General features: G+C 58.7%; 45 protein-coding genes (2 of these 45 running past the window's edge). 35 read left to right on the forward strand and 10 right to left on the reverse strand.

Annotation, left to right across the window (positions count from 1 at the left end; all coding sequences use genetic code 11):
* A protein-coding gene (locus JL015_RS09410; RefSeq protein ID WP_201001626.1) for a GlxA family transcriptional regulator crosses the window boundary here: on the reverse strand, positions 1–946 show its 5' portion. 158 nt of this gene lie to the left of the window's left edge; the window shows 946 of its 1104 coding nt (coding positions 1–946); its start codon is at positions 944–946; its stop codon lies beyond the left edge, outside the window.
* A gap of 707 nt (positions 947–1653) precedes the next feature.
* Here JL015_RS09410 and JL015_RS09415 point away from each other — a divergent pair.
* The 12 genes from JL015_RS09415 (at position 1654) to yccS (ending at position 18348) form a co-directional block, all read left to right on the forward strand.
* Entirely contained in the window at positions 1654–2601 is a 948-nt protein-coding gene (locus tag JL015_RS09415) for a choline ABC transporter substrate-binding protein (RefSeq protein WP_201018271.1), read from the forward strand.
* A 62-nt stretch (positions 2602–2663) separates the two neighbouring features.
* Positions 2664–3512, forward strand: a complete 849-nt coding sequence (gene choW, locus JL015_RS09420) for a choline ABC transporter permease subunit (RefSeq protein ID WP_201018370.1) — start codon at positions 2664–2666, stop codon at positions 3510–3512.
* Positions 3509–4687: a choline ABC transporter ATP-binding protein gene (gene choV, locus JL015_RS09425; RefSeq protein WP_201018272.1), complete on the forward strand. Its 1179-nt coding sequence runs from the start codon at positions 3509–3511 to the stop codon at positions 4685–4687. Before choW ends, choV begins: the two co-directional genes overlap by 4 nt.
* A gap of 178 nt (positions 4688–4865) precedes the next feature.
* On the forward strand, positions 4866–5459 hold the full coding sequence (gene betI / locus JL015_RS09430; protein WP_201001619.1) for a transcriptional regulator BetI: 594 nt from the start codon (positions 4866–4868) through the stop codon (positions 5457–5459).
* A gap of 106 nt (positions 5460–5565) precedes the next feature.
* On the forward strand, positions 5566–7038 hold the full coding sequence (gene betB / locus JL015_RS09435; RefSeq protein ID WP_201018273.1) for a betaine-aldehyde dehydrogenase: 1473 nt from the start codon (positions 5566–5568) through the stop codon (positions 7036–7038).
* A gap of 133 nt (positions 7039–7171) precedes the next feature.
* On the forward strand, positions 7172–8878 hold the full coding sequence (gene betA / locus JL015_RS09440) for a choline dehydrogenase (protein WP_201018274.1): 1707 nt from the start codon (positions 7172–7174) through the stop codon (positions 8876–8878).
* Positions 8879–8992: 114 nt separating this feature from the next.
* Positions 8993–10435: a TldD/PmbA family protein gene (locus JL015_RS09445; protein WP_201018275.1), complete on the forward strand. Its 1443-nt coding sequence runs from the start codon at positions 8993–8995 to the stop codon at positions 10433–10435.
* Complete coding sequence (locus JL015_RS09450) at positions 10435–11760, forward strand: TldD/PmbA family protein (RefSeq protein ID WP_201018276.1); 1326 nt, start codon at positions 10435–10437, stop codon at positions 11758–11760. The genes JL015_RS09445 and JL015_RS09450 overlap by 1 nt, the downstream gene beginning before the upstream one ends.
* A gap of 96 nt (positions 11761–11856) precedes the next feature.
* On the forward strand, positions 11857–13251 hold the full coding sequence (gene mdtD, locus JL015_RS09455) for a multidrug transporter subunit MdtD (RefSeq protein ID WP_201018277.1): 1395 nt from the start codon (positions 11857–11859) through the stop codon (positions 13249–13251).
* Positions 13252–13401: 150 nt separating this feature from the next.
* Positions 13402–14781, forward strand: coding sequence for an ATP-dependent RNA helicase DbpA (gene dbpA / locus JL015_RS09460; protein ID WP_201018278.1), 1380 nt, complete (start codon positions 13402–13404; stop codon positions 14779–14781).
* Between the two features lie 68 nt (positions 14782–14849).
* Positions 14850–16028 carry an NAD(P)/FAD-dependent oxidoreductase gene (locus JL015_RS09465; protein WP_201018279.1) on the forward strand — a complete coding sequence of 393 codons (1179 nt, stop codon included), beginning with the start codon at positions 14850–14852 and terminating at the stop codon, positions 16026–16028.
* Between the two features lie 124 nt (positions 16029–16152).
* A complete protein-coding gene (yccS, locus tag JL015_RS09470; RefSeq protein ID WP_201018280.1) occupies positions 16153–18348 on the forward strand; it encodes a YccS family putative transporter in 2196 nt (731 codons plus the stop codon).
* Here the strand turns inward: yccS and JL015_RS09475 are convergent.
* Entirely contained in the window at positions 18314–19066 is a 753-nt protein-coding gene (locus JL015_RS09475) for a substrate-binding periplasmic protein (protein WP_201001601.1), read from the reverse strand. The two genes, yccS and JL015_RS09475, sit on opposite strands and share 35 nt — an antisense overlap.
* 258 nt (positions 19067–19324) lie before the next feature.
* On the opposite strand from JL015_RS09475, the gene JL015_RS09480 reads away from it, so the two are divergent.
* Entirely contained in the window at positions 19325–19783 is a 459-nt protein-coding gene (locus tag JL015_RS09480) for a GNAT family N-acetyltransferase (RefSeq protein ID WP_201001599.1), read from the forward strand.
* 12 nt (positions 19784–19795) lie between these two features.
* Here JL015_RS09480 and JL015_RS09485 read toward each other — a convergent pair whose 3' ends face one another.
* Genes JL015_RS09485 through JL015_RS09495 form a run of 3 tightly spaced genes read right to left on the reverse strand, consistent with a single transcriptional unit; the run spans position 19796 to position 22813 of the window.
* Entirely contained in the window at positions 19796–20092 is a 297-nt protein-coding gene (locus JL015_RS09485) for a winged helix-turn-helix domain-containing protein (protein ID WP_201018281.1), read from the reverse strand.
* 25 nt (positions 20093–20117) lie between these two features.
* Positions 20118–20645 (reverse strand): M48 metallopeptidase family protein, encoded by a 528-nt coding sequence (locus JL015_RS09490; RefSeq protein ID WP_201001596.1) that lies wholly within the window; start codon positions 20643–20645, stop codon positions 20118–20120.
* 41 nt (positions 20646–20686) lie between these two features.
* Positions 20687–22813, reverse strand: coding sequence for a two-component system response regulator (locus JL015_RS09495; RefSeq protein WP_201018282.1), 2127 nt, complete (start codon positions 22811–22813; stop codon positions 20687–20689).
* A 309-nt stretch (positions 22814–23122) separates the two neighbouring features.
* Between JL015_RS09495 and JL015_RS09500 the strand changes: the two genes are divergently transcribed.
* On the forward strand, positions 23123–23794 hold the full coding sequence (locus tag JL015_RS09500; RefSeq protein WP_201001594.1) for a polysaccharide lyase family 7 protein: 672 nt from the start codon (positions 23123–23125) through the stop codon (positions 23792–23794).
* A gap of 69 nt (positions 23795–23863) precedes the next feature.
* Here JL015_RS09500 and putP read toward each other — a convergent pair whose 3' ends face one another.
* Entirely contained in the window at positions 23864–25351 is a 1488-nt protein-coding gene (putP, locus tag JL015_RS09505; RefSeq protein ID WP_201018283.1) for a sodium/proline symporter PutP, read from the reverse strand.
* A gap of 455 nt (positions 25352–25806) precedes the next feature.
* Here putP and putA point away from each other — a divergent pair, with 455 nt between their 5' ends.
* Entirely contained in the window at positions 25807–29760 is a 3954-nt protein-coding gene (putA, locus tag JL015_RS09510; protein WP_201018284.1) for a trifunctional transcriptional regulator/proline dehydrogenase/L-glutamate gamma-semialdehyde dehydrogenase, read from the forward strand.
* Positions 29761–29974: 214 nt separating this feature from the next.
* Positions 29975–31777, forward strand: a complete 1803-nt coding sequence (locus tag JL015_RS09515; RefSeq protein WP_201018285.1) for an acyl-CoA dehydrogenase — start codon at positions 29975–29977, stop codon at positions 31775–31777.
* Here the strand turns inward: JL015_RS09515 and JL015_RS09520 are convergent.
* Positions 31774–34353, reverse strand: a complete 2580-nt coding sequence (locus JL015_RS09520) for a dermonecrotic toxin domain-containing protein (protein WP_201018286.1) — start codon at positions 34351–34353, stop codon at positions 31774–31776. The two genes, JL015_RS09515 and JL015_RS09520, sit on opposite strands and share 4 nt — an antisense overlap.
* A gap of 198 nt (positions 34354–34551) precedes the next feature.
* Here JL015_RS09520 and JL015_RS09525 point away from each other — a divergent pair, with 198 nt between their 5' ends.
* Genes JL015_RS09525 through selO form a run of 3 tightly spaced genes read left to right on the forward strand, consistent with a single transcriptional unit; the run spans position 34552 to position 41231 of the window.
* The gene (locus tag JL015_RS09525; RefSeq protein ID WP_201001529.1) at positions 34552–36294 is read left to right on the forward strand and encodes a potassium/proton antiporter; all 1743 of its coding nucleotides are present in this window, start codon (positions 34552–34554) and stop codon (positions 36292–36294) included.
* A gap of 38 nt (positions 36295–36332) precedes the next feature.
* Positions 36333–39719 carry a mechanosensitive channel MscK gene (gene mscK / locus JL015_RS09530; RefSeq protein WP_201018371.1) on the forward strand — a complete coding sequence of 1129 codons (3387 nt, stop codon included), beginning with the start codon at positions 36333–36335 and terminating at the stop codon, positions 39717–39719.
* Between the two features lie 48 nt (positions 39720–39767).
* Positions 39768–41231 (forward strand): protein adenylyltransferase SelO, encoded by a 1464-nt coding sequence (gene selO, locus JL015_RS09535; RefSeq protein WP_201018287.1) that lies wholly within the window; start codon positions 39768–39770, stop codon positions 41229–41231.
* Here selO and JL015_RS09540 read toward each other — a convergent pair.
* A complete protein-coding gene (locus JL015_RS09540) occupies positions 41170–42039 on the reverse strand; it encodes a hypothetical protein (protein WP_201018288.1) in 870 nt (289 codons plus the stop codon). The two genes, selO and JL015_RS09540, sit on opposite strands and share 62 nt — an antisense overlap.
* Before the next feature lie 75 nt (positions 42040–42114).
* The gene (locus tag JL015_RS09545; RefSeq protein WP_201018289.1) at positions 42115–42561 is read right to left on the reverse strand and encodes a hypothetical protein; all 447 of its coding nucleotides are present in this window, start codon (positions 42559–42561) and stop codon (positions 42115–42117) included.
* A 252-nt stretch (positions 42562–42813) separates the two neighbouring features.
* Here JL015_RS09545 and JL015_RS09550 point away from each other — a divergent pair, with 252 nt between their 5' ends.
* The gene (locus JL015_RS09550) at positions 42814–43215 is read left to right on the forward strand and encodes a PAAR domain-containing protein (RefSeq protein WP_201018290.1); all 402 of its coding nucleotides are present in this window, start codon (positions 42814–42816) and stop codon (positions 43213–43215) included.
* Positions 43216–43257: 42 nt separating this feature from the next.
* Here the strand turns inward: JL015_RS09550 and JL015_RS09555 are convergent, their stop codons facing one another.
* Positions 43258–44037, reverse strand: a complete 780-nt coding sequence (locus JL015_RS09555; RefSeq protein ID WP_201001521.1) for a ParA family protein — start codon at positions 44035–44037, stop codon at positions 43258–43260.
* 332 nt (positions 44038–44369) lie between these two features.
* Here JL015_RS09555 and JL015_RS09560 point away from each other — a divergent pair, with 332 nt between their 5' ends.
* The 15 genes in view from JL015_RS09560 to JL015_RS09630 are tightly spaced (at most 10 nt apart) and all read left to right on the forward strand, a layout consistent with a single transcriptional unit that may run on beyond the window.
* Positions 44370–45089, forward strand: coding sequence for a beta-ketoacyl synthase chain length factor (locus JL015_RS09560; protein WP_201018291.1), 720 nt, complete (start codon positions 44370–44372; stop codon positions 45087–45089).
* The gene (locus JL015_RS09565; protein ID WP_201018292.1) at positions 45065–45877 is read left to right on the forward strand and encodes a lysophospholipid acyltransferase family protein; all 813 of its coding nucleotides are present in this window, start codon (positions 45065–45067) and stop codon (positions 45875–45877) included. The genes JL015_RS09560 and JL015_RS09565 overlap by 25 nt, the downstream gene beginning before the upstream one ends.
* Positions 45852–46112 carry a phosphopantetheine-binding protein gene (locus JL015_RS09570; RefSeq protein WP_201018293.1) on the forward strand — a complete coding sequence of 87 codons (261 nt, stop codon included), beginning with the start codon at positions 45852–45854 and terminating at the stop codon, positions 46110–46112. The genes JL015_RS09565 and JL015_RS09570 overlap by 26 nt, the downstream gene beginning before the upstream one ends.
* A gap of 9 nt (positions 46113–46121) precedes the next feature.
* Positions 46122–46376: an acyl carrier protein gene (locus JL015_RS09575; protein ID WP_201001515.1), complete on the forward strand. Its 255-nt coding sequence runs from the start codon at positions 46122–46124 to the stop codon at positions 46374–46376.
* Positions 46373–46918 (forward strand): hypothetical protein, encoded by a 546-nt coding sequence (locus JL015_RS09580; protein ID WP_201018294.1) that lies wholly within the window; start codon positions 46373–46375, stop codon positions 46916–46918. Before JL015_RS09575 ends, JL015_RS09580 begins: the two co-directional genes overlap by 4 nt.
* Positions 46919–46928: 10 nt before the next feature.
* On the forward strand, positions 46929–48617 hold the full coding sequence (locus JL015_RS09585; protein ID WP_201018372.1) for an acyl-CoA synthetase family protein: 1689 nt from the start codon (positions 46929–46931) through the stop codon (positions 48615–48617).
* Positions 48610–49344, forward strand: a complete 735-nt coding sequence (locus JL015_RS09590) for a glycosyltransferase family 2 protein (RefSeq protein WP_201018295.1) — start codon at positions 48610–48612, stop codon at positions 49342–49344. Before JL015_RS09585 ends, JL015_RS09590 begins: the two co-directional genes overlap by 8 nt.
* A complete protein-coding gene (locus JL015_RS09595; RefSeq protein WP_201018296.1) occupies positions 49341–50285 on the forward strand; it encodes an LpxL/LpxP family acyltransferase in 945 nt (314 codons plus the stop codon). The genes JL015_RS09590 and JL015_RS09595 overlap by 4 nt, the downstream gene beginning before the upstream one ends.
* Positions 50266–51813: an HAL/PAL/TAL family ammonia-lyase gene (locus tag JL015_RS09600; protein ID WP_201018297.1), complete on the forward strand. Its 1548-nt coding sequence runs from the start codon at positions 50266–50268 to the stop codon at positions 51811–51813. Before JL015_RS09595 ends, JL015_RS09600 begins: the two co-directional genes overlap by 20 nt.
* Positions 51803–52228, forward strand: coding sequence for an acyl-CoA thioesterase (locus tag JL015_RS09605; protein ID WP_201018298.1), 426 nt, complete (start codon positions 51803–51805; stop codon positions 52226–52228). Before JL015_RS09600 ends, JL015_RS09605 begins: the two co-directional genes overlap by 11 nt.
* Positions 52225–52836: an outer membrane lipoprotein carrier protein LolA gene (locus tag JL015_RS09610; protein ID WP_201018299.1), complete on the forward strand. Its 612-nt coding sequence runs from the start codon at positions 52225–52227 to the stop codon at positions 52834–52836. Before JL015_RS09605 ends, JL015_RS09610 begins: the two co-directional genes overlap by 4 nt.
* Positions 52820–55141 (forward strand): MMPL family transporter, encoded by a 2322-nt coding sequence (locus JL015_RS09615; protein WP_201018300.1) that lies wholly within the window; start codon positions 52820–52822, stop codon positions 55139–55141. The genes JL015_RS09610 and JL015_RS09615 overlap by 17 nt, the downstream gene beginning before the upstream one ends.
* Positions 55138–56310: a sodium:proton antiporter gene (locus JL015_RS09620; RefSeq protein WP_201018301.1), complete on the forward strand. Its 1173-nt coding sequence runs from the start codon at positions 55138–55140 to the stop codon at positions 56308–56310. Before JL015_RS09615 ends, JL015_RS09620 begins: the two co-directional genes overlap by 4 nt.
* Entirely contained in the window at positions 56297–57544 is a 1248-nt protein-coding gene (locus JL015_RS09625; RefSeq protein ID WP_201018302.1) for an NAD(P)/FAD-dependent oxidoreductase, read from the forward strand. Before JL015_RS09620 ends, JL015_RS09625 begins: the two co-directional genes overlap by 14 nt.
* Positions 57541–57671, forward strand: partial view of a class I SAM-dependent methyltransferase gene (locus JL015_RS09630; protein ID WP_201018303.1) — the 5' end (the start) only. Its footprint extends 604 nt past the window's final position; the window shows 131 of its 735 coding nt (coding positions 1–131); it begins with the start codon at positions 57541–57543; its stop codon lies off the right edge, out of view. Before JL015_RS09625 ends, JL015_RS09630 begins: the two co-directional genes overlap by 4 nt.

Consider the following 57671-nt stretch of genomic DNA (forward strand, 5'->3'; position numbering starts at 1 on the left):
CGAAGTATTCGCGGTAGCACTTGGAGAAATGTGGCGTCGATACGAAGCCACAGACCGATGCCACTTCAATGATCGACATGGGCGTCTGCTTGAGCAGTTGCCGGGCGCGGATCAGGCGCAGCTTGAGGTAATAGCGCGACGGCGAGCAGTGCAGGTACTTCTGGAAGAGACGCTCCAGTTGCCTGCGCGAAACCGCCACGTAAACCGCCAGTTCATCAAGGTCGATCGGCTCTTCAAGATTGGCCTCCATCAACGCGACGATTTCCTGCAGCTTGGGCTGGTTGGTGCCCAGCATGTGCTTGAGTGGTACGCGCTGGTGATCCTGTTCGTTACGAATACGCTCGTAGACGAACATCTCGGAAATCGCAGCCGACAGCTCACGACCATGATCGCGGCTGATCAGGTGCAGCATCATGTCCAGCGGCGCAGTGCCACCGGAACTGGTGAAGCGGTTGCGGTCCAGCGTGAACAGGCGAGTGCTCATCGAGACACGCGGGAAAGCCTCCTGCATCGCAGCCAGACACTCCCAGTGAACGCTGCAATCGAAACCATCGAGCAGACCGGCACACGCCAATGCCCAACTGCCGGTGCAGACTGCGCCCAGGCGACGGGACTGGCGGGCCTGGCTTTGCAGCCAGCTCACGTGTTCACGGGTAACGGTACGCTGAATGCCGACACCACCACAGACAATGATGGTGTCCAGTGCCGGCGCCTTGTGCATGGCGGCATCTGGAGTGATCTGCAAGCCATCGCTGGCCCAGACCTGACCGCCGTCCACACTTAGCGTGGTCCAGCGATAAAGCTCACGACCGGAAAGCTGGTTGGCCATGCGCAGGGGTTCGACCGCCGACGCCAGGGAGATCAGGGTGAAGTTGTCCAGTAGCAGAAAGCCGATGGACTGTGGTGCGCGGTTCTGGGGTTGCGCCCCTGCATTGAACGAAGTCATCACGTATCTCCTCACTCTAGGCGTTGGTTGGCCTCAGGCGAGGCTCTTCTTAGTAGCCTTGCTTCATGCATGGCCTGCCAATCCCATCGCAAATCCCATGCCTAAAATTGAATAGCCATTCAATAACCACTGAAAGCGACGTCGCGAAGCGTCTATTCAGGTGCGACCGGCGTGCCCAATTGCGACGTGCCAGCCCATGACCTGCAAGGGAAGAGTGAGCAATTCGGTAGCACTTCAGGGAAACAGGGAAGAAAAGAACTGCGCGCCAGTGTCACTCATCGCACGAGGCAATAGCACTGCGCCACAACCGGTTTTTTTCGCGCTAAAAGGTGGCGACGCTCATCAGCAATGTTCAAAAAGCGAGCAGGCCGACCGATGCCTGTAACCGAAAATACGCCGCACCACTGAACTTCAATGCACCTTGTCGCCTCCACTATCTGGCCGTTTTTAGCTGCTCCATCCTGGTAAAAGTGCGCTTGCACGATAGAAAGAATCTGTAAGCGACCTTGCTCACACTGGATGCGACCCCGCCTGTACTGGATACGACGCCCCCTGTAGGCGTTTGATTTTCACTGTTACATGATCGGCTTCGACTCGATCGCCGGGCGCAGTGATAGAGCTTCGCAAAATGCCTCGCCAACACATAAGCCGCGTCAGCGCTCGCCTGCTGATGAGATGAATAGAAAGAACTCACAGGAGTCCACCCCATGAAAGGTTCTAAATCGTTGCTGTTGGCCGCCACGCTCTGCATGCCGCTACTGGCCCAGGCCGCTGAGCCGCAGGCGTGCCATACAGTCAACTTCTCGGACGTCGGCTGGACTGACATCACGGTCACCACCGCAGTGACCAGCGTGGTACTCGAATCCCTGGGCTACAAGACCAAGACCACCATGATTTCCGTGCCTGTGACCTACAAGTCTCTGGCTGACGGCAAGAACATGGACGTGTTCCTGGGCAACTGGATGCCGACCATGGAAAACGACATCAAGGCCTACCGCGAGGCGGGTACCGTCGAAACCGTTCGCGCCAACCTCGAAAACGCCAAGTACACCCTGGCCGTCCCTCAGGCACTTTACGACAAGGGCCTGAAAGACTTCTCCGATATAGCCAGATTCAAGAAAGAACTCGACGGCAAGATCTACGGGATCGAGCCGGGCAACGACGGCAACCGCCTGATCCAGAGCATGATCGACAAGGACGCCTTCGGTCTGAAGGCCGCAGGCTTCAAGGTCGTCGAATCCAGCGAAGCCGGGATGTTGTCGCAGGTCGATCGTGCAGCACGGCGTGGTACGGACGTGGTATTTCTGGGCTGGGAACCGCATCCGATGAACACCCGTTTCAAGATGCAGTACCTGACCGGTGGCGACGAGTATTTCGGGCCTAACTTCGGCCAGGCCACTATCTTCACCAATACACGCAAAGGCTATGTTCAGGAGTGCAGCAACGTCGGCCAGTTGCTCAAGAACCTATCGTTCACCCTGACGATGGAAAGCACGCTGATGGGTAACGTTCTGGACGACAAGATGAAACCCGATGCCGCCGCCAAGGCGTGGATCAAGAAAAACCCTCAAGTACTGGATACCTGGCTCGCTGGCGTTACCACCGTAGATGGCAAGCCAGGCCTGGAGGCTGCCAAAGCCAAACTGACCCAGTAAGACGATGGCAGGCGGGCCTGCCCGCCTGTTGTCCCATTTCTTCCCGCAAGCGGACAATCGATATCATGCTGACTGACCAAAAAATCCCTCTGGGCCAGTGCATCGCGGCCTTTGTCGAATGGTTGACGCAACACGGCGCCAACTACTTCGACGCCATAGCCTCGACCCTGGAAATGATGATCCACGGCCTGACCTTCGGCCTGACCTGGTTCAACCCGTTGGTATTGATTGGCCTGATTGCGGCTCTGGCGCATTACATCCAGCGTAAATGGGGCCTGACAGTCTTCGTCATCCTGGCCTTCCTGCTGATCCTGAACCTGCATTACTGGCAGGAAACCATGGAGACCCTGGCCCAGGTGCTTTTCGCCACGCTGGTCTGTGTGGTGATCGGTGTGCCGCTGGGCATCATCGCCGCCCACAAACCCATGTTCTACACCGTCATCCGTCCGCTGCTGGACCTGATGCAGACCGTGCCGACTTTCGTGTACCTGATTCCAACACTGACGCTTTTCGGCCTGGGCGTCGTGCCCGGTCTGATTTCGACAGTGGTTTTCGCCATCGCCGCGCCGATCCGCCTGACGTATCTGGGCATTCGCGATGTGCCTCATGAATTGCTCGATGCCGGTAAAGCCTTTGGCTCGTCACGCCGCCAGTTGCTGACCCGCATTGAACTGCCTTACGCCATGCCCAGCATCGCAGCCGGCATTACCCAGTGCATCATGCTGTCGCTGTCGATGGTGGTGATCGCGGCACTGGTGGGCGCCGATGGTCTGGGCAAACCCGTGGTCAACGCACTGAACACCGCTGATATCGCCCTGGGCTTCGAAGCCGGTCTGGCGATCGTATTGCTGGCCATCATGCTCGACCGTATCTGCAAACAACCCGAAGCCAAGGTAGGGTCCGACGCATGAGTATCATCAAATTCGATCAGGTAGACGTCATCTTCGCCAAGGACCCGCGTGAGGCCCTCAAGCTGCTGGACCAAGGCCTCACGCGCGACCAGATCCTGAAAAAGATCGGCCAGATCGTAGGCGTGGAAAAGGCCACTCTGGAAATCGAAAAAGGCGAAATCTGTGTATTGATGGGCCTCTCCGGCTCGGGCAAGTCCAGCCTGCTGCGTTGCATCAACGGCCTCAATACCGTCAGCCGTGGCTCGTTGTATGTCGAGCATGAAGGCTCGCAGATCAACATCGCCAATTGCACGGCGGCAGAACTGAAAATGATGCGCACCCAGCGTATCGCGATGGTGTTTCAGAAGTTCGCCCTGATGCCCTGGCTGACGGTTCGCGAGAACATCAGCTTTGGCCTGGAAATGCAGGGGCGGCCGGAAAAGGAACGACGCAAGCTGGTGGATGAAAAGCTTGAACTGGTCGGCCTGACCCAATGGCGCAACAAGAAACCCGATGAACTGTCCGGCGGCATGCAGCAGCGTGTCGGCCTGGCCCGGGCGCTGGCGATGGATGCAGACATCCTGCTGATGGACGAACCCTTCTCGGCTCTCGACCCGCTGATTCGCCAGGGTCTGCAAGACGAACTGCTGGCCCTGCAAAGCAAGCTGAGCAAGACCATCGTTTTCGTCAGCCATGACCTGGATGAAGCGCTCAAGCTGGGCAGCCGCATTGCCATCATGAAAGACGGCCGGATCATTCAATACAGCGTGCCCGAAGAGATCGTCCTCAACCCGGCCGATGATTACGTGCGCACCTTCGTTGCCCACACCAATCCGCTCAATGTGCTGTGCGGCCGCAGCCTGATGCGCACCGTCGACAATTGCACCCGGATCAACGGTTCGGTATGCCTGGACCCCGGCGTGGATTCCTGGCTGGACCTGGCCGAAGGCAACGTCATCAAAAGCGCTCGCCAGGGTACTGCGCAGCTCGATCTGCAGAACTGGACACCGGGTCAGGACGTCTCCAGCCTGGATCGCCGTCCGACACTGGTGCATTCCAATATCGGCATGCGCGACGCCTTGCAGATCCGCTACCAGACCGGTAACAAACTGGTGCTGCAGGATGGCAACAAGGTGGTCGGTATTCTGGGGGATAGCGAGTTGTATCACGCGCTGCTGGGCAAGAATCTGGGTTAAATATTTCTTTGTGGGAGAGGGCCTGGTCGCTTCACACGACCTCGTCGCGAGCAAGCTCCCTCCCACAAAATCGGCGCTCCGACGGCCCTTTTGTCACGTCCACAGGTTTTTATTGATTGATCGTTCAATTAAAAACAACTAGGCTAAAAAGGGTCAGCAGCCAAGGAGACTCAAGCCAATGCCCAAGGTTGGTATGCAACCCATCCGCCGCCAACAACTGATCCAGGCCACGCTCAGCGCGGTCGATCAAGTCGGCATGAGCGACGCCAGTATTGCCTTGATCGCGCGTCTGGCTGGAGTCTCCAACGGCATCATCAGCCATTACTTTCAGGACAAGAACGGCCTGATCGCGGCGACCATGCGCCACCTGATGAATGCCTTGATCCAGAGCGTGAGCGAACGCCGTCAGGCGCTGACCGATGACAGCCCGAGGGCGCATCTGCAAGTCATCATCGAGGGCAACTTCGATGCCAGCCAGGTCAACGGCCCGGCGATGAAAACCTGGCTGGCCTTCTGGGCCACCAGCATGCACCACCCGTCACTGCACAGGTTGCAGCGGATCAACGATCACCGCCTGTACTCGAACCTGTGCTGCCAGTTCCGCCGCGCTTTGCCGCTGGAGCAGGCACGCAGCGCAGCCCGTGGGCTTGCGGCGCTTATCGACGGTTTGTGGCTGCGCGGCGCTCTGTCAGGCGATGCCTTCGACACAGAGCAGGCGCAGCAGATCGCTTACGAATACATGGATTTTCAACTGGCGAAAGCGGTGGGCTGAAGCGCTTCAGAGCCTTGTTCACCGAACGACTGCAGCGCAATGTTGCCCAAACTTACCGGCACGCTGAAATCAGTCATCGCCTACCACCTGAATTTGCGAGGACTTTATGGCCCGTTTCGAATTGCAAAAACTTTATATCGATGGCGGTTACGTAGACGCCAGCAACCCCGCCACGTTCGATGCCATCAACCCGGCAAACGGCGAAGTGCTTGCGCAAGTGCAGCGAGCAAGCAAGGAAGATGTCGAACGCGCCGTCGTCAGTGCCGAGAAAGGCCAGAAGGTCTGGGCGGCCATGACCGCCATGCAGCGTTCGCGCATCCTGCGCCGCGCCGTAGACATCCTGCGTGAGCGCAACGATGAACTGGCAGCGCTGGAAACCCTGGATACCGGAAAATCCTGTTCAGAAACCCGTTATGTCGACATCGTGACCGGTGCCGACGTGCTGGAATACTACGCAGGCCTGGTCCCCGCCATCGAGGGCGAACAGATCCCGCTGCGCACATCCTCCTTCGTCTATACCCGCCGCGAGCCACTGGGCGTGGTCGCAGGTATCGGCGCCTGGAACTACCCGATCCAGATCGCACTGTGGAAATCCGCTCCGGCACTGGCGGCAGGCAACGCAATGATCTTCAAGCCCAGCGAAGTCACTTCCCTGACCACCTTGAAGCTGGCGGAAATCTACACCGAAGCCGGCGTTCCTGACGGCGTGTTCAACGTGCTGACCGGCAGCGGCCGTGAAGTCGGTACCTGGATCACCGAACACCCGCGCATCGAAAAGGTTTCCTTCACCGGCGGCACCGATACCGGCAAGAAAGTCATGGCCAGCGCGTCGAGCTCTTCGCTCAAGGAAGTGACCATGGAGCTGGGCGGCAAGTCGCCGCTGATCATCTTCGACGACGCGGACCTTGATCGTGCCGCCGACATTGCAATGATGGCCAACTTCTACAGCTCCGGTCAGGTCTGCACCAACGGCACACGGGTTTTCGTCCCCAACGCCTTGAAGGCGCAACTGGAAGCCAAAATCCTGGAGCGCGTAAAACGCATCCGCATCGGCAACCCGGAAGACGAAAACACCAACTTCGGCCCGCTGGTCAGCTTCGAGCATATGGAAAGCGTGCTGGGCTACATCAACAAGGGCAAGGAAGAAGGTGCGCGCCTGCTGTGCGGTGGCGAACGCCTGACCGAAGGCGACCTCGCCAAAGGTGCCTTCGTGGCCCCGACCGTGTTCACCGACTGCACCGATGAAATGACGATCGTGCGCGAAGAGATCTTTGGCCCGGTGATGAGCATCCTCGGTTACGACAATGAGGAAGAAGTGATCCGCCGCGCCAACGACACCGACTTCGGCCTGGCCGCCGGTATCGTCACCCGCGACCTGAACCGCGCGCATCGCGTGATTCACCAGCTTGAAGCCGGCATCTGCTGGATCAACGCCTGGGGCGAGTCGGCAGCGGAAATGCCGGTCGGCGGCTACAAGCAATCCGGCGTCGGCCGCGAGAACGGCATCAGTTCGCTGGCGCAATACACACGCATCAAATCCGTACAGGTGGAGCTGGGCGATTACGCATCGGTGTTTTAAGACAGCCAGCAGTAAGCGGCAAGTTACAAGCTTCAAGTGAAGCAGCTTGCCGCCCTCATTCTTACAGGCAGCACCTGAATGCCTTTGCTTGCGGCTTGAAACTTGAAGCTTGCAGCTCTACGAAGGACTTTCTATGACCACGCAATCCGAATTCGACTACATCATCATCGGCGCCGGTTCGGCCGGTAACACCCTGGCAGCCCGTCTCACCGAAGATGCGGGCGTCACCGTTCTGCTGCTGGAAGCCGGCGGCCCGGATTATCGTCTGGATTTCCGTACCCAGATGCCTGCGGCGCTGGCGTTTCCACTGCAAGGCCGTCGCTACAACTGGGCCTATGAGACCGAGCCGGAACCTCACATGAATAACCGCCGCATGGAATGCGGGCGCGGCAAGGGTCTGGGTGGCTCGTCGCTCATCAATGGCATGTGCTACATCCGCGGCAACGCCATGGACTATGACGGCTGGGCCAAGGAACCGGGCCTGGAAGACTGGAGCTACCTCGACTGCCTGCCGTATTTCCGCAAGGCCGAAACCCGCGACATCGGACCCAACGATTATCACGGCGGTGATGGCCCGGTCAGCGTGACGACGCCGAAGGCGGGCAATAACCCGCTGTTCAAGGCCATGGTCGAAGCCGGTGTGCAGGCAGGTTATCCGCGCACGGACGACCTCAACGGTTATCAGCAGGAAGGCTTCGGCCCGATGGACAGAACCGTGACGCCCAATGGCCGTCGCGCCAGCACCGCTCGCGGTTATCTGGATGAGGCCAAAAAGCGCCCGACCCTGACCATCGTCACTCATGCCCTGACGGATCGTATTCTGTTTGAAGGCAAACGTGCCGTGGGCGTGGCCTATCTGGTCGGTGACAGCGATACCCGCATCGAAGCCCGTGCCCGCAAGGAAGTCCTGCTGTGCGGCGGCGCCATTGCTTCACCGCAGATTCTGCAACGTTCCGGTGTCGGCCCGGCCGAACTGCTGAACAAGCTCGATATTCCCGTGGTTCACGATCTGCCGGGTGTCGGCCAGAACCTTCAGGATCACCTGGAGATGTACCTGCAATACAGCTGCACCCAGCCTGTTTCGCTCTACCCTTCCCTGCTGTGGTGGAATCAGCCGGCCATTGGCGCGCAATGGATGTTCCTCGGCACAGGCATCGGTGCCAGCAACCAGTTCGAGGCGGGCGGGTTCATCCGCTCCAGTGAAGAGTTCGAGTGGCCGAACATCCAGTACCACTTCCTGCCGGTTGCCATTAACTACAACGGCACCAAAGGTGTGAAAGAGCATGGCTTTCAGGCCCACGTCGGTTCCATGCGCTCGCCGAGCCGTGGTCGGGTGCAGGTCAAGTCCAAAGACCCTCGCGAGTACCCGAGCATCCTGTTCAACTACATGTCTAGCGAGCAGGACTGGCAGGAGTTCCGCGACGGCATCCGCCTGACTCGGGAGATCATGCAGCAACCGGCACTGGACCCGTACCGTGGCCGCGAGATCAGCCCTGGCATCGAAGTGCAGTCCGACGAAGAGCTGGATAAGTTCGTCCGTGAACACGCCGAAACGGCGTATCACCCTTCGTGTACTTGCAAGATGGGCACCGATGACATGGCGGTGGTCGATGGCCAGGGTCGTGTCCATGGCCTGGAAAGCCTGCGCGTGGTGGATGCTTCGATCATGCCGATCATCACCACAGGCAACCTCAACGCACCGACCATCATGATCGCCGAGAAGATCGCCGACAGGATCCGTGGCCGTCAGCCGTTGCCGCGCAGCACCGCCGACTACTTCGTGGCAGGTGATCGCCCGGCACGCGGCACACCGCTGCGAGGTTCAGTAGCACAGGCGTGATTCAGACTCTATGATCTGCGGGCACGCCTGTTCCCTTCGCGAATGAATTCGCTCCTACAGTAGGAGCGAATTCATTCGCGAACACCTTGCCCGCCCAACAAGGAGCCTCTCTGCATGTTCGATTTCTCCGCTCAGCTCAAGCAGCGGTTCGCCGCACTGCAGAGCGATGCGCAATTCTTTTCCGTACGTTATGTCCGCAGAACCAGCCAGCACCTGAGCGTACGCAAGAACGTGGCCGAGCCGCCATCGCTGGGTAGCGATGAAGGGGCGATGCTGACCGTGCGCCTCAATGGTGTCGAAACCTACGCCGCCACCAACGACATTTCCCAGCGTGGCTTGCAGGCCGCGCTGCACCAGGCCGAAGAGCTGGCTCGCCGCCTGGCGCCGCATTCGCTGCTGGACCTGACTGATCAGACTGTCTCGACAGCCCGCGCCGATTACCTGTCGCCCAACCTGAGCAATGCCTTCCCGAGCCTGAGCGATTGCATCGATGTGCTGATGGCCGAGTCGAAGGCCGTACCCAAAGACGAGCGTCTGGTGAACTGGCAAGCAGGGCTGGGACTGGAAAACGTTGAGCAGATTTACCTCAACAGCGCAGGCGCCGAGATTCGTCAGGCACAGCGCTTCGTCTTTCCAGGCATGACGGTAACCGCCTACGACGGTCGTGACAGCCAGACCCGCAGCCTGGGCCGCGATAACTTCGGCCAGCAAGGCGGTGCAGAAATCATCAGCAATTGCGGACTGATCGGCGCTGCCGCACAGGTTGCCGATCAAGCGCTGCAATTGATCCTGGCCCCCAACACACCAACTGGCCCGCGTGATCTGCTGCTGATGCCGGACCAGATGATCTTGCAGATCCACGAATCCATCGGCCATCCACTGGAGCTGGACCGGATTCTGGGTGACGAGCGCAATTACGCCGGCACCAGCTTCGTCAAGGCATCGGACTTCGGCACGCTGCAATACGGCTCCAGCCTGCTCAACGTGACTTTCGACCCCGAAATCCCCGAGCAACTGGCCAGTTACGGTCATGACGACGATGGCACGGCGGCTAGCAAGCAGTTCCTGATTCGCGACGGCCTGTTACAGAGGCCATTGGGTGGTGCGCTGTCGCAATACCGCTCCGGCCTGCCGGGCGTCGCCAACAGCCGCGCCTGTAACTGGAACCGTCCACCCATCGACCGTATGGCCAACCTGAATATCGAACCGGGCGACCAGTCGCTGGAGCAACTGATCGGCAATATCGAGCACGGCATCCTGATGTCCACCAACCGCTCGTGGTCCATCGACGATGCGCGCAACAAATTCCAGTTCGGTTGCGAGTGGGGCCAGTTGATCGAAAACGGCGAACTCAGGGGCGTGGTCAAGAACCCCAACTATCGGGCTATTTCCGCGCAGTTCTGGCGCAACCTCAGCGCGGTCGGCGATGCCAGTACCTTCAAGGTGCTGGGCACGCCCAATTGCGGGAAGGGCGAACCCAATCAGGTGGTGCGTGTCGGTCATGCCTCGCCAGCCTGTGTCTTCGCCAATGTCGATGTATTTGGAGGTGATGCCTGATGTCTCATCAACAGCAATTCGAGGCATTGGTCACCGTCCTCAAGGCAGATATCGGCCCGAACGAACATTTCACACTGGCTTATAACGCCGAAGCTTCGGATTTCATTCGCTTCAATCATGGCCAGGTCCGTCAGGCCGGGCATGTGCAGCAAGCCAGCGTGACCTTCAAACTAATCGATGACGGGCGGCATGCCGATCTGGAACTGACACTCTCCGGCGATGCCGAGGTCGACAGCCAGCGTCTGAAGCAGGCCTTGCTGCAACTGCGCGAAACCTTGGTATCACTCGCCAAGGACCCGTATCTACTGCCCAATACCGAGGCCTGGCACAGCAACAATCTGCAAGAGCCGCCGCTACCGGACAGTGGGCAAGTCGTGGAGCTGATCAGCGGGTTGTCCCAGGGTCTGGACCTGGTGGGCTTTTATGCAGCAGGTCCGGTGTATCGCGGCTTCGCCAGTTCCTGGGGGGCGCTGGGTTGGCATCAGGCCAACAGCTTCAATTTCGACTGGAGCCTGTTCCACGAGAACGGCCAGGCCGTGAAAGCCAACTATGCCGGGCATGACTGGAATAGCGAGGCCTTTACCAGACGCTTCAATCAGGCCCGCGAGCAGTTGGAGTTTCTCGGGCGTCCGCTGCGCACTCTGGAGCCCGGTCAGTACCGCGCTTACCTGGCACCTGCCGCACTGGATGAAATCATCGGCATGCTGTGCTGGGGCGGGTTTTCCGCGCAGGCACTGGCCAGCAAGCACAGCCCGTTGCAGCGGCTGTACAGCGGCGACACCCGTTTCAGCCCGCTGTTCAGCCTGGATGAACAGGTCAGCGGCTCACTGTCACCGGCATTTTCCCGCGAAGGCTATCCACGCAAAGACCTGTCCCTGATCGCCGCTGGCGAAGCACGGGAACAACTGGTCGACTCCAGCAGCGCCGCCGAATACGGCCTGCAAGCCAACGGCGCGGACAACGGCGAGTGGCCAAACGCACTGAGCATGGCGGGCGGTACTCTGGAGCAGGAACAGATTCTCAAGCAGCTCGGCACTGGCCTGTATATCAGCAACCTCTGGTATCTGAATTTTTCCGACCAGTCTGCCGCACGCCTGACCGGCATGACCCGCTTTGCGACCTTCTGGGTCGAGGGCGGCAAGATCGTGGCACCGGTCAGCACCATGCGTTTTGATGACAGCGCCTACAGCCTCCTAGGCAACGCTTTGGAAAACCTGACCCGCGAGCGGGAGCTGATTTTGTCAGCCAGTACTTATAGCCAGCGCCAGACAGCCTCCATTCAGTTGCCCGGGGCTTTGATAAGCAAGCTGACGTTGACGTTGTAATACGCCCTTCGCGAATGAATTCGCTCCTACGGGGTTGTCTGTGGGAGCGAATCGGGCGGCGCTCCGCTTATTCGCGAAAACATCACAGGAAATGACATGCCGCACCTGGACGAAAAAACCCTGCGCTGGATGCCTTGGGTCATCGCCATCGCCTTCTTCATGCAAAGCCTGGACGGGACAATCCTCAACACGGCGCTGCCGTCCATGGCCCGTTCGCTGGAAGAAGATCCGCTGCGCATGCAGTCGGTGGTCATTGCCTACATGTTGACCATCGCCCTGCTGATTCCTGCTTCGGGGTGGATTGCCGATCGCTTCGGCATCAAACGCATCTTTTTCAGCGCCATCCTCTTGTTCAGCTTCGGCTCGTTGCTGTGCGCACTGTCCAACTCGCTGAACATGCTGGTGGCAGCACGGATCATTCAGGGGCTTGGCGGCGCGTTGATGCTGCCTATCGGGCGCTTGATCGTATTACGCGCCTACCCACGCTCGGAACTGGTGCGGATCATGGGCTTCATTACCGTGCCCGGCCTGTTGGGTCCGTTGCTCGGGCCGACCATGGGCGGCTGGATGGTCGAGTATTTCAGTTGGCACTGGATCTTCCTGATCAATATTCCGGTGGGTTTGCTGGGCTGCTATGCGGTCAAGCATTTCATCCCGGATATCCCAGGCGGCGGGCGCACACGTTTCGACGGCACAGGATTCATTCTGTTCGGAGCCTCGATGGTGCTGATCACCATTGCGCTGGAAGGCCTGGGCGAGCTGCACCTGCCGCACATGCGCGTGGTCTTGCTGCTGTTCGCCGGCCTGGGCTGTCTGGCGGCCTACTGGCTGCGGGCCGGGCATGTAGAGTTTCCACTCTTTGCACCGTCGTTGTTTCGCACCCGGACCTTTGCGGTGGGCATCCTGGGCAATCTGTTTGCGCGACTGGGCAGTGGCGCCCTGCCGTTTCTGGTGCCCTTGCTGCTGCAGATCCCGCTGGGTTATTCACCGGCGCAGGCCGGCATGAGCATGCTGCCGCTGGCCGCCGCCGGAATGTTCGCCAAAACCGTGGCCCGCTGGCTGATCGAACTGCTGGGGTATCGCACCATCCTGACCGGCAACACGCTGCTGCTTGGAATACTGCTGGCGACCCTGGCGCTGGTGGACACTCAAACCCCGTACTGGGTGCTGCTTGTCCATCTGGCCCTGCTGGGCGCAGTGAACGCCTTGCAGTTCACCGCCATGAACACCGTGACCCTGATCGACCTGGACGACGCCAGCACCGCCAGTGGCAACAGCCTGCTGTCGGTCGTCGCACAATTGTCACTGAGCCTGGGCGTGGCATCCGCTGCCGCCCTGCTGGGCGGCTTTACCGATGACGTGGCCACGGGCGAAGTCAGCAGTGTGCTGGGGGCTTTTCAACTGACCTTCCTGAGCGTGGGAGTACTGGCGATGTTTGCGGCGGGGATATTTCTGCAACTGCCTGCGCAGGAAGGTAAGAAATTGAGATAAAGGGAGTAGGAGCGAATTCATTCGCGAATGACTGTTTTCGCGAATGAATTCGCTCCTACAGTTTGCTGCGCCATTTATCGACATTGCCATCTGAGCTGGCCTTACGACCTGATACACTGCGCGACATTTTTGTTTTGCAGGTCCTCTGTCGTGACTAACACCGCTTTCAACACTTTGCCCCTGTCCGCTGCCATGCTGGCTAACCTGGAGTCGCTTGGTTATGCCGAGATGACGCCGATTCAGGCGCAAAGCCTGCCGGTGATTCTCAAGGGCATGGACCTGATCGCTCAGGCCAAGACCGGCAGCGGCAAGACCGCCGCCTTTGGTATCGGGCTGCTGAACCCGATCAATCCGCGCTTCTTCGGTTGCCAGGCGCTGGTGATGTGCCCGACACGCGAGCTGGCCGATCAGGTGGCCAAGGAAATTCGCCGTCTGGCACGCTCCGAAGACAACATCAAAGTGCTGACCCTGTGTGGCGGCGTGCCTTTCGGGCCGCAGATCGGTTCGCTGGAGCATGGCGCGCACATCATCGTCGGCACGCCGGGCCGTATCCAGCAGCATTTGCGCAAGGGCTCGCTGGTACTGGACGGGCTGAACACGCTGATCCTCGATGAAGCCGACCGCATGCTGGACATGGGCTTCTACGACGCCATCGCCGACATCATCGAACAGACTCCGCAACGTCGCCAGACCCTGCTGTTCTCGGCCACCTACCCGGTCGGTATCAAGCAACTGGCGTCCAAATTCATGCGTGATCCACAGACCGTCAAGGTCGAAGCGCTGCATGCCGACAGCCAGATCGAGCAGATTTTCTACGAAATCTCCCCGGAGCAACGTCTGGAAGCGGTGGTCAAGGTGCTTGGGCATTTCCGCCCGACTTCCTGTGTCGCGTTCTGCTTCACCAAGCAGCAGGTCCAGGAAGTGGTCGACCACCTGACCGCCAAGGGCATGTCCGCCGTGGGCCTGCATGGCGACCTGGAGCAGCGTGATCGTGATCAGGTACTGGCGATGTTCGCCAACCGCAGCACTTCGGTACTGGTCGCCACCGACGTCGCAGCCCGCGGTCTGGATATCGATGCACTGGACATGGTCATCAACGTTGAGCTGGCCCGCGACTCGGAAATCCACATCCACCGTGTCGGTCGTACCGGGCGTGCGGGCGAGACAGGTATTGCCGTCAGCCTCGTGGCCCCTTCGGAAAGCCAGCGTGCCCGCGCCATCGAAGAGCTGCAGAAGGCTCCGTTGAACTGGCAGCAGTACGACAACCTGAGCGTCAAGGAAGGCGGCAAGTTGCTGCCTGCCATGACAACCCTGTGCATCGGCTCGGGTCGCAAGGACAAGCTGCGTCCGGGCGATATTCTGGGTGCATTGACGGGCGAGGCCGGTGTTCCGGGCGCGCAGGTCGGCAAGATCGCCATCTTCGACTTCCAGGCCTATGTGGCCGTCGAGCGCAGCATCGCCAAACAGGCGCTGGAGCGTTTGAACAATGGCAAGATCAAGGGCAAGTCGTTGCGGGTTCGTATCTTGTAAAAAGCGTCGCGGGCAAGCCCCCTCCCACAGGTTGAACATTATTCCCGGCTCCACACGAGGACCATGCTGTGCCCGTTACTGACGTTGTAATCATTGGCGCTGGCGCCGCAGGTTTGATGTGTGCGCTCACCGCCGCAGGTCGTGGGCGCAAGGTGATGCTGATCGATCACGCCAACAAGCCGGGCAAGAAGATTCTCATGTCCGGTGGCGGGCGCTGCAACTTCACCAACATGTACACGGAGCCGGGCAATTTTCTGTCGCAGAACCCGCACTTCTGCAAGTCGGCACTGGCCCGCTATACCCAGTGGGACTTCATCGCCATGGTCGCCAAGCATGGCGTTCCGTACCACGAGAAGAAGCTGGGCCAGTTGTTCTGCGATAACAAGTCCAGCGACATTCTCGAAATGCTCCTCGAAGAGTGCCGACAGGCCGGTGCCAACCTGCACATGGACACTTCCGTGCAGCAGATCGAAAAGACTGAAACCGGCTATAGCCTGGAAACCACCCTTGGCACCTTGAGCTGCGAATCGCTGGTAATCGCCACCGGCGGTCTGTCGATCCCGACGCTGGGGGCCACAGGTTTCGGCTATCAGGTCGGCAAGCAATTCGGCCATACGCTGCTGCCGACTCGCGCCGGGCTGGTGCCGTTCACCATTACCGACCAGCTCAAGGAACTGTGCAGCGAGCTGTCGGGGACGTCGGTGGATTGTCTGGTCAGCTGCAATGACATGAGCTTTCGCGAGAACATCCTGTTTACCCACCGTGGCCTCAGTGGCCCGGCAATCCTGCAGATCTCGTCGTTCTGGCAGCCGGGCGACTGCGTGGAAATCAACCTGCTGCCCGATCACGACGTCCCGAACTGGCTGACCGAGCAGCAAGCCGAACGCCCGAACAGCGAGTTGAAGACCCTGCTGGGGGAAATCTTCACCAAGAAGATGGCCAACCTGATTGCCGAGCACTGGTTCGTTTCCAAGCCGATGAAGCAGTACACCCATGCAGAACTGGCCGGGATCGCTGAAAAGCTGGCGGGCTGGCAGGTCGTGCCGGCCGGCACCGAAGGCTATCGAACCGCCGAGGTTACGCTGGGCGGGATCGATACCCGTGAAGTGTCTTCCAAGACCATGGAATCGCTGAAATCGCCTGGGCTGTATTTCGTGGGTGAAGTGCTGGATGTGAGCGGCCATCTGGGCGGCTTCAATTTTCAGTGGGCCTGGGCATCGGCTTATGCGGCGGCCCAATACGTCTGACAGACAGGACGTAGCTCACAGCGGGCAATAATTTTTTTCCCAAGCGGATGTACAGGCCAGCCTCGGGCCTGTACATATCTTTCTGCGGGATCGATCAATTGCGAACAAGGCCGTCAGCTCATTCATGGCATCAAAATCTCTGCGTCATACACTCCGTCGGTTATGGGCGCTGGACAAGTTCAGCTATAGCGTTCGAGTCTTTATCGCGCTGACCGGCAGCATGGCGCTGTGTTGGTATCAAAATGAGATGGGCTTGTTGATCCCGCTGTTCCTGGGGATTATCGCCTGCGCTCTGGCCGAAACCGATGACAGTTGGCAAGGCCGTCTCAATGCGCTGGCTGTGACGCTGGTGTGTTTCAGCATTGCCGCGCTGGCCGTCGAACTCCTGTTTCCCTATCCCTGGCTGTTCGTTTGCGCGCTGGCCCTGGCCAGTTTCTGCCTGACCATGCTCGGGGCGCTGGGCGAGCGCTATGGTGCGATTGCCTATGGAACACTGATTCTGTCGGTCTACACCATGATTGGCGTGGACCAGCGCGGTGGCGAGGTTCTCGATTTCTGGCATGAACCGATGCTGCTGGTGGCGGGAGCGGCCTGGTACGGCTTGCTGTCGGTGTTATGGCAGATGCTGTTTTCCAACCAGCCGGTCCAGCAGGCGCTGGCACGGCTGTTTCGCGAACTTGGGCTGTACCTCAAGCTCAAGTCGACCCTGTTCGAGCCGATTCGCACCCTCAATGTGGAAGAGCGACGCCTGGAACTGGCCAAACAGAACGGCCGGGTCGTTGCCGCACTGAACACCACCAAGGAAATCATCCTGCATCGGGTCGGCAATGGCCGGCCCGGCTCGAAAGTCAGCCGTTATCTGAAGCTGTACTTCATCGCACAGGACATTCACGAGCGCGCCAGCTCTTCGCATTACCCGTACAACTCGCTGGCCGAAGCGTTTTTCCACAGCGATGTGCTGTTCCGCTGCCAGCGTCTGCTGCGCCAGCAGGGCGTGGCCTGTCAGGCGTTGTCCGAATCCATCCAGTTACGCCAGCCGTTTGTCTACGACCCAAGCTTTGCCGAAGCAATGGAGGACCTGCGCGCTTCCCTTGAGCACTTGCGCATCCAGAGCAACCCGGCGTGGCGCAGTCTGTTGCGCTCCTTGCGGGCACTGGCGGCCAACCTTGAAACCCTGGATCGCCTGATCAGCGATGCCAGCAACCCGGACGCCTTGGCCGATGCGACCGACAGCAGCCTGCTGGACCGTTCGCCGCGCAATCTCAAGGACGTCTGGACACGCCTGCGCCTGCAAATGACGCCGACCTCGCTGCTGTTCCGTCATGCCTTGCGCCTGCCGCTGGCCCTGACGGTGGGTTACGCCATGGTGCATCTGATCCACCCTTCACAAGGCTACTGGATCATCCTGACCACGGTTTTCGTCTGCCAGCCAAGTTACGGCGCGACCCGGCGCAAACTGGTGCAGAGGATCATCGGCACCGCTCTTGGCCTGACCGTGGGCTGGGCGCTGTTCGATCTGGTGACCAACCCGGTCCTGCAATCGATGTGTGCGGTGCTGGCCGGCGTGGTGTTCTTCGTCAACCGCACAACACGCTACACCCTCTCGACCGCAGCGATCACGGTGATGGTGCTGTTCTGCTTCAATCAGGTGGGCGATGGCTACGGGTTATTCCTGCCGCGCCTGTTCGATACCCTGCTGGGCAGCCTGATTGCCGGGCTTGCGGTGTTCCTGTTCCTGCCTGACTGGCAAGGGCGCAAGCTGAACAAGGTGCTGGCCAATACCCTGAGCTGCAACAGCACCTACCTGCGCCAGATCATGCAGCAATACGCCAAGGGCAAGAGCGACGACCTGGCTTATCGTCTGGCACGACGCAATGCGCACAATGCCGATGCGGCGCTCTCCACGACGCTGGCGAACATGCTGATGGAGCCTGGGCACTTCCGCAAGGAAGCCGACGTGGGCTTTCGTTTCCTGGTGCTGTCGCACACGCTGCTGAGTTATCTCTCGGGGCTGGGCGCGCATCGCGATACCCAACTGCCCAGCGATGTCCACGAACAGCTCATCGATGGTGCAGGCGCGGCACTGGCGGCCAGCATTGATGAAATCGCCCAGAGCCTGGCCGAAAAGAAACCGGTAGCCGTGCAGAACGATGTGGAAGAAGAGCTGGCCACCCAACTGGAACAGATGCCCGATGAGCTGGACGAAAGCCAGCGACTGGTACAAACGCAACTGGCCTTGATCTATCGCCAGCTGGCGCCACTACGCACACTGGCAGCACATTTGATCAAAGGGCCGGAGGCAACAGACCGTGCCGTCTGAGTAGTTCGTCGTAGGTGCCATCTGCTTTCATGCCCGCGATTTCCCGGTCAAAACCGGCAACGATTTCTGCATGCCTGGGGTTCTTCAGGCTGACCAGAATATGCAGGCTGTTCTCGCTCAGCGAGTCCGGCAGGAACTCCAGGCGGTTGCGCACCTCGTCAGGCTCGTTGGCAAGGCTGTAGCGGGCCACGAACTCATCTTCCAGAGCCAGATCAACACGCCCGGCAGCCAGCATGTTCGCAGCCATCGAAAAATTGTGGACCGGTACTTTTTTCAGCGCCGGGTCATTATCGAACGCCGGGTAGTAGGCATAACCGCGCACCACCGCAATGATGTACTTATGCAGTTGAGCAAGGTTCGAGGTATCGATATCCGAGCCTTTGCGCTTGAGAAAGCGCACACGATTGACCAGATACTCGGCAGAAAACTGGCCAACCCGCGTGCGCTCTTGATTGAACCAGGCATTGATCAGCACATCATTGCGCCCCTCGGCGATACCATGCATCGCCCGCGCCCAGGGGACCTGCTCGTATACCGTTCGATACCCGGCACGCTGCAAGGCGGTCCTCACGATATCGGTCGCCAGACCGTCGTTGAGCAGTGCGTCATCAGTGAAGGGAGGCCAGGCATCGGCGACCAGGCGCAACTTCTCCTCTGCGCCGGCCTGAGCGATCAACAGTAACCCCAGCAACCCAATGGCTTGAAGCAATCGCGACATGCTTGAATTCCCCAGGTGGGCAGCATGCCCGATCCAGACTGACAGCCGTTGACCAACACCGACACTTGAATCCTGACCTGTATTGAAGACCCAATCCCGCCAGGAAACAACCCAGATGAATGTTGCATATATACGATTGATCCAGAAAATATTTTGCCTCACATGGGCCAGAGCCACCGATGGACATCACGGCGTTTTATTGGGAATGCGGCCGGATGCGTTTAGAATTCCTTTCTGGTTTATCTGCGAGTCAAAAACATGCCTATCAAATGGATCTGCAAACACCATACCGACCTGAGCATCGAACAGCTTTATGCCGTTCTGAAACTGCGCTCCGAGGTGTTCGTGGTCGAGCAGCAGTGCGTGTATCAGGATGTTGATGGTCTGGACCTGACAGGCGATACCTGCCATTTGATGGCCTGGCAAGGAGGCAAGCTGGTGGCTTATCTGCGTTTGCTGGACCCGATCCAGCAAGGCGGCGATGTCACCATTGGCCGCGTGGTCACCGCACCGTCGATTCGCAGCAAAGGCATGGGCCATGAACTGATGGTGCAGGCGCTGGATCATGCAGAAAAGAAATGGCCCGACCAGCCCATCTATCTGTCGGCGCAAGCGCATTTGCAGGGCTACTACAGCCGCTACGGCTTCAACGCGGTCGGCGAGGTGTATCTGGAAGACGATATCCCGCACATCGGCATGCGCCGCGATCTCGAATAAAGCAGAACGCCCTCAGGGATAACCCAGCACGGATTTGATATTGGCCAGATTCCGGGTTATCCAGTCGCTGTCGATCGCACCCCAGTCACGAATCCGGTAGTGCCCTGCATGGTTGCGGGCGCCTTCCTGTTGCTCGAATTCGCATTCGATATCAAGGTCGGCCAGTGCGGCGATGGTGTCCTGGGCCGTACGGCGCGGCATGCCGGTGACCTCCGTCAACTCGGGCACCGTGCTGGCGATCTGGCGGTCGATCAGATAAGCCACATACAGGCGCCGATAAAAACTGCTTTTGGTCTTGCTGACATCCATCTTCAAATCCTTGTTGGCACGATATTCAGCTTGTCGATCTGGCGCCTGCCTGCAGATCGCGATATGTCAGATAAACCCGCAAGTCGAATTCCAGCTGGTGATAGCCGGGCTGCATGTACTCACACAACTGGTAGAACGCCTTGTTGTGATCGGACTCCTTGAAGTGAGCCAGCTCATGCACCACGATCATTCGCAAGAACTGCGGCGCCGCCTCCTTGAACAGCGCAGCGACGCGGATCTCCTTCTTGGCCTTGAGCTTGCCGCCCTGCACTCGCGAAACCGTGGTGTGTAAACCGAGCGCGCGATGAGTCAGGTCGAGACGGTTATCGAACAGCACCTTGTCGATAGGCGGCGCATTGCGCAGATGTTCCTGCTTCAAGGCCAGGGCATAGGCATACAGCGCCTTGTCACTCTGGATCTGATGCCGCTCCGAATAGCGCTGTTGCAGATAATCGCCCAGTTTGTCCTGCGCAATCAGTTGCCGCACCTGATCCTGAAGGGACGCAGGATAGGCTTGCAGGTATTTGAGCGGAGCAAGAGCTGAAGCAGTCATGGGGCCGTGACAAATGATTCAAAGGCGCCAGTCTACCGTAATCAGGCCAGCAGCCTCGACCAGTCATAGCGCTGAGGGAAAGACAGGGTGTCTCCGGCATCCAGCGGATAGGCCACCAGAAAACCCTGAATGACCTGGCAACCGTTGTTGACCAGCCACTCATACTGCTGGAGAGTCTCGACCCCTTCGGCAATCACCAATATGTCCAGGTTGCGGCACAGATCGATGATGCTGCGCGCCAGAACGGCATCGCGAGGCGAATCGAGCAGGCCGGCGATGAAGTGCCGGTCAAGCTTCAGGGTATCGAGCTGAAGATTGCGCAAGTGCGACAGCGAACAATCGCCCACACCGAAATCATCCAGCGCCACGCGCACACCGATATCGCGCAGTTGCTGTAATTGCTTGTGGCTGTGGCTCAGGTTGTTCACCAGCGAAGCTTCAGTGATCTCAACTTCCAGCTGGCCGGGCTGCAATTCAAAGCGCTCTATTGCCCGCCTCAGTTCCGCGGCCAGATTGGGCATGCAGAATTGTGTCGGGCTGATACTGACACTGACAACCAGATCGGAGGTAAAGACCCGACTCCACGTCTGGCGCTGCTCAGCGCTCTGATCGAAGATCCAGCTGCCCAGCCGGTTGATAAGCCGCGTTTCCTCCAGCAAGGGGATAAACAGGGCGGGCGGCACTTCTCCGACACTCGCGTGCTGCCAGCGCAACAGGGCTTCAAAGCCGCGCAGCCGTCCATCGGCGACGTAGACCTGAGGCTGATAGACCACAGAGAAGTTCTTGCCGTCGATGGCGTTGCGCACACTGTCTTCGAGCATCAGGCGCGAACGCGCACGACCGTTCATGTTCTGGTCATAGAACCGATACTGCTGGCGCCCTGCCCGCTTGGCTTCGTACATGGCGATATCCGCAGCCCGCAGCAAGCCATCGAGGTTGGAGCCACATTCAGGGTAAGTCGCAATTCCGATACTGACGCCCAAGGCAATATCCACACCGTCAACCTGACGCCTGACCGATACCCGCTCGATAAACTTTTCAGCCACCTTTGCAGCCTGCTCGGGATAGTCGAAGCCGTCGATCACCACGGTAAATTCATCGCCGCCCATACGCGCCAGAACATCGTAGGGGCGCAGGCAATCCTTGAGCTGCCCAGCCACCCAGAGCAGGACCTGATCGCCAGCATCATGGCCAAGCGAATCATTGATCTGCTTGAAGCCGTCCAGATCCAGATACAGCACGACCAGATACTTGTCCGCATGCTCGTTGCGCAACAGCATGCCTTCGACAGCCTGATAGAAACCACGGCGGTTGAGCAGCCCGGTCAAGGCATCGGTAACGGCCTGTTGTTCGAGCTGGTGATACAGGTCGCGCACCACCGACATATCGAGAATAGTCAGCACCATTGCCTTTTGTTCACAAGGCAATGGTGCGCAAGACAGCGCCACAGGCAACTGGCCGCCCTCGACAGTGCGCAGGACAGCATCATGCACACGGTAAGTGTCAGCCTGGCGATAGTGCTTGTAGAAGTCAGACTCCTGCCAGCTCTCGACCCCAGGTTCCAACACATAATCCAGCACGCTGGTCCCGCACAGTTGCTCGACAGTGGCATTGAGCAAACGGCAGATGGCCGGGTTGGCGAAACTGATAATGCCGCACTCATCGATCACCACAATGCCTTCAGCCACATTGGCCAGTACCGATGCATTGAACGCTCTTGCGCTCTCCAGCTCCAGAGTGAGCTTTTGCAAGGCACGACGATTGCGCTGCTGCTCCAGCAAGGCCTGAACCTTGGGCTTCAGCACGTTCGGGTCAAAGGGTTTGAACAGATAATCGACGGCACCGCTCGCATAGCCCTTGTGGACTGAAGCCGGGCTCTGCTCGTTGGCAGTAAGGAAGATGATCGGGGTCAGGCGCGTCCTCTGGCTGCCACGCATCAAACGTGCAACTTCGAATCCATCCATGTCAGGCATCTGCACATCCAGCAGAACCAGATCCACCTCCTGCTCAAGAAGCACCGTCAGCGCTTCGACTCCTGAACTGGCCGTGACAATGCGCCAGTCCGTGCGCTGCAGGACTGCGCACATCGTCACCAGGTTTTCAGGGTAGTCATCAACAACCAGAAGAACCGAAGAGCCATCATTGGGCTTGGATTGCACGCATTCCATGCTGCTTCTCTACTTGTGTGGGAGACGCCTGTTACAAAAAACCGTATCCAATCTGTATCAACTTTAGTCGCTCCTGAAAAAAGCAGCAGCAAGGCAGCTCATTGCCACCACAAAAGTTCCACATAACCGACTAACGGTATATTCCTACAGGCCATATAAATTCTGTCCTACAAGAAAAGTGACAGCACTTTGACGTCATTAGTTCGATCTCCAAGCATTAACAAATGCGCTTTCAAATCGTATAAGAACTGCCCGAACCCTCTGAATAGAGACTTCCGACAGTCGCATGAATATTTCTGGAAGCACAAAATGATAGATCTTGGATCCTGGAACCTCAGCATTCCGGTGGGCTCACCCCCCAAAACCATCGAAACCTCGCAACTGCGCCAAGGCTATGACGGCAAGTATTTCGAGTCGCACTCGGAATACATTTTCTTCTGGTCGCCCGTCACCGGGTCGCGCACCGAAAATGCCAAATACCCACGCAGCGAGCTGCGCGAGACGTGGTCTGACGGCACGTTGCACAACTGGCTGTATCCCGAAGCGGACAATTTTCTGAATGCGACCCTGGAGGTCAATCAGGTGCCGTCATCCGGCAAGATCGTGATTGGCCAGATACACGCCTACGACAGCACCGAGCCGATGCTGAAGGTCGAGTATCAGTACAAGACCAAAACCCAGACCGGCAATATCGTGGTGAAAGTTCGCAAACGCTTCGATGATGACGAAAGCAAAGTCATCAAGATTGCCGAAGGTGTTCCACTCAATGAGAAATTCAAATACATCATCCACCTGAGCCCCGGTGGTGAATTGAGTGTCAGTGCAAGAGATGTGAACTGGAGCACATCCATCAGCTCTTCCTGGAGTACAAAACCACTGTATTTCAAGGCTGGCGTATATACCCAGGACAACTCCGGCTACAGCACTGAAGGCGGAAAAGCCACGTTTTATAATCTGGATATCGATCACAACAAGATCTGATATGTACACCGCCTAAAAGAAAAGGCCCGCACTCAATGGGCGGGCCTCTTTCATTTCAGGACAAACCGATCAACGGGCAGCCTTGAACTCTTTCTCGGCAGCGATGAAACGCTCTTGCATCGAAGTCGACGGGCCTTTGCCAATCAGACTGAAGAGCACAATCGCGAGGCTGGCGAAGATAAAGCCCGGAACGATTTCATATAGCCCGATGGTGCTGAACTGCTTCCAGAGCACCACGGTTACTGCACCGACGACCACGCCAGCCAGCGCGCCATTGCGGGTCATGCCTTTCCACATCACCGAAATCAGCACCACCGGCCCGAATGCCGCGCCGAACCCGGCCCAGGCGTAGCTCACCAGACCCAATACGCGGTTTTCAGGGTTGGCGGCCAGCAGGATGGCAATCACAGCAACCAGCAGTACCATCGCCCGGCCGACCCAGACCAGCTCAAGCTGCGAAGCGTTCTTGCGCAGATACGCCTTGTAGAAGTCCTCGGTCAGGGCACTGGAGCACACCAGCAACTGGCAGCTCAGGGTGCTCATCACAGCCGCAAGAATCGCGGACAGCAGCACACCGGCAATCCATGGGTTGAACAGCAGCTTCGCCAGCTCGATGAATACCCGCTCCGGGTTCTCGGTCACAGGCCCGGCCACATCCGGGTTCGCCGCGAAGTAAGCGATACCGAAGAAACCCACCGCAACCGCACCGGCCAGACACAGGATCATCCAGGTCATGGAGATACGACGGGCACTGGCAATCGACTTGACCGAATCCGCCGCCATGAAGCGCGCCAGGATATGCGGCTGGCCGAAGTAGCCCAGGCCCCAGGCCAGCAGTGAAACGACACCGATGAAGGTGGTGTTCTTGAACATGTCGAAGCTGGTCGGGTTCTGGGCTTCGATGGCCAGGAACGTGGTGTCGATGCCGCCGGTCGCCAGCAGGGCGATGATCGGCGTGAGAATCAGCGCGAAGATCATCAGCGTGGCCTGAACCGTATCCGTCCAGCTCACCGCCAGGAAACCACCCACGAAGGTGTAGACGATGGTTGCTGCCGCGCCCGCCCACAACGATGTGGCGTAGGACATGCCGAAAGTGCTCTCGAACAGACGCGCGCCCGCCACGATGCCCGAAGCGCAATAGATGGTGAAGAACACCAGAATCACGATGGCCGAGATGATACGCAGCACGCCGCTGTTGTCTTCGAAACGGCTGCTGAAGTAATCCGGAAGGGTCAACGCATCACCGTTGTGCTCGGTCTGCACACGCAGACGACCGGCCACGAACAGCCAGTTCAGGTAAGCACCGGCTATCAGGCCGATGGCGATCCAGCTTTCCGACAGGCCGGACATGTAGATGGCACCGGGCAAGCCCATCAGCAGCCAGCCGCTCATGTCCGAAGCACCCGCCGAGAGGGCGGTCACCACGCTGCCGAGGCTGCGTCCGCCAAGGATGTAATCGGAGAGGTTGTTGGTGGAGCGATAGGCCATGAGGCCGATCAGCACCATAGCAGCGATATAGATCACGAAGGTGATCAGGGTAGGGTTGTTGAAGCTCATGAGTTCTGCCTTGGCATTGTTTTTATCAAACGCCCGATACTCAGGGGAAGTCGGTTACCGAACCTGTTATCCATGCCTGTGTATCCGACGCAGCGCTGGCTGAGATTTCCGCAAGGAAGCAGCCACTGAACGACTCGCTAACGGTTGCACCGTGGCTGCGAATCCTATTAGACAAACTGAAAAAGGTGCAACCAAATTAAACGAATCAGTTGCACCTTCTGCAAAATGATCATTGCACTGTGATTTCCGCCCCATTTTGAAGCGGCAAATGACGCTTACGCAAAAGAAAACGCACCAGAATCACTCATTTGTCCCGTATAGCGGGGCCTCAAGAGAAATAGCCTTGAAATATTCCGCAAAAAACAGGTTGCACCCGGTTGCACCTTTACCAGAGCAAAGCTAACCTGCGCCAAAGCCGAAGCCACGCACTAGAGTGGCGACAATGAGGACAAGACATGGCCACCACCACTCTGGGCGTCAAGCTTGACGACCTGACCCGCGAGCGATTGAAAGCAGCCGCGCAATCCATCGACCGTACGCCGCACTGGTTGATCAAGCAGGCAATCTTCAATTACCTGGAAAAGCTGGAGAGTGGTGCAACCCTGCAGGAACTCAATGGCCAGGGCAGCAAGGACGGCGATGAAAGCGGCGAGTTGCCGGCCGACACGAGCTATCAGAGTTTCCTGGAGTTTGCCGAAAGCATCCTGCCGCAATCGGTGCTGCGCGCCGCCATTACCGCCGCCTACCGTCGCCCCGAGCAGGAAGTGGTCCCCATGCTGCTGGAGCAGGCCCGCCTGCCCGCACCCATGGCCGAAGCCACCCACAAGCTGGCGGCCTCCATTGCCGAAAAACTGCGCAACCAGAAGAGCGCGAGCGGTCGCGCCGGAATCGTTCAAGGGCTGCTGCAAGAGTTCTCGCTCTCTTCCCAGGAAGGCGTGGCATTGATGTGTCTGGCCGAAGCATTGCTGCGCATCCCGGACAAAGGCACTCGCGATGCATTGATCCGCGACAAGATCAGCAACGGCAACTGGCAGCCGCATCTGGGCAACAGCCCGTCGCTGTTCGTCAACGCCGCGACCTGGGGCCTGTTGCTGACCGGCAAACTGGTTTCCACCCATAACGAAACAGGCCTCTCCTCCTCCCTGAGCCGCATCATCGGCAAGAGCGGCGAGCCCATGATCCGCAAGGGCGTGGACATGGCCATGCGTTTGATGGGCGAGCAGTTCGTGACTGGCGAAACCATTGGCGAAGCCCTCGCCAACGCCAGTCGCTTTGAGGCCAAAGGCTTTCGCTACTCCTATGACATGCTGGGTGAGGCAGCGCTTACCGAGCATGATGCGCAGAAGTACCTGGCCTCCTACGAGCAGGCCATACATTCCATCGGCAAGGCTTCTCACGGCCGCGGCATTTATGAAGGCCCGGGTATTTCCATCAAGCTGTCGGCGTTGCACCCTCGCTACAGCCGCGCTCAATACGAGCGCGTGATGGAAGAACTGTATCCGCGCCTGCTGTCGCTGACCCTGCTGGCCAAGCAATACGACATCGGCCTGAATATCGATGCTGAGGAAGCCGACCGCCTTGAGCTGTCGCTGGACTTGCTTGAACGTCTTTGCTTCGAGCCGCAACTGACTGGCTGGAACGGTATCGGCTTTGTCATTCAGGCGTACCAGAAACGCTGCCCGTACGTGATCGATTACGTGATCGACCTGGCCCGTCGCAGCCGCCATCGCCTGATGATCCGTCTGGTAAAAGGCGCGTACTGGGACAGCGAAATCAAACGCGCCCAGGTCGAAGGCCTGGAAGGCTATCCGGTCTATACCCGCAAGGTTTATACCGACGTTTCCTACATCGCCTGTGCCCGCAAGTTGCTGGCAGCACCGGAAGTCATCTATCCACAGTTCGCGACCCACAACGCCCATACACTGGCAGCCATTTATCACATCGCCGGTCAGAACTATTACCCCGGCCAGTACGAATTCCAGTGCCTCCATGGCATGGGCGAACCGCTTTACGAACAGGTGGTGGGCAAGGTTGCCGATGGCAAGCTGAACCGTCCGTGCCGTGTGTATGCGCCGGTCGGCACCCATGAAACGTTGCTGGCGTATCTGGTACGGCGCCTGCTGGAAAACGGCGCAAATACCTCGTTCGTCAACCGCATCGCCGACCAGTCGGTCTCGATTCAGGAACTGGTGGCCGACCCGGTCAGCAGCATCGAACGCATGGCGACCCAGGAAGGCAGCTTCGGCCTGCCGCACCCGCGCATTCCATTGCCGCGCGACCTGTATGGCCCGGAGCGTCCCAACTCCAGCGGCATCGACATGGCCAACGAACATCGTCTGGCCTCGCTGTCGTCGGCATTGCTGGCGACCGCACACAACGACTGGAAAGCCGCGCCGCTGCTGGGCTGCCCGGCAAGCGAAGGCACCGCTCAGCCAACCCTGAACCCGTCCGACCAGAGAGACGTGGTAGGCCATGTCCAGGAAGCCTCTCTGGAAGATGTCGATAACGCCATCCAGTGCGCGCTGATTTCAGGCCCTATCTGGCAAGCCACACCGCCAGCCGAGCGTGCCGCCATTCTTGAGCGCGCCGCCGACCTGATGGAAAACGAGATCCAGCCTTTGATGGGCCTGCTGGTCCGCGAAGCAGGCAAGACCTTCGCCAATGCCATTGCCGAAGTTCGCGAAGCCGTGGATTTCCTGCGCTACTACGCCGTTCAGGCCCGCAACAATTTCAGCAACGACACGCATCGCCCGCTCGGGCCGGTGGTCTGTATCAGCCCGTGGAACTTCCCGCTGGCGATTTTCAGCGGTCAGGTCGCAGCGGCATTGGCCGCTGGCAACCCGGTGCTGGCCAAACCTGCCGAACAGACCCCGCTGATCGCGGCCCAGGCCGTGCGCCTGTTGCTTGAAGCCGGTATCCCGGAAGGCGTGCTGCAACTGCTGCCCGGACGCGGTGAAACCGTCGGTGCCCGACTGGTGGGCGACGAGCGCGTCAAAGGCGTGATGTTCACCGGTTCCACCGAAGTGGCGCGCCTGCTGCAACGTAACATTGCCGGGCGTCTCGATGCTCAGGGCCGGCCGATTCCGCTGATCGCCGAAACCGGTGGCCAGAACGCCATGATCGTCGACTCGTCGGCACTGACCGAACAGGTGGTGATCGATATCCTTTCCTCGGCCTTCGACAGCGCCGGCCAACGCTGCTCTGCACTGCGCGTGCTGTGCCTGCAGGAAGACTCCGCCGACCGCGTGATCGAAATGCTCAAGGGAGCCATGGCTGAAAACCGCCTGGGCAACCCGGAACATCTGTCCGTGGATATCGGACCGGTGATCGATGCAGAGGCCAAGGCCGGAATCGAAAAACACATTCAGGGCATGCGCGACAAAGGCCGCACGGTCTATCAGGTGGCAATCGCCAACAGCGCGGACCTCAAGCGCGGCACCTACGTGATGCCGACGCTGATCGAACTGGAAAGCTTCGACGAACTGCAACGGGAAATCTTCGGGCCGGTGCTGCACGTGGTTCGCTACAAGCGCAAGGAACTGGACCAGCTTATCGACCAGATCAATGCCACCGGTTACGGCCTGACACTGGGCGTCCACACGCGCATCGACGAAACGATTGCCAAGGTCATCGATAACGTCAATGCGGGTAACGTCTACGTCAACCGCAACATTGTCGGTGCCGTGGTCGGCGTACAACCCTTCGGTGGCGAAGGCCTGTCGGGCACCGGACCGAAAGCGGGCGGGCCGCTGTATCTGTATCGCCTGTTGTCGACCCGTCCACAGGACGCCATCGAACAATCCTTTGACCGTGGCGACAAGCTGATCGCCCCCGATACTCGTCTGCAGGAAGCACTGGGCAAACCCTTACAAGCCTTGAAAGCCTGGGCCGCCAGCAATCAGCAGTCCGCACTGGATGAGCTGTGCAGCCAGTTTGCCGAGCAATCGCAAAGCGGCATTACCCGCCTGCTGACCGGGCCGACCGGTGAACGCAACAGCTACAGCATCCTGCCGCGTGAACACGTGCTGTGCCTGGCCGATGACGAAACCGACCTGCTGACGCAACTGGCTGCGGTTCTGGCCGTCGGCAGCACCGCCATCTGGCCGGAAACCACGACCAGCAAGCCTCTGCGCAATCGCCTGCCCAAAGAGGTTCAGGCCCGCATCAAGCTGGTTGCGGACTGGAGCAAGGATGACGTGCTGATCGACGCCGTTCTGCACCATGGCGATTCGGACCAGTTGCGTGCCATTTGCGAGCAGGTAGCCCAGCGCTCCGGCGCGATCCTCGGCGTCAACGGCCTGTCACACGGCGAAACCAACGTTGCCCTGGAGCGACTGGTGATCGAACGCGCCTTGAGCGTGAACACCGCCGCAGCGGGAGGTAATGCGAGCCTGATGACGATAGGTTGAGGAAAGCTGCAAGTTTTAAGCGGCAAGCTACAAGTTAAAAGCTTCAAGCTTCAGGCTTCAGGCTTTTAACTTGTAGCTTGTAGCTTGTAGCTTGTAGCTTTCCGCTTGCCGCTTGCGCCCAATCGCTCCCCTACCATCACCCTTATCAATCATGCTGGGCAGCACCCCATCCCCGGCCTAGACTCTGCCCACTACAAGACAAAGGGTGAAGGTCATGTCCGAGACGCTGCTCAGTTCCCGCAATCTGGCTTTCGAGCTGTATGAGGTGCTGGATGCCGAAGCGCTGACCCGGCGCGAGCGCTTTGCCGAACATTCCCGTGAAACGTTCGATGCCGCCATCGGTACGGCTCGTACCATTGCCGAGAAGTACTTCGCCCCGCACAACCGCAAGGCCGATGAAAACGAACCTCGCTACGAGAATGGCGAGGCGGTGCTGATCCCCGAGGTCAAACCTGCGGTAGATGCGTTTCTGGAGGCCGGTTTTCTCAATGCAGCGCGGGACTTTGAAGAAGGCGGCATGCAGTTGCCGACGCTGTTATCCCAGGCCTGTTTCGCCCACTTTCAGGCCGCTAATGCGGGCACCACGGCTTACCCGTTCCTGAGCATGGGCGTGGCAAACCTGATCGAAAGCTTTGGCAGTGACGAGCAAAAGCAGCGTTTCCTGAAACCGATTATCGAAGGCCGTTTCTTCGGCACCATGGCGCTGACCGAACCCCATGCAGGTTCGTCGCTGTCAGATATCCGCACCCGGGCCGAGCTCGCTGCGGATGGCAGCTATCGCTTGCGCGGCAACAAGATCTTCATTTCCGGTGGCGATCACTCGCTGTCGGAAAACATCGTGCATATGGTGCTGGCCAAACTGCCGGACGCGCCTGCCGGTGTGAAAGGTATTTCGCTATTCATCGTACCCAAGTTTCTGGTCAACGAAGACGGCACCAACGGCCCCCGTAATGACGTGATTCTGGCCGGGCTGTTTCACAAGATGGGCTGGCGCGGCACCACCTCGACAGCATTGAACTTCGGCGATAACGGGCAATGTGTAGGCTATCTGGTCGGCAAGCCCCATCAGGGCCTGAGCTACATGTTCCAGATGATGAACGAAGCGCGGATTGGCGTGGGCATGGGTGCCATCATGCTCGGTTATGCGGGTTATCTGTATTCGCTGGACTACGCTCGGGAACGCCCGCAAGGACGACTGCCCGATAACCGGGACCCGCATAGCGCACCCGTGCCGATCATTCAGCACGCCGATGTCAGGCGCATGCTGTTGACTCAAAAAGCCTACGTGGAGGGTGCATTCGACCTCGGCCTGTATAGCGCCCGCCTGTTCGACGATACCCAAACCGGCGAAACCGAAGAACTGCGGCGCCAGGCCCACGAACTGCTCGACCTGCTGACGCCCATCGTCAAATCCTGGCCTTCGGAGTTTTGCCTGAAAGCCAACGAACTGGCGATCCAGATTCTGGGCGGCCACGGTTATACCCGCGAGTATCCAGTTGAGCAGTATTACCGCGATAACCGCCTGAACCCGATCCACGAGGGCACCCACGGCATCCAGTCGCTGGACTTGCTGGGGCGCAAACTGGCGCAAAATAATGGTGCAGGGCTCAAGCAGTTGATACGGCTGATTGCCGACACCACCAAACGGGCCAGCGCCCACGAAAGCCTCGATGCCTTGCGCCAGCCGCTGGAGCAACTGGTGACGCGCCTGCAAACGGTAACTGTCGGCCTGCTGACCGATCTGGCACAAGGCAGGATCAGTACGACACTCGCCAATTCGGCACTCTATCTGAAAGTGTTCGGCCACACCGTCATCGGTTGGCGCTGGCTGGAACAGGCCATTCGCGCCACGGAAGGACTGACTCGGAATACCCCGTCAGATGACGACTTCTATCAGGGCAAGTTGCAGGCAGCCCGGTACTTCCTGACGTGGGAAGTACCAGGCTGTCATCATGAACTGGTGCTACTGGAAAACCGGGATGATGCCTGCCTTGGCATGCAGGCAGATTGGTTTTAGAACCTCAGCCCCAACGGGTTGATCGGGAAGAACCGGTCAACCAGCCGCCGCCCCTGCTCACCCAGCTTTGCCGCAAAGCGTTCGCGGGTGAAGACTTCCCCGGTGCGCAACTCATAGAGCCTGTGCCAGCTCTTGGGCTCGGAGATTTCAATCAGACGTACCTTGATGAAACGGTAATCGAGGCCGGAGACCTGATGGATGTCATCGATCAGGAAGTAGCGACCCGGCAGGAAAATCGACTCGACCTCCTCAGGATCAGTGGAAAACGGCGCGACAGGGGTTGCACCCAAGTAGTTTCTGGCTGGCAATTCAAAGACAACCGAAGTGTCGTCAAAACTGATGGCAATGCCTTTCCTGGCAAAACTCACTGAATACTCGCCAGCCTGACTGCTGCAGAAAGCCCTCGCCACATAAGGGTTTTCACTGAATGACAGAATGTCGGTACTGACCAGCACATCGCCACTCTTGATCTGCCCGCTACGGAAAAAACGTCCCGAGGTACCACGCAAATCACTGCCGCCACGATAAAGGGTGACGCTGTTGTCGAAACCAACGGTGCGCAGATCGTCGGCCAGTTCATCGATCAGGTCGACCTGGGCCGGGCCGGTGGATGTTCCGGTGCGCAGATACTGGTTGAAGGAGGAGTCCTTGGCCGAATACAGCGGGATACGTCCACCCACATACTGGCCGTCCGACTTTTTGTAGATGTGATGCATGTCCCCCCACTCGTCGATATACACCGGATTACCATTCAGATCCTGAGCGATCAGATCGCCCGGGCTCAGTTCCGGCACATTCATGAGCGCTTTTTGCCGGGCCAGGGCGACCTGCGACAGGCGTTCTTCTTCCCCGAGATTGAACTGCATGTAGACATCCCAGAAAGGCGAACGAACAGCTACCAGCGACCCGCTTGCCACTTCATTACTCACTTCGCCCACCGGCAGAACTTGCGTCGACGAGGCTGAAGGCTCGTTCCACTCCCATTCACTACGGGCATTGAGGCGTACGGCGCGGCTCGCGTCGCTGACCCAGGGGTTGGACGGATCGGTCAGGGTCCAGGCGTTGAGATCATCGTTGAACACGACCCGATACGGCATGTCGTCAAGGCTGATCCAGGTTTCGCCATTGGACAGCATCTGGATGCCACGCATGCGGGTATTGACCCTGACCGGAAGGGGCGCTGGCGGATTCAACTCGACCATGGGAATGGACTGCGGGGTCTCAGATCCGACAGCCGCACTCGTGCTGCGGTTACGCGCCCCCGTCCTGAGCATTCCCACCAGCATGGCGAGGTTGAACACCAGGGATATCGAACCGTAGATCACACTGATGATCCCGGCCTTGCGTTGACGGGGCTCGCGGGCATGGATGGTCTGATCGACCTTGAGTACAAGGCTGGCGGCACTCACGCCCACCATGAGCAAAGCCATCGGCCAGCCCAATGGCGCCAGAGCGCCTAACGTACTGCTGAACGCATTCAGGTAGCCGAGCCACATCTGCTTGCGCAAGTCGGTATTGGAAGTCAGCAAGGTACGCGCATCCTCGCGCATCTGCTCCTTCGCCAGCCCACGCAGGTAGATGAACGCATCACCCGAGATAGCGAAGTCCCTGCTGTTGATCAGGGTTTGTCCCGCAACCCAGGGCGTGTCCAGAATCTCCCGAGCATGCTCATCGAAGAACTCGCCATGCAACTGCCGGCTCGTAGCCGAGCGAATGAACAATTTCTTGAAGGTGGCTGTGGGCGAGGTATCGAGCAAGCGCTCCTGCACCCATTCATACAGCACCTTATCCGAGGGAAACACATGAAAGGCATCGGTATCGCCGGGTAGATAGAGAAACTGCTGCCCGGAGCCATCAACGATACGGATGCTCTCGGTACATACATAGCCGCCGATATCGAAGGTGCGAAGGGTCAGCCCGGCCTTCGGGATAACGCCTGTACGCAATGCATCGTAGGTCATGACAGGTTGCAGCCTGCCAATGATCGTTTCAGTGACGAGCTTGAACTGCTCGATGTTCAATCGGCCCTTGAGCATTTGCAAACCGGCAGATGCCAGAAACGCAGAGCGGGCCAGGGTGCAGAAGTTATCGCGGTGCAGCGTCCAGAAGCGCTCCATCCTGGCGGTGAAAATCGCACTGAAATCCAGCGCCCAGAAATCCTCGAGAACCTGCCGGGGACGCAACGCAACTTCGTTACGCTCGTCGAACCACGGCTGTTGCGGCCCGCCACGATAGAAACCGCCATAGGATGCCAACATATCGCTAGCGTTCTGGTCTTCAACACTGAAACGACGAATCATCAATTCGACGAGATTCATCGACTCCACAGGCGGTCCGGGATGCTGCCAGCCGGTAATGGTTTTCGAGCTACTCACTGCCGTGGAAAAACGGTGCCAATAGATACTCTCCGGATCCATCCATTTGCCGGTATGCCTGAACAACAGCTTGCGGGCTTCGGCATAGGCAAGACCGTGAATATCCGGGTAATCGTCGATGAATGCGCGAGCGATGGTCTTGAGTCGGTGCTCATCGTTACCAATCGCGATCCGGGTCACTTCAGTTGTAGGTGTCGACATGGCTTTCTTTTCCGATAGGAGACAAGCCATGCACGTGAGCAGATAGAGAAATTGTAAGGCGGTAATTATTTATAGGATTAGTCTGTAACCTTTTTTGACAGCCCGCCAATTCAACAGGTTAGAATCCCTTGGCATGCGGACTGCATGGTCAGTTTGTATCCTGCCTGTTCACAACCGTTTCTATCTGGAGTACCGCCCTTGGATGCCACGACCATCAACAGCCTGTTCCTGATCGGCGCGTTGCTGGTGGGCGCAAGTATTCTGGTCAGTTCTCTGTCTTCACGTCTCGGCATTCCGATTCTGGTCATTATTCTTGCCGTGGGCATGGTGGCGGGGGTCGATGGCGGCGGGATCATCTTCGACAACTACGCCACGGCTTATCTGGTGGGCAACCTGGCCCTGGCAGTGATCCTGCTGGATGGCGGCCTGCGTACCAGGGTCGCCAGCTTCCGGGTTGCGTTGTGGCCTGCATTGTCGCTGGCAACGGTCGGGGTGCTGATCACTACGGCACTGACCGGCATGGTCGCGGCATGGCTGTTTGACCTGAACATGATTCAAGGCCTGCTGATAGGCGCCATTGTCGGCTCCACCGATGCCGCAGCGGTGTTCTCGCTGCTGGGCGGCAAGGGCCTGAACGAGCGGGTAACCGCCAGCCTGGAAATCGAATCCGGCAGCAACGACCCCATGGCGGTGTTTCTGACCGTCACCCTGATCGGCATGCTCGCCAGCGGCCAGACCGGCCTGCACTGGGGGTTGCTGGGTCACCTTATTCAAGAGTTCGGTATCGGCAGCTTCATCGGCCTGGGTGGCGGCTGGCTGATGCTGCAACTGGTCAACCGCATCAATCTGGCAGCCGGTCTGTATCCGATTCTGGTCATTGCGGGCGGCCTGGCGATCTTTGCTCTGACCAACGCCATTCACGGCAGCGGCTTCCTGGCTGTCTATCTGTGCGGTCTGGTGCTGGGCAACCGGCCAATCCGCAGCCGCCACGGCATTTTGCACATGCTCGACGGCATGGCCTGGCTCGCGCAGATCGGCATGTTTCTGGTACTGGGCCTGTTGGTCACGCCCCATGACCTGCTGCCTATCGCCATCCCGGCCCTGGGCCTGGCGTTGTGGATGATTCTGGTGGCTCGCCCGCTTTCGGTCATGGTCGGCCTGTTGCCGTTCAAGGCGTTCCATGGTCGCGAAAAGGCGTTCATTGCCTGGGTCGGCCTTCGCGGTGCAGTACCGATCATTCTCGCGGTGTTCCCGCTGATGGCCGGCCTGCCCAATGCGCAGTTGTACTTCAACCTCGCGTTCTTCATCGTTCTGGTTTCACTGTTGCTGCAAGGCACCAGCCTGCCGTGGATGGCAAAACTGCTGAAGGTTACGGTTCCGCCTGATCCGGCACCGATTACCCGCTCGGCGCTGGAAGTGCATGTCACCAGTGAGTGGGAACTGTTCGTCTATCGCCTGGGCGCGGAGAAATGGTGCATCGGCGCCGCCCTGCGCGAGCTGAAGATGCCCGAGAATACCCGTATCGCGGCGCTGTTCAGGGATCAGCAACTGCTTCACCCTTCCGGCAGTACCACACTGGAGGTCGGTGACCTGTTGTGCGTGATCGGCCACGAACATGATCTTCCGGCGCTGGGCAAGCTATTCAGCCAGGCCCCGCAACGTGGTCTGGACCTGCGCTTCTTCGGCGACTTCGTCCTTGAAGGCGATGCGCAACTGGGTGCCGTCGCGGCGCTGTATGGCCTCAAGCTCGACGGTCTGGATACGAATATGCCGCTCAGCCAGTTCATCATTCAGAAGAATCGCGGCGAGCCCGTCGTGGGCGACCAGATCGAATGGAATGGAACTATTTGGACTGTTGCGGTGATGGAAGGGAACAAGATACTCAAAGTCGGCGTCAGATTCCCCGAAGGAAGCCGCCCGGGTCCCGGATTGTTCCTTTAAACTGCCAATCCACTCGTTTTATCAAGCGACCGGTGTCTATGTTTTCCCTGCGTGCCTTTTTTGCTGTCACCCTGCTTGGGCTCTGCCTTTCCACTTTCCCGGCGCTGGCGGCTGATCCGCCAACCAGCGCAGCCGTGCAACAAAGCCTGGACAAGATCGCCGACCGTAAGCTGCCGGAAGCCGACCAGAAAGCCCTGCAACAGGTGCTTGAGCAAACCCTCGCGTTCCTGGCGAGCCAGCAGGACAGCCAGGAGAAACTGGCAGCTCTCAAACAGCAGTTGAATCAAGCCCCCAAACAGACCACCGACAACCAGCGGGAACTGATCCGCCTGAAAGAAAGCAAAGTCATCCCGATTGCCCAACGCTATGGCAGCCTTGATGTGCCGCAACTCGAGCAGATGCTCAGCCAGCGCAGCACCCAGCAAAGCGATCTGCAAAAAGCCCTGAACGATGCCAACAGCCTGACCATCACTGCCCAGACGCGGCCGGAAAGGGCGCAGGCTGAAATCAGCGCCAACCAGACACGCATCCAGCAGATCAACGCCACTCTCAAGCTGGGCAAGGACAACGGCAAAACCCTCAGCGCCGACCAGCGCAACATGCTCAATGCCGAGCTGGCCTCGATCAATGCCCTGAACCTGCTGCGCCGCCAGGAACTGGCAGGCAACAGTCAGCTTCAGGACCTGGGCAACAGTCAGCATGACCTGCTGACCGAGAAAGTGACCCGTCAGGAGCAGGAAATTCAGGACCTGCAAACCCTGATCAACGACAAGCGCCGCGCCCAGTCCCAAAAGACCGTGGCCGAGCTGTCTCTGGAAGCCCAAAAGGCGGGCAGCAGCAGCCTGCTGGCCACCGAAAGCGCCGCCAACCTCAAGCTCTCCGACTACTTGCTGCGCGGCACCGACCGCCTCAATGAGCTGACCCAGCAAAACCTCAAGACCAAGCAGCAACTGGACAATCTGACCCAGACCGATCAGGCCCTGAACGAGCAGATCAACGTTCTGAGCGGCAGCCTGCTGCTGTCCAAGATTCTCTACAAGCAGAAGCAGGCCCTGCCCCATCTGCAACTGGACAAAGGCCTGGCCGACGAAATCGCCAACATTCGCCTGTACCAGTTCGAGATCAACCAGCAGCGCGAACAGATGAGCAGCCCTTCGGCCTACGTCGAAAAGCTGCTGGCGACCCAGCCGCCTGAAGACATTACCCCGCAACTGCGCAGAACCCTGCTCGATCTGGCCATTACCCGTAGCGACCTGCTGGAGCGTCTGAACCGTGAACTGAGCGCACTGCTCAACGAATCCATCACCCTGCAACTGAACCAGAAACAACTGACCAGTACCGCCATCAGCCTGCGCGCCACGCTGGACGAGCAGATGTTCTGGATACCCAGCAACAAGCCGCTGGACCTGGAGTGGTTCCAGAACATCTGGCCACGCCTGAAAAAGCAGCTCGCCACGCTTCCCTGGACATCCAGCCTCAGCGAACTGTCCGACGGGCTGACCCAACGCCCGCTGCTGTTCCTGCCGCTATTGCTGCTGATCGGGGTCCTGACATGGCGACGCAAGGCGCTTTATCAAAAGCTCGGCCGGTTGCATTCCGATATCGGTCACTTCAAGCGTGACAGCCAGTGGAAAACGCCTCTGGCTCTGCTGATCAATGTGCTGCTGGCCTTGCCCGTGGCGCTGGGTCTGGCGTTGTGCGGCTATGCACTGCAGATCGATGCCCGCGGGCAGAACGCCAATCTGGGCGAAGCATTGCTGCAGATTGCCCTGACCTGGCTGGTGTTCTACACGGCCTATCGCGTGCTGGCACCGGCCGGTGTTGCACAACTGCATTTCCGCTGGGAAACGGCTCAGGTCGAATTCCTGCGCGGCTGGGTGCGTCGCCTCGGGCTGGTGGTTCTGGCTCTGGTGGCGGTGGTCGCCGTTGCCGAGCATCAACCGGCAGCACTGGCCGACGATGTGCTGGGCATTGGCGTGGTGCTGACCTGTTATGCCTTGATGGCCTTGCTGCTCAGCCGCCTGCTGCTGTCCAGCCCGACCCATCACAACGCATCGCTGTTTCGCAAAGCCGTCGGTCTTGCGTTCACGGCCCTGCCCATCGCGCTGTTTCTGGCGGTCTGCTTCGGTTACTACTACACCGCACTGAAACTCAGCGACCGTCTGATCGATACCTTGTATCTGATCATGCTCTGGCTGGTGGCAGAGGCCACCTTCGTGCGCGGCCTGAGCGTTGCCGCACGTCGTCTGGCTTACCAGCGCGCACTGGCCAAGCGTCAGGCCGCGCGGGAAAGCGGTGACGGCGAAGTCGCGATAGAAGAGCCGAAGCTGGACATCGAGCAAGTCAACCAGCAGTCGCTGCGCCTGATCCGTCTGGCCTTGCTGGGCGGCTTCATTGGTGGGCTCTATCTGGTCTGGGCCGACCTGATCACGGTGTTCGCGTATCTGGACAACATCACCCTGTACGAATACACCAGCGGCACGGGTGCCAACATCAGCATGGTGCCTATCAGCCTGGGCGACATGATCGGCGCACTGGTGATCATCGGTATCACTTTCGTGCTGGCCGGCAACCTGCCAGGCCTGCTGGAAGTCCTGGTGCTGTCACGCCTGAATCTGGCGCAAGGCAGTGCCTATGCCACCACCACGCTGCTGTCCTATGCCATTGCCGGCATAGGCTTCGTCTCTACCCTCTCGACCCTGGGCGTGAGCTGGGACAAGCTGCAATGGCTGGTCGCCGCGCTGTCGGTCGGCCTGGGTTTCGGCATGCAGGAAATCTTCGCGAACTTCATTTCCGGCATCATGATCCTGTTCGAGCGCCCGGTACGGATCGGTGACACCATCACCATCGGCAACCTGTCCGGCACGGTCAGCAAGATCCGCATCCGCGCCACGACCATTACCGACTTCGACCGCAAGGACATCATCGTCCCGAACAAGACCTTCATCACCGGTCAGCTCATCAACTGGTCGCTGACCGACACCATTACCCGCGTCACCCTGAAACTGGGCGTGGATTACGGCTCGGACCTGGATCTGGTCCGCACCCTGCTGCTCCAGGCCGCCCGTGACAACCCTCGCGTGCTGAAGGAACCGGAACCGATCGTCTACTTCCTGAACTTCGGCGAAAGCACCCTGGACCACGAACTGCGCATGCATGTACGCGACCTGGGCGACCGTAACCCGGTACTGGACGAGATCAACCGCTTCATCAACCGTGAGTTCAAGAAGCAGAAAATCAACATCTCGTTCCGCCAGATGGAGGTCTATCTCAAGAACCTCCACGGCCAGGAATACAAGATGGTGCCGATCGAAAACACCGACAAAACCATCCTGCCTGTCGAGCCTGAGACGCCGCCGGTCACGACCAAAGTTAAGCCAGCACCCAAGGATGCACCCGAGCCGCCTGAACTCAGGCTCGACTGACACGACTAATCCCAGCAGAATGCTCGGACATTCTGCTGGAGATGGCCCGTGAAAGCCCTCGACGAACTCATCTTCGACAATCGCTTTGCCCGACTGGGCGATGTGTTTTCAACAGCGGTCCTGCCTGAGCCCATTGAAGAACCGCGCCTGGTAGTTGCCAGCGAGTCGGCTCTGGCTCTTCTGGATCTCGACCCGGCCCAGGCCGAACTCCCACTGTTCGCCGAAATTTTCAGCGGTCACAAGCTCTGGAGCGATGCCGATCCACGGGCAATGGTCTATTCAGGTCATCAGTTCGGCTCCTACAACCCAAGGCTGGGAGACGGACGCGGCCTGTTGCTGGGCGAGGTCTATAACGACGCAGGCGAACACTGGGACCTGCATCTCAAAGGCGCCGGACGCACACCTTATTCACGCATGGGCGACGGGCGCGCCGTATTGCGCTCCTCGATTCGTGAATTTCTGGCCTCAGAAGCCCTGCATGCCCTGGGCATCCCGACCAGCCGGGCAGCCTGCGTGATCGGCTCCAGCACACCGGTGTGGCGTGAAACCCAGGAGCGGGCGGCAATGGTCCTGCGCATGGCTCCAAGCCATATCCGTTTCGGCAGCCTCGAATACTTCTACTACACCAAGCAGCCGGAACGCCTTAAAGAATTGGGCGAACATGTACTGGCCCTGCACTATCCACAGTGCCTGGAGCAACCCGAGCCTTATCTGGCGATGTTCAGGGAAATCGTCGAGCGCAACGCCGAACTGATCGCAAAATGGCAGGCTTATGGCTTCTGCCATGGAGTGATGAACACCGACAACATGTCGATCATGGGTATCACCTTCGACTTCGGCCCGTTCGCTTTTCTTGATGATTTCGATGAGCATTTCATCTGCAACCATTCCGACCACGAAGGCCGCTACTCCTTCAGCAATCAGGTGCCTATCGCGCAGTGGAACCTCAGCGCGCTGGCTCAAGCCCTGACCCCCTTCATCAGCATCGAAGCCCTGCGAGAAACCATAGGCCTGTTCCTGCCGCTCTATCAGGCCCACTACCTGGATCTCATGCGCCGCCGCCTGGGCCTGACCAGCGCCGAAGACGAGGATGACAAACTGATCAGCCGTCTCCTGCAGTTGATGCAGAACAGCGGCGTCGATTACACCTTGTTCTTCCGCCGGCTGGGCGACGAACCCGCTGCAGATGCGCTGCGCAAACTGCGCGACGACTTTGTCGACATCAAGGGTTTCGACAGTTGGGCCGAAGGCTATCAGGCTCGCCAGGCCAGAGAAGACAGCGGCACCGAGCAGGACCGCCAGACACGCATGCATGCCGTCAATCCGCTCTACATCCTGCGCAACTACCTGGCGCAGAACGCCATCGAGGCGGCAGAAAAAGGCGACTACACAGAAGTCCGCCGCCTGCATGAAGTGCTCTGCACCCCCTTCACCGAACAGCCCGGCATGACTAACTACGCGCAGCGCCCCCCGGAGTGGGGAAAGCACCTGGAGATAAGCTGCTCGTCTTGATCCCGGGCCCTGAAGCAGCCGGAGTGTCGGCTTCCTTGGCGTCCAAAGTCTTTTCCTTCTCCTTGTCGTCCTTACCGGGTATCGCGCCTGCCAGGATTTCAAATAACGTTAAGAGTCGCTCGTCTTTTTTTGGGCCAGCGGCTGCTTCAAGCATCCAGCCTTCAACTTTGGCTTCGTAATCGGCGGGAGATTGGGCTTGCTTGATCGGCGGCAGGGACCGGTAATAGATCAAATGCTCTGCATAAAAAAGATGGGGGTCTTGAATAAAATCACCTTGCTGGCTTCGACCGTAAATATCCATCCCCCACTCCAGTTCAATATGGCAAGCGCCCCGATAGGCCGCATGCCGTTCATGCAAGGTGAAGGTGTCGCTCTCGTCGTAAGCAATCACCGTCAATTGCTCATATGACAAACCAGCAAAAGGATTTCTGGCACAGGGATCACGCTGCATATCGCGAATCACATACTCCACCGCCTGCCGATCTCGTTCTCTCAGAAAGGGATCATTTATGGTGGCGTCTGGCAAAACACTCATTGCATCACTGCGATCATAAGGCACAGAACCAAAGTGAGCCTGGAATCTGAGTGCTAGATCTCCCAACGCCTGGCGGCTAAGCGATTGATCCCGAACCTCGGCCCGGGCGGCACTTTCGCTTAGCTGGCGAGACAGTATCGATATATTGGTTGTATCGGGTGAAGGTGCTGAAACTTCGGCAGGCTCATCGATATCTGGAGTAGCAACTGCTTTTATCGCTGATACCGGCGTGACGGGTAAAGGTGCTGCGTGACTTTCTATATTGTTTATCATATACAGCCCTCTCTTTGAGGAAGGAAACTCGTACCGAAAACAGTTCCCTGTTCCCGGTACGAAAACCGGAAGCTCTTATCTCATGACAAATTCAACCGTCCATTCATGCGTAGAGTTGTTGACAGAAACTATTCTGGCATCACAACGTGCTCCACCAGTTGCCACAGCCTCCTTGATCCACTTCGGCGCTCTCACCCCACGGGTATGAGCCATGATGTAAGTCGATTTGAACTTACATTCTTTAACACCCGCCCTGTAGCGAACAAACGCATGACTGGCATCAGGAGAAAGGCGCCCCTTAACAACATATGTATCTGTACCACCTGCAGAAACACTAGCACTGGGAGATTTCACAGCAAAACTCCTTGTCAGCCCCTCATTACTATCAATCGGACTATATAACGCAGCCGACGAACCATTATTCTTGAAAACAACTGTCACCGACGGTCCTGCCTGCGCCATACCTGCAGCAATAAATGTGGCAACAGCAACAACACTTTTAATACCTTTTAAAGTCTTCATTCCTTGATACCTTTTTTGTTAGTTCCTGCAAAAAAGGTTAAAGACATGAAGCGATTCACTCAACTGCCCGATCGGATAACCCGAAAGGATAGTTTTTCAAACAAACACAATCCGTAGGAGCGAATTTATTCGCGAACCAAACGGAATTTACTTATTTATTTGTAGGACCATTCCTTAATATTAATTACCGCCCCTAAAACATGCTTTTTTCGCCTAACCTCCAGACTTTCCAAAAGACAGAGGAAGCAGGCCATGCCATTTGTAGTCAGGGAAGGCGATCCAACCACCACGGGTGGTTTCGTGCTGTCAGCGTCCGCAACAGAATTGATAGATGAGCGCAGGGTCGCGCGCATGGGCGATCCAGTGTGGTGTCCGGCGTGCAAGAGCGTGGGCTACATCGCCCAGGGGAATCCGACCTATATCAATGGCTGTGTTGCCGTCGCCACGCACGGGCATGAAGTGAAATGCGGATGCCCGCCTGGCGACAATCGACTGACAGCCTCTCAGGAACACTCCAGGGCAGACATGGAGGCGACCATCAGCATTCCGCCAGAAATGGCCGAAAAGGCGTTGATGAATGCCGAGCGGATCATCGACTCGATCAAGGCAGGCACTTTTGCTTCCCCACTTTTCAAATCCGATGCGCAAGGCTAAGGCCTTTGGCAATGGGGTCTGGCGCCCCACTCCGGTACATCTTCAAGCCTGGGCTCTGGTTTCCAGCCAGTGGTGCAGGTCAACGAATTGCTGCGTCAACTTGTGGCGAGGGTCGAAATGGATCAAAGGTGTGCTGGCATGATGCGACTCGCGCATTTTCACCGAGGCACTGAGGTGAATCGGCAGGACCGGCAGTCCCTCGGCAATCAGTTCGTCAATCATTTGCTGGGGCAGGCTGGCACGAGGCTGGAACTGATTGACGATAATCCCTTCCACTTCAAGACCGTCGTTATGATCTTCCTTGAGTTCCTCAACCTCATGAAGCAACCCGTAAAGGGCCTGACGCGAAAAACTGTCGCAGTCGAAGGGAATGAGTACACGATCAGCCGCAATCAGCGCCGAAACGGCATAGAAGTTCAGGGCTGGCGGGGTATCCAGATAAATGCGCTCGTAATCTTCGCTCAGCTCATCCAGCAGCTTTCGCAGCTTGTTGATCTTGTGCTTGGCCTCAAGCTTGGGCTGAAGGTCAGCCAGCTCGGCGGTCGCGGTTACCACATGCAGGTTGTCGTAAGGCGTTTCATAGATATCGACATGATTCTTCCTGCCGAACGGTGCGGAAGACAGCGTCTGCTTGAAGAACTCGGCAATCCCCATCGGAATATCGTTGCCCGTCAGGCCGGTGAGGTATTGGGTCGAATTAGCCTGGGCATCCAGATCGATCAACAGTGTTCGATAACCTTCATTAGCGCTGACAGCCGCCAGATTGCAGGCGATGCTGGACTTGCCCACACCCCCTTTCTGATTGAACACCACGCGACGCATGCAATAACTCCTCGTTCAGTGAAGAAACAACCTGCAATGCCGATAAAGGCCTCGCAGGAAGTCCGAGTCTAGGCAATACATATGACAAGGGCGAGTTTTCCACAAGACAAGAGTCCATAGATGCCTCGCACACCGGCAATATGACCGCGATAAAGCATAAAAAAGCGCTAATAGACGTAAAAAAAGCGCCTACAAACAAATAATGTGTAACAAATTTGCTACTCATACGGACCATCAGGATAATGCGCGCAGTCAGTCAAGATGACGCACCAAGGCTGATATCGCTCGCCTGAAGCAGCAACAAGAAGTAGCCCGCAGGGGCGGGAAGAGAAGTGATCACATTCAACATCGCACAATGGCGTGCCTGGGCCCCTGGCCTGGCAAGCGTGGACGACTGGCAGCAGTGGAGCCGGAGTCCGACGCTTTTACAAAGCAGCGATGCCGCGCCGGACGTCTCTTTCCTTCCCGCCATGCAGCGCAGACGCCTGAGCAGAATGGCACGCATGGCCTTCACGGTTGGCTGGCCATTGGCTGAAGGTCATGAGCGACTGCCTCTGGTATTCGTGTCGCGCCATGGGGAAACGCCCCGCACCTTTGATATCTTGCGCGATCTCTCCGCGAACGAGCCGCTATCTCCGACCCAGTTCAGCCTTTCGGTGCATAACGCCGTCATTGGGCTGTGGTCGATAATGCGCGGAGAAACCTGTGAAATGACAGCCCTGGCCGCTGCCGGTGACGGGCTTGAACACGGGGTTTTCGAGGCTGTCACGCTGCTGGCCGAAGGCAATAACGCCGTTCTGCTGGTCGTGACAGAAGAGCAACCGCCAAGCGCCTATGCCCAATGGATCGATGACGTGCCCTTTCCCTATGCCGTTGGCTTGCTGCTGACCAAGGGTAATGACTGGCAGCTGTCTCTCGGTGGCGATACCCAGGCCACCGAACGAACCCAATGGCCCCACGCCCTGAATTTGTTACGCGCCCTGAATACCAACCAATCCGTTTGCCAACATCCCTGGAATAACCGGTTATGGAACTGGCAACGCAACCTCTGAAAAAGGGTCGGGACGCTTACTACTGGCGTCTGCTGGCCACCGGACTCAGTTTTGCCCTGTTCGGGTTGAGCGGGCTATGCCTGCGTCTGTTCGTTTTTCCGTTGCTGGGATGTCTGCCAGGGGATAAAGCCAGCCATCAGCGTCGCGCAAGACGCACCATCAGTCATCTGTTCTGGCTGTTTATTCGCTTCATGGCGCGCATGGGTGTTCTGACTTACGACGTACAAGGTGCCGAGCGACTGGGGCGTGCAGGGCAGATGATCATTGCCAACCATCCTTCGCTGATCGATGTGGTGTTCCTGATCGGGCTGGTTCGCGATGCCAATTGCGTGGTCAAGCGCAGCCTGTGGGACAACCCTTGCACTCGCGGTCCCGTCCGCTCCACCGGCTATATAAGCAATGACGGCAGCATGGACATGCTCGACTCTGCCGTCGACCGCCTGCAGGCAGGCCAGACACTGATCATCTTTCCGGAAGGCACACGCACTCAGCCGGGCATGGCCCCCGCCTTTCATCGAGGTGCTGCCGCCATTGCCCTGCGCGGTGCCAGCATGATTACCCCAGTCATCATCCAGGTCAGCCCGACCACACTGACCAAGGCCGAACCCTGGTACCGGATCCCGCAACGCCGCGTGCACTTCACCCTGCGCGTTGGCGAAGACATCGACCCCAACAGTTTTACTGCGCTTGGCCCGCCTCCGCTGGCGTCGCGCAAACTCAACGATTACCTGCATGCGTATTTCATTAAGGAGCTCGCCACAGATGAGCGATCTACACCGGGACATTAAGCAACTGATCATCGATGCCCTGGGCCTCGAAGACATCACCCCCCACGACATAGGCAATGACCAGACTCTCTTTGGCGAAGGCCTGGGCCTGGACTCGGTCGATGCACTGGAGCTGGGGCTGGCGATTCAGAAACGCTATGGCATCAAGATCGATGCCGATGCAAAGGACACTCGTAACCATTTCACATGCGTAGACAGCCTTGCGGCCTTCGTCAGCGCCAGACAATCGGCCTGAGGACTGAACATGCAAACCCGCGAAGACATTTTCGAGACCCTGCGCACGTCCATGGTAGAGCTGTTCGAGCTTGAGCCAGAGCGCGTCACGCTACAGGCCAATCTCTATCAGGATCTGGAAATCGACAGCATTGATGCCGTGGACCTGATCGACCACATCAAACGCAAGACCGGCAAGAAAATCGCCGCAGAAGAGTTCAAGTCGGTAAGAACGGTCAACGACGTGGTCGAAGCCGTCTATCGCATGGCCAATCCAGCCGAATGAAACGGCTGATCGGCCCCGGTCTGCTACTGATCGGTGTGCTCTACCCGTTTGCCGTCTACTGGGGCACGGAGCATTTCGCGCCCTGGCAGTTCGCCCTGTTACTGGGTGGCCTGTGGCTGACACGCGCCCTGACGAGCGAAAGACGTGCAGGCACTCTGGCAATGGCAATTGCTGCCCTCGTGTTCTGCCTTTTGCTGGGCGTGCTGGACAGCCCCCTCCTGCTGCGCTGGTACCCGGTACTCATCAGCCTGTTCATGCTGTGCCTTTTCGGCTCAAGCCTGATGTATGGCATGCCCCTGGTGGAGCGACTGGCGCGCTTGAAAGAGCCGGAACTACCCGAAGTTGCCGTCCGCTATACGCGCCAGGTCACCCAGGTCTGGTGTGTGTTCTTTCTGGGCAACGGCCTGACCGCAGCAGCCTTGACGCTTTGGGCACCGCTGTCATGGTGGGCGCTGTATACCGGCCTTATTTCCTATGGACTGATGGGCCTGCTCTTCGCAGGCGAATTGATAGTCCGCCGACGTGTCCGAGGCGGAGCATGAAATGGATCGCATGAACTGGTTAAACCTCGAAAATCTGCTGCTTGAGCCCTCAAAGGATCGGCTGCTGACGCAAGAGCCCGCCCTGAACCACGCACAATTCTGTGAACAGGCATTGCGTCTGGCTGCCGGGCTTCAGGCCCGGAACATCAAACGCCTGGCAGTACACCTTGAGGACGCAGGCGAACTGGCCGTTGCGCTGTTCGGTGCCTGGCGCGCAGATGTAGAGGTATTGCTGCCCGCCGACCTGCAAGGTCAGACCCGCCAACGCTGGGTGAAGCATGTAGACATGTGGCTGACCGATCAGGCTGGCGACACAAAACCAGGCGAATTACAGGACGCAACACCGCTTGCCCCCATGGCGCTGGACCTGGACGAGTGCCGCCTGGACCTTTGTACCTCGGGCTCAAGTGGTGAACCCAAGCTGATCGAAAAGCGCCTGCGACAACTGGCCAATGAAGTCGAAGCACTGGAGCAGCTTTGGGGCGCGGAACTGGGCTCAGCCTGCATCATCGGCAGCGTGGCGTCTCAACATATCTACGGTTTGTTGTTTCGCGTGCTGTGGCCTTTGTGTGCAGCCCGACCGTTCGTTCGCAAACAACTGCCTTTCCCGGAAGACCTGCAACGTGCCAGCCGGGAATATCCGGCATTCGCCTGGGTCGCCAGCCCGGCACTGCTCAAACGAATGGGCGACAACCTGGACTGGGCCAGCCTGAGCGCCGTACGCCGAGTGTTTTCATCCGGCGGGTCGCTACCAACAGATGCAGCACAAGGTCTGCATCAACGTCTGGGGAAATGGCCCACCGAGATTCTCGGCAGCTCAGAAACCGGTGGGATCGCCTGGCGTCAGGGCGAAGACCTCTGGCAAACGTTCGACGGCGTGCAGTTGAGCCAGAACAAAGACGGTGCCCTGTGCATTCGTTCGCCCTATATGCCGCCCGATCATCTCGAACAGACTGCCGATGCTGCTCGCATTGACGAAAATGGCCGTTTCGAGCTGCTGGGACGTCTGGACCGCATCGTCAAGCTTGAAGAAAAACGCATCTCCCTGCCGCTTCTGGAAGAAGCACTGTTGAGCCATGAGTGGATCAACGAGGCACGCCTGGGAGTCATCCAGGAAAGCCGGGCATCGCTGGGCGCCCTGATTGTGCTGAGCCAAACCGGGATGCACGCGCTGCGCAACCAGGGCCGCCGAGCACTGACGCAAGCCCTTCGTCAACATTTGAGCCCACACTGCGAAGCCATCGCTCTTCCGCGCCGCTGGCGCCTGCTGCGACAACTGCCGTTCAACGCCCAAGGCAAGCTCCCGCAGACGCAAATCCAGGCATTGCTCATGGCCCAGCGCCCCAGGCAGCCAGAATTGCTGGAACAACAAACCGTCGATACCGAATTGCATCTGCACCTTCTGGTACCGCCGGATCTGGCTTATTTCAGCGGGCACTTCCCTAGAATCCCGGTGCTGCCCGGCGTGGTGCAAGTCGAGTGGGCGATGCATCTTGGCCAACAACTGTTGGCTGTTCCGCCTGTATTTGCAGGCATTGAAGTGCTCAAGTTCCAGCAACTGGTTCGCCCGGGCGACCAGCTCAAGCTGACCCTGCGCTTCGATGCCGAACGCTCCAAGCTCTATTTCGCTTTCACCAATACCGACGACGCCCCCTGCTCCAGCGGGAGAATTCTCTTGAAGGCCAGCCAGGATGCATAACCCCTGCGCTGTTATTCCGGTCTTCGACCATGAACTGGCCGTGCCCGATGTCGTCAAGGCACTGCGCGCAGCCGGTCTGCCGTGCGTTCTGGTCGACGATGCCAGCAGCCCGAGTTGTGCTGCGGTTCTGCAATCTCTGGCTGAAAACGATCAGGTCTTTCTGGTGTCCCTGTCGGTCAATCAGGGCAAAGGCGGCGCGGTCATGGCCGGGCTTCGGGAAGCCTCACGACTGGGTTTCAGCCATGCGTTGCAAGTCGATGCCGATGGCCAGCATGACCTGAGCGATGTCGCGGTGTTTCTGGACAACTCGCGCCTCCACCCGGAAGCCATCATCTGCGGCTATCCCGAGTATGACGCCAGTGTGCCGAAAGGCCGACTGTATGCACGCTACCTGACCCATGTGTGGGTCTGGATCAATAGCCTGTCATTGCAGATTCGCGATTCGATGTGTGGCTTTCGGGTCTATCCTTTGCCGCCTGTACTGAAACTGATCGATTCCGTGCAAGTCGGCAAACGCATGGACTTCGACCCGGAAATCCTGGTGCGCCTGTCATGGCGCAAGCAACCGATGTACTGGCTGCCGACTCGGGTGCATTACCCGCAGGACGGGCTTTCTCACTTCCGTCTGTTCCATGACAACGCCTTGATTTCCAAAATGCACACCAAGCTGTTCTTCGGCATGCTGATGCGCCTGCCTCTGATCCTCTGGCGGCGGTTGAGGCCATGAGCGAAAACCCGCAGAAGCAGCACTGGGCCAACCACGAAGAACGTGGCAGCTTCCTGCTGATGAAACTCACCGCCTGGGGCGTGCGTGTGCTGGGGCGGCGCGTGCTCAGCCCGGTCTTGTACGGCATCGTTCTGTATTTCTTTCTGTTTGGCCGCCGGGCTCGCCGCAGTATCCGGGAATACCAGCAACGGCTGGCGGACTGGAGCGGCAAGCCGGAACTGCGCCCTACCCAATGGCGGGTTTTCGGGCAGTTCATGGCCTTTGCCGATGCCTTGCTGGACAAGCTTGATGTCTGGAACGGCAAGCTTGGGATCGAGCAGATTGAAATCATCGACCCCGCGCATCTGCGCGATCAGTTGCGAGGCGAACGCGGCCAGTTACTGGTCGGCGCCCATCTGGGCAACCTTGAGGTCTGCCGTGCGCTGGCCGAGCTGGGCGAAAAGGTCACCATGAATGTGCTGGTCCACACCAAGCACGCCGAGCGCTTCAATCGACTGCTGGGGCAGGCCGGCGCAACCAACCTGCGCCTCATACAGGTCAGCGAGCTGGACCCGGCAATCATGCTGCAACTGAGCCAGCGCCTGGACGAAGGCGAATGGCTGGCCATTGCCGGGGATCGCGTCACCCTGCATGGCGGACGCAACGTGCAGGCTGACTTCCTCGGGCAACCGGCCAGTTTCCCCCAAGGCCCATGGTTGCTGGCCGGGCTGCTCAAATGCCCGGTCAATCTGTTTTTCTGCCTGAAAGGCCCGAAAGGTTATCGAGTGATTCTCGAACCCTTCACCGACGCCGTTCAATGGCGCCGCAGCGACCGCGCAGAAGTTATTGCCCATTGGGCCAGCCGGTATGCCGAACGCCTTGGGCACTATTGCCTTGAGGCTCCACAGCAGTGGTTCAATTTCTATCCTTTCTGGAAGTCCGATGACGAATCAAGCTCCTGACACAGTCACGTTTGGCGAACGCGCGCTGCGTATCGAGGACGTTCTGGCCCTTGCCAATCGCCAGGCACCTACGGCCCTGCAAGACGACAGCGCCTTTCGGGAGCGCATCGCCAAAGGCGCGCAGTTCCTTGATTCCCTGCTGGACAAGGAAGGTGTGATTTACGGCGTCACCACCGGCTACGGTGACTCCTGCGTGGTCGCCGTGCCGTTGCAACATGTCGAAGCCCTGCCCCGTCATTTGTACACCTTCCATGGCTGTGGCCTGGGCAGGCTTCTGGATGCACAAGCCACCCGCGCCGTACTGGCAGCACGCTTGCAGTCGCTGTGCCATGGGGTTTCCGGCGTGCGTGTCGAGTTGCTGGAGCGCCTGCAAGCCTTCATCGAACACGACGTATTGCCGCTGATCCCGGAAGAAGGTTCGGTGGGGGCCAGCGGTGACCTGACGCCCCTGTCCTATGTGGCAGCCACCTTGTCCGGCGAACGTGAAGTGATGTTCCGTGGCGAGCGACGTCAGGCCAGCGATGTGCATCGCGAACTGGGTTGGCAACCCCTCAGACTCAGACCCAAGGAAGCACTGGCACTCATGAACGGTACAGCCGTCATGACCGGTCTGGCTTGCCTGGCTTTCGCCCGCGCCGACTACCTGCTGCAACTGGCAACCCGTATCACGGCCCTGAATGTCGTGGCGCTGCAAGGCAACCCGGAGCATTTCGACGAGCGCCTGTTCGCCGCCAAACCTCATCCGGGCCAGACACAAGTCGCCGCCTGGCTGCGTCAGGATCTGGCCATCGATGCGCCCACCGCGCCGCTGCATCGCCTGCAGGATCGCTACTCGCTGCGTTGCGCGCCCCATGTGCTGGGCGTGCTGGCCGACAGCCTGAACTGGTTGCGCTCGTTCATCGAAACCGAGCTCAACAGTGCCAACGACAATCCGATCATCGATGCAGAAGCCGAGCGTGTTCTGCATGGCGGGCACTTCTACGGCGGGCATATCGCCTTTGCCATGGACAGCCTGAAAACCCTGGTTGCCAACGTCGCCGACCTGCTGGACCGGCAACTGGCCTTGTTGGTGGACACTCGCTACAACCACGGCCTGCCGAGCAACCTGTCCGGCGCCAGCAGTGAACGGGCCATGCTCAATCATGGCTTCAAGGCCGTACAGATCGGTGCCAGCGCCTGGACCGCCGAAGCCCTGAAAAACACCATGCCCGCCAGCGTGTTCTCGCGCTCGACCGAATGCCATAACCAGGACAAGGTCAGCATGGGCACGATTGCTGCCAGGGATGCCATTCGGGTACTGGAACTGACCGAGCAAGTCGCCGCCGCTACGCTGATCGCCGCCAATCAAGGGGTCTGGCTGCGCAGCCAGGCAGATGACGCACGTGCATTGCCACCGGCCCTGGCAGCCATGCACGAACAACTGGCACGTGACTTCCCGCCGGTCATCGAAGACCGAGCGCTGGAAGCCGAGCTGCGCCTGTGCCTGAAGCACATCGCCAACCGCCACTGGAGGTTACATGCGCAGTAAGGGTTTCATTCACGTCGACACTGAAGTGTTGGTGCCATTTTTCGATGTCGACATGATGAACATCGTCTGGCACGGCCACTACGTCAAATACCTGGAAATCGCTCGCTGTGCGTTGCTGGACCATATCGGCCACAACTACGCCCACATGCTTGAATCCGGTTATGGCTGGCCCGTGATCGACCTGCAATTGCGCTACATGCGTGGTGCCGTATTCGGTCAGAAACTGATCGTGCGCGCCAGTCTGGTGGAGTGGGAAAACCGTCTGAAGATCAACTACCTGATCACCGATGCAGTCACCGGGGAGCGCATGACACGCGCCAGTACCGTGCAGGTCGCCGTGCATGTGGAAAGCCGCGAGATGCAACTGGCTTCACCTCAGGTCTTTATCGACGCCATTCAAAAGGCCCTGCCATGAACCGTGCTATGCGGGCGTTGTGCCTGCTCGGTCTGATGTGCCTGCCGTCACTGGCTCTGGCGTTCGATCTACAGCAACTGAGCGATCAGTTGGCCAAACCTGTCGTGGTACAAGGCAACTTCGTTCAGGAAAAACACCTGCGCGCACTGCCGAACCCCTTGCTCAGCAAAGGCCGCTTCGTCCTGTCCAGAGAATTCGGCTTGCTCTGGCTGCTGGAGACGCCACTGAAACAGGATTACCGCATCACGACTGCCGGTATCGCTCGCCGTGAAACGCCGGGCAGCGGCCCATGGAAACTCCTGCCGGGCAAAAGCGCAGGAGCCGAGCAGAACCGTCTTTTTCTCGCCGTATTGCAAGGCGACAGCAGCGGCCTGCAACGGGACTTCGAGCTGCAATTGAAAGGCGATGCACAGGCCTGGCACCTCACACTCATCCCGCGCTCGCTGCTGCTGCAACAAGTGTTCAAGCAGATCAATATCGACGGTGGTGAACTGGTGCAACGCATCGAACTACTGGAAACCCAAGGCGACAGCACGGTCCTGAAAATGCTCGACAGCAGCAGCTCCCAGGCCTTGACCGATGTGCAGCGCAATGACTTCGTCAACTGAGCGCCTGCTGCCGCGCCTGTTCCTGCTGATTCTGGCGGGCGTTCTGGCCCTGGCCGGGTGGCAGTGGCATGACCGCTCGCCGCTGTCGGCCAACCTCATGGAGCTGGTCCCCGGCACCAACACCGATGCATTGGTATTGCGTGCCGAACAGCGTATGCAGGAACCGCTCAATCGGGAAATGCTGGTACTGGTCGGGCATGCCGATAGCCAGCAGGCCATCGAACTCGCTCGTCGATTAAGCGAACAATGGCAAGCCAGCGGGCTGTTCGAGAAAGTGCAGTGGACTCTGCAAGCGGATCTGCCTGCCTTGCGCAATCAACTGTTGCAGGGCCGGTTGGCAATGTTGCCAGACACAGACCGTAACCAGTTGATCAACGATCCACAGGCATTCATCGAGCAGCGCGTACAAAGCCTGTTCGATCCATTTGCCGGTTTCAGCCTGGTATCGGGCCAGGACGACTGGCTGGGCCTGACTGGACGAATTCAGAACGGGCTGCCGAAACAAGGCTCGGTCCAGCCGGATCTTGCCAGCGGCGCATTGATTGCGGTGGCCGATGACAAAAGCTGGGTATTGCTGCGCTCACGCACTCGCAGCGATGCATTCGACATGCACCTGCCCACTCAGGTCGCAAGCCTGTTGGACACTGCTCGCGAGCAGGCAAAACAGGCCGATGGCCAGCTACTCGCAGCCAGCGGCCTGTTGTATGCCGCCAATGGCCAGAAGCAAGCCAGCCGGGAGATTACCTGGGTAGGTGGCGGTGCCACGCTGGGCATTCTGTTACTGCTGTTGCTGGCTTTCCGTCGCTGGAAAGTACTTCTGGCATTCGTGCCAGTGCTGGTAGGCATGCTGTTCGGTGCCGTGGCCTGTGTGGCGTTCTTCGGCAGCATGCATGTGATGACGCTGGTGCTTGGCTCCAGCCTGATCGGCGTCGCCGTGGACTACCCGCTGCATTATCTGTCCAAGAGCTGGAGCCTGAAGCCATGGCGCAGTTGGCCTGCCTTGCGCCTCACATTACCCGGCCTGAGCCTGAGCCTGATCACCAGTTGCATTGGTTATCTGGCCCTGGCCTGGACACCCTTTCCGGCCTTGACACAAATCGCCGTGTTCTCGGCAGCCGGTCTGATCGGGGCCTATCTCACAGCGGTCTGCCTGTTGCCTGCGTTGCTCGCCAAGGTCGAAATACGGCCGGCGCAATGGCCTCTTGCTCTGGCACAGCACATGCTCGATTGCCGCGCAGCCTTGTTACGGCGCGTGAGTACACCTGTCCTGCTGGCGGCGCTGATGGCGTTCTGTGCAACGGGGCTTTGGCAACTGACCACCCGCAACGACATCCGCCAATGGGTCTCGGCTCCTCAGGCATTAACGGACGAAGCCCAGGCCATTGCGCGCATCACCGGCTACCAGCCCACCAGCCAGTTCTTTCTTGTTCGCGGCAAGGACGAGCAGCAATTGCTGGACCGACAATCAGACCTCATGCAACGGCTCGATCAGTTGGTCAATGTGGGCAAGTTGCAGGGGTACATGGCGCTCAATCAACTGGTTGCATCGCCTGCCGATCAAGAGGCCACACGTAACGCACTCTCCAGGCTGGAGCCGCTTTGGCAGCCTCTGGTTCAACTGGGCGTTCCGGCCAGCGCCTTGCAAACCGAACTGAGTCGACTGCAAACGCTGCCGACACAAGATATCGACCTCGCGCTGACAGGCCCGCTCAGCGAGCCCTGGCGTACGCTCTGGCTTGGCCATAACGATGATGGCGTGGCTGCCATCGTGAGTTTGCGAGGGCTGAACAACCCCGCTCTGTTACGGGTTCAGGCGCAAGGGCTGGAAGGTGTACAACTCGTGGATCGTCTGGGCGAGCTCAATAGCGTATTCGCTGCCACCCAGATCAGCGCTGCCGAGCTGAAGCTGCTGTCCTGCGTCTTGATCGTCCTGTTGTTGATCGTGCCATTCGGCCTGAACGGTGCCTTGCGCATTGTCGCCCTGCCCTTGCTGGCGGCCCTGTGCAGCCTGGCAAGTCTGGGCTGGCTCGGTCAGCCGCTGACTCTCTTCAGCCTGTTCGGCCTGCTGCTGGTTACGGCGATCAGTGTCGATTACGCCATTCTCATGCGCGAACAGATTGGTGGCGCCGCCGTCAGTCTGCTGGGCACTCTGCTGGCGGCTATCACCACCTGGCTCTCGTTCGGCCTGCTGGCGATATCCAGCACACCGGCAATCAGCAATTTCGGACTGTCCGTCAGCCTTGGGCTGGCTTTCAGTTTCATCCTTGCGCCCTGGGCAAGTCCGAAGAAGGAGCATCGCTCGTGATGATCCTTCTGTTCTGGCTGATGGCGCTATTGGCCTTTGCCCTGGCAACCTGGGCGGGTCAGCGACTGGGCCTGATTCCTATCGTCAGCCAGTTGCTGCTGGCAACCTTTGGCTTGCCGCTGTTGATGTTGTTCTGGATAGAGCCGCACTGGCAACTGAGCGGCGCGCAACTGGTATCGCCGGTATGGCTCAAGACCTTGTACGGCCTGGCCTTCGCGATAGTCCTGGGGCATATCCTCAGTGATGTCATCGACGCCAGACTGGACCGGCACAGCCTGAAAGTGGCAATACCAAGCTTTCTGGTGCCCTTCCTGACAGGTCTGGCCTGTGCGCTATGGCTGTTGCCGGATCAGTCCTGGCTCAGTTCGCTGGCGATTGGGCTGGTGTTCGCCATCACCGCGATCCCGGTGCTTTATCTCTACCTGCAACACATCGGCTACCCGCCCCAGGCGACACGCCGTCTGGTACAAACCGCGATCCTTATCGATCTGGCCTGCTGGAGCCTGTTCGCCCTGGGCCAGGGCAGCCTGAAACCCGCCAGCCTGTTACTGCCGTTGCTGGGAGCCTGCATTCCCTTGCTGTTTCGCCTGCTGGGCCTGCGCCAGCCGTTGCTCTATAGCGTGACCTTCTTCGCGCTGCTGGTGGTAGCAGAACATTACAAACTCAACGCGCTGATCTTTGGCATTGGCTATCTGCTGTGCATGTCACGCCTGGGGCAAACCTGGACGCTGCCGTTGTCTGCAACCGTGTTCAAGCGTTTGCAGAACCAGTTGGCAATCCCGTTGCTGCTGATCTTCGGCATTGTGCAAATCAATATCCACAGCGCCATGAGCACCTTGAGCTGGCTGCAACTGGGCGCGCTGATCGTCGTGCCCATCGTCAGCAAGATGCTGGGAAACTGGATCGGCCTGCGCTGGGCTCCGCCCTCTTTTGCAGGTGCAAGCCGCTGGCGCGAAAGCGTACTGCTGAATATCCGCGGGCTGAGCGAGATCGTTTTTCTCAACCTTCTGCTGCAACAGCAACTCATCAGCCCGGCGCTGTATTTCGCGCTGATGCTGATGAGCCTGCTGGCGACCCTCATGCCCGCACTGGCTGGCATGGGGCGTAAGCCATTGCCGTCTTCCCTTACAACCGACCAACCGATAAGGAACTCTTGTGCCCATCACTGATATGGAAAACCGGCAGGTTGTCGTCATTGGTGCCGGCCCTGCCGGTGCTATCGCCGCCGCTTTGCTCAAACGCAAGGGCCATGACGTTCTGATCATCGAACGCCAGTTGTTTCCACGCTTCTCCATTGGTGAAAGCCTGCTCTCCCATTGCCTGGACTTCGTTGAAGAAGCCGGAATGCTCGAAGCGGTCGAAGCGGCCGGTTTCCAGAAGAAAAACGGTGCTGCCTTTGCTTTCGGTGAGCAATACAGCGATTTCGATTTCGGTGACACATTCAGCAACGGCAAACCCACGACCTTTCAAGTGCAGCGCGCCGAATTCGACAAGCTGCTGGCCGATCAGGCAGCGCTGCAAGGCGTCGAAATCCGCTATCTACAGGAAATCATCAACGTCGACTTCAGCGGCCCGCAACCGACGCTGAACGTTCGTCGTGAAGACGGCAGCGAATACAGCGTGCGGGCTCTGTTCGTGCTCGATGCCAGCGGCTATGGTCGCGTACTGCCGCGCCTGCTCGACCTTGAAGCACCGTCTGGCTTCCCGGTACGCCAAGCCGTATTCACCCACATCGAAGACCATATCGAAAGCCCGCCCTTCGACCGCGAAAAGATCCTGATCAGCATTCACCCTGAGCACCGGGATGTCTGGTTCTGGTCGATTCCGTTCAGCAATGGCCGCTGCTCCCTGGGCGTGGTGGCTTCGGCTGAACGCTTCAAGGACAAACCGCAGGACCTGGACGCCTGCCTGCAAGCATTCGTCGATGAAACGCCACAACTCAAGAATGTGCTGAAAAATGCCGTCTGGGATACTCCGGCACGGACCATTGGCGGCTACTCGGCTAACGTCAAAACCCTGCACGGCCCAGGCTTCGCACTGCTGGGCAACGCGGCGGAATTTCTCGACCCGGTGTTCTCGTCCGGCGTGACCATTGCCATGCGCTCGGCAAGCATGGCCGCAAACCTGTTGAGCCGGCAGTTGCAAGGCGAAAGCGTGGACTGGGAAACCGGGTTCGCCATCCCGCTCAAACGCGGCGTCGACACCTTCCGCGCCTATGTCGAAGGTTGGTATGACAACAGTTTCCAGGACGTCATTTTCTACCCCCACAGCACCCCTGAAATCCGCCGCATGATCAGCGCAATCCTGGCTGGCTATGCCTGGGACGAACACAATCCCTTTGTCAGCGAGTCCAAACGTCGGTTACGGATGCTGGCCGAGTTCTGTTCGAGTAAAGCTTCATGAACCAGCCATTTCTGAGCGACAGCTATGTAGAAGAAACCCGTTTCGGTTTCTGGTTCCTGCGCAGCCACACCTGGCAACATCACGTCCTGCGGGTTGCCATCAATGATTTGCGCACGCTGTTCAATGA

It is taken from the genome of Pseudomonas cichorii (assembly GCF_015471405.1).
In the GTDB taxonomy this organism is placed as follows: Bacteria; Pseudomonadota; Gammaproteobacteria; order Pseudomonadales; family Pseudomonadaceae; genus Aquipseudomonas; species Aquipseudomonas serbiensis.

What these genes read in the sequence shown, in the direction of transcription:
- JL015_RS09450 (WP_201018276.1), top strand. Translation starts at nt 10,435, where the DNA reads ATGTCTCATCAACAGCAATTCGAGGCATTGGTCACCGTCCTCAAGGCA.
- JL015_RS09515 (WP_201018285.1), top strand. Translation starts at nt 29,975, where the DNA reads ATGTCCGAGACGCTGCTCAGTTCCCGCAATCTGGCTTTCGAGCTGTAT.
- JL015_RS09550 (WP_201018290.1), top strand. Translation starts at nt 42,814, where the DNA reads ATGCCATTTGTAGTCAGGGAAGGCGATCCAACCACCACGGGTGGTTTC.
- JL015_RS09495 (WP_201018282.1), bottom strand. Translation starts at nt 22,813, where the DNA reads ATGGAATGCGTGCAATCCAAGCCCAATGATGGCTCTTCGGTTCTTCTG.
- JL015_RS09475 (WP_201001601.1), bottom strand. Translation starts at nt 19,066, where the DNA reads ATGTCGCGATTGCTTCAAGCCATTGGGTTGCTGGGGTTACTGTTGATC.
- JL015_RS09545 (WP_201018289.1), bottom strand. Translation starts at nt 42,561, where the DNA reads ATGAAGACTTTAAAAGGTATTAAAAGTGTTGTTGCTGTTGCCACATTT.
- JL015_RS09500 (WP_201001594.1), top strand. Translation starts at nt 23,123, where the DNA reads ATGATAGATCTTGGATCCTGGAACCTCAGCATTCCGGTGGGCTCACCC.
- JL015_RS09600 (WP_201018297.1), top strand. Translation starts at nt 50,266, where the DNA reads ATGACGAATCAAGCTCCTGACACAGTCACGTTTGGCGAACGCGCGCTG.
- betI (WP_201001619.1), top strand. Translation starts at nt 4,866, where the DNA reads ATGCCCAAGGTTGGTATGCAACCCATCCGCCGCCAACAACTGATCCAG.
- JL015_RS09595 (WP_201018296.1), top strand. Translation starts at nt 49,341, where the DNA reads ATGAGCGAAAACCCGCAGAAGCAGCACTGGGCCAACCACGAAGAACGT.
- JL015_RS09615 (WP_201018300.1), top strand. Translation starts at nt 52,820, where the DNA reads ATGACTTCGTCAACTGAGCGCCTGCTGCCGCGCCTGTTCCTGCTGATT.
- JL015_RS09590 (WP_201018295.1), top strand. Translation starts at nt 48,610, where the DNA reads ATGCATAACCCCTGCGCTGTTATTCCGGTCTTCGACCATGAACTGGCC.
- JL015_RS09520 (WP_201018286.1), bottom strand. Translation starts at nt 34,353, where the DNA reads ATGTCGACACCTACAACTGAAGTGACCCGGATCGCGATTGGTAACGAT.
- JL015_RS09490 (WP_201001596.1), bottom strand. Translation starts at nt 20,645, where the DNA reads ATGACTGCTTCAGCTCTTGCTCCGCTCAAATACCTGCAAGCCTATCCT.
- JL015_RS09485 (WP_201018281.1), bottom strand. Translation starts at nt 20,092, where the DNA reads ATGGATGTCAGCAAGACCAAAAGCAGTTTTTATCGGCGCCTGTATGTG.
- JL015_RS09585 (WP_201018372.1), top strand. Translation starts at nt 46,929, where the DNA reads ATGAACTGGTTAAACCTCGAAAATCTGCTGCTTGAGCCCTCAAAGGAT.
- JL015_RS09565 (WP_201018292.1), top strand. Translation starts at nt 45,065, where the DNA reads ATGGAACTGGCAACGCAACCTCTGAAAAAGGGTCGGGACGCTTACTAC.
- JL015_RS09580 (WP_201018294.1), top strand. Translation starts at nt 46,373, where the DNA reads ATGAAACGGCTGATCGGCCCCGGTCTGCTACTGATCGGTGTGCTCTAC.
- betA (WP_201018274.1), top strand. Translation starts at nt 7,172, where the DNA reads ATGACCACGCAATCCGAATTCGACTACATCATCATCGGCGCCGGTTCG.
- betB (WP_201018273.1), top strand. Translation starts at nt 5,566, where the DNA reads ATGGCCCGTTTCGAATTGCAAAAACTTTATATCGATGGCGGTTACGTA.
- yccS (WP_201018280.1), top strand. Translation starts at nt 16,153, where the DNA reads ATGGCATCAAAATCTCTGCGTCATACACTCCGTCGGTTATGGGCGCTG.
- choV (WP_201018272.1), top strand. Translation starts at nt 3,509, where the DNA reads ATGAGTATCATCAAATTCGATCAGGTAGACGTCATCTTCGCCAAGGAC.
- putP (WP_201018283.1), bottom strand. Translation starts at nt 25,351, where the DNA reads ATGAGCTTCAACAACCCTACCCTGATCACCTTCGTGATCTATATCGCT.
- JL015_RS09445 (WP_201018275.1), top strand. Translation starts at nt 8,993, where the DNA reads ATGTTCGATTTCTCCGCTCAGCTCAAGCAGCGGTTCGCCGCACTGCAG.
- JL015_RS09570 (WP_201018293.1), top strand. Translation starts at nt 45,852, where the DNA reads ATGAGCGATCTACACCGGGACATTAAGCAACTGATCATCGATGCCCTG.
- mscK (WP_201018371.1), top strand. Translation starts at nt 36,333, where the DNA reads ATGTTTTCCCTGCGTGCCTTTTTTGCTGTCACCCTGCTTGGGCTCTGC.
- mdtD (WP_201018277.1), top strand. Translation starts at nt 11,857, where the DNA reads ATGCCGCACCTGGACGAAAAAACCCTGCGCTGGATGCCTTGGGTCATC.
- JL015_RS09605 (WP_201018298.1), top strand. Translation starts at nt 51,803, where the DNA reads ATGCGCAGTAAGGGTTTCATTCACGTCGACACTGAAGTGTTGGTGCCA.
- putA (WP_201018284.1), top strand. Translation starts at nt 25,807, where the DNA reads ATGGCCACCACCACTCTGGGCGTCAAGCTTGACGACCTGACCCGCGAG.
- JL015_RS09480 (WP_201001599.1), top strand. Translation starts at nt 19,325, where the DNA reads ATGCCTATCAAATGGATCTGCAAACACCATACCGACCTGAGCATCGAA.
- JL015_RS09610 (WP_201018299.1), top strand. Translation starts at nt 52,225, where the DNA reads ATGAACCGTGCTATGCGGGCGTTGTGCCTGCTCGGTCTGATGTGCCTG.
- JL015_RS09575 (WP_201001515.1), top strand. Translation starts at nt 46,122, where the DNA reads ATGCAAACCCGCGAAGACATTTTCGAGACCCTGCGCACGTCCATGGTA.
- JL015_RS09540 (WP_201018288.1), bottom strand. Translation starts at nt 42,039, where the DNA reads ATGATAAACAATATAGAAAGTCACGCAGCACCTTTACCCGTCACGCCG.
- JL015_RS09555 (WP_201001521.1), bottom strand. Translation starts at nt 44,037, where the DNA reads ATGCGTCGCGTGGTGTTCAATCAGAAAGGGGGTGTGGGCAAGTCCAGC.
- JL015_RS09415 (WP_201018271.1), top strand. Translation starts at nt 1,654, where the DNA reads ATGAAAGGTTCTAAATCGTTGCTGTTGGCCGCCACGCTCTGCATGCCG.